38 protein-coding genes are annotated in these 42,834 nt (G+C 44.5%); 25 read left to right on the forward strand and 13 right to left on the reverse strand.

All coding sequences use genetic code 11. From position 1 onward, the window contains the following. The 4 genes from ACX0G9_RS27480 to ACX0G9_RS27495 form a co-directional block, all read right to left on the reverse strand. A partial coding sequence (locus tag ACX0G9_RS27480; RefSeq protein WP_459068186.1) for a ribosome maturation factor RimM occupies nucleotides 1-263 on the reverse strand: 263 nt, incomplete at its 3' end. 149 nt (nucleotides 264-412) lie between these two features. Beyond that, complete coding sequence (gene rpsP / locus ACX0G9_RS27485; RefSeq protein ID WP_459068187.1) at nucleotides 413-874, reverse strand: 30S ribosomal protein S16; 462 nt, start codon at nucleotides 872-874, stop codon at nucleotides 413-415. Between the two features lie 345 nt (nucleotides 875-1,219). Beyond that, on the reverse strand, nucleotides 1,220-2,539 hold the full coding sequence (ffh, locus tag ACX0G9_RS27490) for a signal recognition particle protein (protein WP_459068188.1): 1,320 nt from the start codon (nucleotides 2,537-2,539) through the stop codon (nucleotides 1,220-1,222). A 430-nt stretch (nucleotides 2,540-2,969) separates the two neighbouring features. Beyond that, nucleotides 2,970-3,845 carry a sigma-70 family RNA polymerase sigma factor gene (locus tag ACX0G9_RS27495; RefSeq protein WP_459068189.1) on the reverse strand — a complete coding sequence of 292 codons (876 nt, stop codon included), beginning with the start codon at nucleotides 3,843-3,845 and terminating at the stop codon, nucleotides 2,970-2,972. A gap of 408 nt (nucleotides 3,846-4,253) precedes the next feature. Between ACX0G9_RS27495 and ACX0G9_RS27500 the strand changes: the two genes are divergently transcribed. After that, nucleotides 4,254-4,634 (forward strand): START-like domain-containing protein, encoded by a 381-nt coding sequence (locus ACX0G9_RS27500; RefSeq protein ID WP_459068190.1) that lies wholly within the window; start codon nucleotides 4,254-4,256, stop codon nucleotides 4,632-4,634. A 677-nt stretch (nucleotides 4,635-5,311) separates the two neighbouring features. On the opposite strand, the gene ACX0G9_RS27505 is transcribed toward ACX0G9_RS27500, so the two are convergent. The 3 genes from ACX0G9_RS27505 to ACX0G9_RS27515 all read right to left on the reverse strand — a co-directional run bounded on the left by ACX0G9_RS27505 (nucleotide 5,312) and on the right by ACX0G9_RS27515 (nucleotide 7,977). After that, nucleotides 5,312-5,968, reverse strand: coding sequence for a hypothetical protein (locus ACX0G9_RS27505; protein ID WP_459068191.1), 657 nt, complete (start codon nucleotides 5,966-5,968; stop codon nucleotides 5,312-5,314). Next, on the reverse strand, nucleotides 5,968-7,188 hold the full coding sequence (locus ACX0G9_RS27510) for an AAA family ATPase (protein ID WP_459068192.1): 1,221 nt from the start codon (nucleotides 7,186-7,188) through the stop codon (nucleotides 5,968-5,970). Before ACX0G9_RS27510 ends, ACX0G9_RS27505 begins: the two co-directional genes overlap by 1 nt. Before the next feature lie 213 nt (nucleotides 7,189-7,401). Beyond that, on the reverse strand, nucleotides 7,402-7,977 hold the full coding sequence (locus ACX0G9_RS27515) for a hypothetical protein (protein ID WP_459068193.1): 576 nt from the start codon (nucleotides 7,975-7,977) through the stop codon (nucleotides 7,402-7,404). Between the two features lie 44 nt (nucleotides 7,978-8,021). Between ACX0G9_RS27515 and ACX0G9_RS27520 the strand changes: the two genes are divergently transcribed. Together ACX0G9_RS27520 and ACX0G9_RS27525 are read left to right on the forward strand one after the other, a co-directional pair. Next, nucleotides 8,022-9,947 carry an LptF/LptG family permease gene (locus ACX0G9_RS27520; RefSeq protein WP_459068194.1) on the forward strand — a complete coding sequence of 642 codons (1,926 nt, stop codon included), beginning with the start codon at nucleotides 8,022-8,024 and terminating at the stop codon, nucleotides 9,945-9,947. 27 nt (nucleotides 9,948-9,974) lie between these two features. Continuing rightward, on the forward strand, nucleotides 9,975-10,964 hold the full coding sequence (locus ACX0G9_RS27525) for a cation diffusion facilitator family transporter (RefSeq protein ID WP_459068195.1): 990 nt from the start codon (nucleotides 9,975-9,977) through the stop codon (nucleotides 10,962-10,964). A 44-nt stretch (nucleotides 10,965-11,008) separates the two neighbouring features. Here ACX0G9_RS27525 and ACX0G9_RS27530 read toward each other — a convergent pair whose 3' ends face one another. Beyond that, nucleotides 11,009-12,220 (reverse strand): hypothetical protein, encoded by a 1,212-nt coding sequence (locus ACX0G9_RS27530; protein ID WP_459068196.1) that lies wholly within the window; start codon nucleotides 12,218-12,220, stop codon nucleotides 11,009-11,011. 347 nt (nucleotides 12,221-12,567) lie between these two features. Here ACX0G9_RS27530 and ACX0G9_RS27535 point away from each other — a divergent pair, with 347 nt between their 5' ends. The 4 genes from ACX0G9_RS27535 to ACX0G9_RS27550 all read left to right on the forward strand — a co-directional run bounded on the left by ACX0G9_RS27535 (nucleotide 12,568) and on the right by ACX0G9_RS27550 (nucleotide 20,075). After that, the gene (locus ACX0G9_RS27535; RefSeq protein ID WP_459068197.1) at nucleotides 12,568-15,174 is read left to right on the forward strand and encodes a GH116 family glycosyl hydrolase; all 2,607 of its coding nucleotides are present in this window, start codon (nucleotides 12,568-12,570) and stop codon (nucleotides 15,172-15,174) included. 33 nt (nucleotides 15,175-15,207) lie between these two features. Further along, complete coding sequence (locus tag ACX0G9_RS27540; protein ID WP_459068198.1) at nucleotides 15,208-16,956, forward strand: hypothetical protein; 1,749 nt, start codon at nucleotides 15,208-15,210, stop codon at nucleotides 16,954-16,956. 25 nt (nucleotides 16,957-16,981) lie between these two features. Continuing rightward, nucleotides 16,982-18,616 (forward strand): hypothetical protein, encoded by a 1,635-nt coding sequence (locus tag ACX0G9_RS27545; protein ID WP_459068199.1) that lies wholly within the window; start codon nucleotides 16,982-16,984, stop codon nucleotides 18,614-18,616. A gap of 94 nt (nucleotides 18,617-18,710) precedes the next feature. Next, entirely contained in the window at nucleotides 18,711-20,075 is a 1,365-nt protein-coding gene (locus tag ACX0G9_RS27550) for a dipeptidase (RefSeq protein WP_459068200.1), read from the forward strand. Between the two features lie 67 nt (nucleotides 20,076-20,142). Here the strand turns inward: ACX0G9_RS27550 and ACX0G9_RS27555 are convergent, their stop codons facing one another. Next, complete coding sequence (locus tag ACX0G9_RS27555) at nucleotides 20,143-21,333, reverse strand: glycoside hydrolase family 172 protein (RefSeq protein ID WP_459068201.1); 1,191 nt, start codon at nucleotides 21,331-21,333, stop codon at nucleotides 20,143-20,145. A 569-nt stretch (nucleotides 21,334-21,902) separates the two neighbouring features. Here ACX0G9_RS27555 and ACX0G9_RS27560 point away from each other — a divergent pair. The 5 genes from ACX0G9_RS27560 to ACX0G9_RS27580 all read left to right on the forward strand — a co-directional run bounded on the left by ACX0G9_RS27560 (nucleotide 21,903) and on the right by ACX0G9_RS27580 (nucleotide 24,608). Next, nucleotides 21,903-22,598, forward strand: a complete 696-nt coding sequence (locus tag ACX0G9_RS27560) for a hypothetical protein (protein ID WP_459068202.1) — start codon at nucleotides 21,903-21,905, stop codon at nucleotides 22,596-22,598. A 148-nt stretch (nucleotides 22,599-22,746) separates the two neighbouring features. Continuing rightward, nucleotides 22,747-22,956: a helix-turn-helix transcriptional regulator gene (locus tag ACX0G9_RS27565; protein ID WP_459068203.1), complete on the forward strand. Its 210-nt coding sequence runs from the start codon at nucleotides 22,747-22,749 to the stop codon at nucleotides 22,954-22,956. Beyond that, nucleotides 22,949-23,266, forward strand: a complete 318-nt coding sequence (locus tag ACX0G9_RS27570; RefSeq protein WP_459068204.1) for a HipA N-terminal domain-containing protein — start codon at nucleotides 22,949-22,951, stop codon at nucleotides 23,264-23,266. Before ACX0G9_RS27565 ends, ACX0G9_RS27570 begins: the two co-directional genes overlap by 8 nt. Before the next feature lie 9 nt (nucleotides 23,267-23,275). Then, nucleotides 23,276-24,202 carry a HipA domain-containing protein gene (locus tag ACX0G9_RS27575; protein ID WP_459068205.1) on the forward strand — a complete coding sequence of 309 codons (927 nt, stop codon included), beginning with the start codon at nucleotides 23,276-23,278 and terminating at the stop codon, nucleotides 24,200-24,202. Nucleotides 24,203-24,224: 22 nt separating this feature from the next. Next, complete coding sequence (locus tag ACX0G9_RS27580) at nucleotides 24,225-24,608, forward strand: RNA-binding S4 domain-containing protein (protein WP_459068206.1); 384 nt, start codon at nucleotides 24,225-24,227, stop codon at nucleotides 24,606-24,608. Nucleotides 24,609-24,626: 18 nt separating this feature from the next. Here ACX0G9_RS27580 and ACX0G9_RS27585 read toward each other — a convergent pair whose 3' ends face one another. Further along, complete coding sequence (locus tag ACX0G9_RS27585; RefSeq protein WP_459068207.1) at nucleotides 24,627-25,592, reverse strand: hypothetical protein; 966 nt, start codon at nucleotides 25,590-25,592, stop codon at nucleotides 24,627-24,629. 183 nt (nucleotides 25,593-25,775) lie between these two features. Between ACX0G9_RS27585 and ACX0G9_RS27590 the strand changes: the two genes are divergently transcribed. The 5 genes from ACX0G9_RS27590 to ACX0G9_RS27610 all read left to right on the forward strand — a co-directional run bounded on the left by ACX0G9_RS27590 (nucleotide 25,776) and on the right by ACX0G9_RS27610 (nucleotide 32,023). After that, entirely contained in the window at nucleotides 25,776-26,816 is a 1,041-nt protein-coding gene (locus ACX0G9_RS27590; RefSeq protein ID WP_459068208.1) for a sensor histidine kinase, read from the forward strand. Then, entirely contained in the window at nucleotides 26,806-27,519 is a 714-nt protein-coding gene (locus tag ACX0G9_RS27595) for a LytR/AlgR family response regulator transcription factor (protein ID WP_459068209.1), read from the forward strand. The genes ACX0G9_RS27590 and ACX0G9_RS27595 overlap by 11 nt, the downstream gene beginning before the upstream one ends. A 105-nt stretch (nucleotides 27,520-27,624) precedes the next feature. Next, nucleotides 27,625-28,212 (forward strand): Crp/Fnr family transcriptional regulator, encoded by a 588-nt coding sequence (locus tag ACX0G9_RS27600; RefSeq protein ID WP_459068210.1) that lies wholly within the window; start codon nucleotides 27,625-27,627, stop codon nucleotides 28,210-28,212. A gap of 876 nt (nucleotides 28,213-29,088) precedes the next feature. After that, nucleotides 29,089-29,964, forward strand: coding sequence for a hypothetical protein (locus ACX0G9_RS27605; RefSeq protein WP_459068211.1), 876 nt, complete (start codon nucleotides 29,089-29,091; stop codon nucleotides 29,962-29,964). Nucleotides 29,965-30,178: 214 nt separating this feature from the next. Continuing rightward, nucleotides 30,179-32,023 (forward strand): patatin-like phospholipase family protein, encoded by a 1,845-nt coding sequence (locus ACX0G9_RS27610; protein WP_459068212.1) that lies wholly within the window; start codon nucleotides 30,179-30,181, stop codon nucleotides 32,021-32,023. Nucleotides 32,024-32,030: 7 nt separating this feature from the next. Here ACX0G9_RS27610 and ACX0G9_RS27615 read toward each other — a convergent pair whose 3' ends face one another. Genes ACX0G9_RS27615 through ACX0G9_RS27625 form a run of 3 tightly spaced genes read right to left on the reverse strand, consistent with a single transcriptional unit; the run spans nucleotide 32,031 to nucleotide 35,554 of the window. Further along, complete coding sequence (locus ACX0G9_RS27615) at nucleotides 32,031-33,920, reverse strand: ImmA/IrrE family metallo-endopeptidase (RefSeq protein ID WP_459068213.1); 1,890 nt, start codon at nucleotides 33,918-33,920, stop codon at nucleotides 32,031-32,033. Beyond that, complete coding sequence (locus ACX0G9_RS27620; protein ID WP_459068214.1) at nucleotides 33,907-34,389, reverse strand: hypothetical protein; 483 nt, start codon at nucleotides 34,387-34,389, stop codon at nucleotides 33,907-33,909. Before ACX0G9_RS27620 ends, ACX0G9_RS27615 begins: the two co-directional genes overlap by 14 nt. A gap of 34 nt (nucleotides 34,390-34,423) precedes the next feature. Continuing rightward, nucleotides 34,424-35,554, reverse strand: coding sequence for a tetratricopeptide repeat protein (locus ACX0G9_RS27625; protein ID WP_459068215.1), 1,131 nt, complete (start codon nucleotides 35,552-35,554; stop codon nucleotides 34,424-34,426). Between the two features lie 292 nt (nucleotides 35,555-35,846). Between ACX0G9_RS27625 and ACX0G9_RS27630 the strand changes: the two genes are divergently transcribed. The 8 genes from ACX0G9_RS27630 (at nucleotide 35,847) to ACX0G9_RS27665 (ending at nucleotide 42,551) form a co-directional block, all read left to right on the forward strand. After that, the gene (locus tag ACX0G9_RS27630) at nucleotides 35,847-37,217 is read left to right on the forward strand and encodes a hypothetical protein (protein WP_459068216.1); all 1,371 of its coding nucleotides are present in this window, start codon (nucleotides 35,847-35,849) and stop codon (nucleotides 37,215-37,217) included. 17 nt (nucleotides 37,218-37,234) lie between these two features. Beyond that, nucleotides 37,235-37,666, forward strand: coding sequence for a hypothetical protein (locus ACX0G9_RS27635; protein WP_459068217.1), 432 nt, complete (start codon nucleotides 37,235-37,237; stop codon nucleotides 37,664-37,666). A gap of 138 nt (nucleotides 37,667-37,804) precedes the next feature. Then, a complete protein-coding gene (locus ACX0G9_RS27640; protein WP_459068218.1) occupies nucleotides 37,805-38,014 on the forward strand; it encodes a hypothetical protein in 210 nt (69 codons plus the stop codon). 356 nt (nucleotides 38,015-38,370) lie between these two features. Continuing rightward, on the forward strand, nucleotides 38,371-38,703 hold the full coding sequence (tnpA, locus tag ACX0G9_RS27645) for an IS66 family insertion sequence element accessory protein TnpA (protein ID WP_459068219.1): 333 nt from the start codon (nucleotides 38,371-38,373) through the stop codon (nucleotides 38,701-38,703). A 2-nt stretch (nucleotides 38,704-38,705) separates the two neighbouring features. Then, entirely contained in the window at nucleotides 38,706-39,050 is a 345-nt protein-coding gene (gene tnpB, locus ACX0G9_RS27650; protein WP_459068220.1) for an IS66 family insertion sequence element accessory protein TnpB, read from the forward strand. Nucleotides 39,051-39,192: 142 nt separating this feature from the next. Further along, nucleotides 39,193-40,896 (forward strand): IS66 family transposase, encoded by a 1,704-nt coding sequence (gene tnpC, locus ACX0G9_RS27655; protein WP_459068221.1) that lies wholly within the window; start codon nucleotides 39,193-39,195, stop codon nucleotides 40,894-40,896. Nucleotides 40,897-40,965: 69 nt separating this feature from the next. Continuing rightward, nucleotides 40,966-41,268 carry a hypothetical protein gene (locus ACX0G9_RS27660; protein ID WP_459068222.1) on the forward strand — a complete coding sequence of 101 codons (303 nt, stop codon included), beginning with the start codon at nucleotides 40,966-40,968 and terminating at the stop codon, nucleotides 41,266-41,268. Nucleotides 41,269-41,504: 236 nt separating this feature from the next. Beyond that, nucleotides 41,505-42,551 (forward strand): tail fiber domain-containing protein, encoded by a 1,047-nt coding sequence (locus ACX0G9_RS27665; protein WP_459068223.1) that lies wholly within the window; start codon nucleotides 41,505-41,507, stop codon nucleotides 42,549-42,551. Nucleotides 42,552-42,834: the final 283 nt, after the last annotated feature.

Genomic DNA, 42,834 nt, shown 5'->3' on the forward strand with positions numbered 1-42,834 from the left:
GAGAGCCAGACTTCCCTGGAAAGGATTTTTTTGGCGGCTTCTTTGGAATCGATGCCTTCCAGTTTGATATACAGGTCTTCGGCGCCCTTTATCTTGGTCGTTTCGATGAACCAGGGCAGCATTTCATCCTTTTTATCTTCCAGGAATATCGTCGTAAGTCCCTTCAGACTGGTTTTTTTACCCAGCCGGTGCTGCAGGATAAGTTCACCCTGGAGGCCGAATACGGCTACCAATTTTCCTATATTCCGGTAATTACTGCTCATATGATGGGCCTTCAGCCAGGGAACTATGTTCCCTTGAATGGTTATTTAATCACAAAAAAAATCAGGAGGTCAATAATCCGGCAATTCCGGGCTTACTTTCCTCCTGATACTAATTTCATTGTTTTGGTCCTGGACCCTTTGCATCGAGCCTAAGCCTGTGCAGCAGGTGCCGGAGTACCGCCTTCCTCTCTTCTCTCTACTCTTCTCACAGGAGGTCCGCCTGCCCTACGGGGGTATTTAGACTTTCTGTTATCTTCCTGGCGTTTCTTCATCTGGATCTCGTGTTCGGAGTGCCAGGTCTGGAATTTCACCATTGCGGTTGCGTCATCGAACAAGCCCAATTTCACACCACGCAATAAATGTTTCAGGTAAAGAACTCCCTTGTAAGATAAGATCCTGCGTACCGTGTCGGTAGGCTGAGCACCTTTGTGCAGCCAATCGAGCGCTTTTTGGCGATCTAATTGAACAGAAGCAGGAACAGTAAGGGGATTGTACGTACCGATCTTTTGGATGAACTTGCCATCTCTGGGCGCACGGCCGTCGGCTACTACGATGAAATAAAATGGTCTCTTCTTAGACCCGTGACGTTGCAGTCTGATTTTAACTGGCATTTTAAATAGAAATTTAAATGCGTGAACAATAAGGTTACTCTTTTTTCGGACGGCAAAGGTAGCCATCCGCTACTAATAATTCAAAAATAATACTTATCAAATAAACCTCGAAATGTAAGGTGCCATATTTTATGAACGGGCTTAAAAATTAACGATTTACCCAGATCCGCCACTTTTGCTTTAACAACCTTGCTCCATGAGCGGTGAATCCTGCGATTTATCTATTTCCTCCGCCCCAGGGCTCCCCCCATCGGCATCGTGAGTTGATCGTAAACCCGCATTTGCAAAAAGTAGCGTGTTTCCGATCAACCGTCTTATGATTGGCCTTTCAGGCCGATAAGATGCCTATTTCCGTCGCCCCAGGGCTCCTCCCATCGGCATCTTATTCATCATTTTCATCATTTGTTTCATTTGCTCGAATTGTTTCAGAAATGCGTTGATATCTTCCAGTTTTTTGCCGCTTCCCCCTGCAATCCTCTTTCTTCTGCTCTGATCGATCACATCCGGGTTGGTCCTTTCGAAGGGAGTCATCGAATTGATCATCGCTTCGATCCCTGCAAACGCATTATCGCTGATATCGATGTCCTTTACGGCCTTCCCAACACCCGGAATCATGCCTAAAAGGTCCTTGATATTCCCCATTTTCTTGATTTGCTCCAGTTGCTGTTTGAAATCCTCAAAATCAAACTGGTTCTTGCGGATCTTTTTTTCCAGCTTTTTAGCCTGAACCTCATCGAATTGCGCCTGGGCCTTTTCCACGAGGGTGGTAATATCCCCCATCCCGAGGATCCTTTGCGCCATTCTCTCGGGGTAGAATACGTCCAACGTATCCATTTTCTCCCCGCTGCTGATGAACTTTATCGGTTTCTGAACGGTGTATTTGATGGATAAGGCTGCCCCACCCCGGGTATCCCCGTCGAGTTTGGTCAGCACCACCCCGGTAAAGTCCAGGACATCATTGAAGGTTTTGGCCGTATTGACCGCATCCTGACCAGTCATGGAATCCACGACAAAGAGGATTTCCTGGGGATTGACGGCCTTTTTAATGGCCTCCACCTCTTTCATCATCACTTCGTCGATCGCCAGACGACCGGCCGTATCGATAATCACTACATTCTTATTTTTGCTCTTAGCCTCTTTTATAGCGGCCAGGACGATCTGCACCGCATCCTTGTTATCAGGCTCGTTGTAGACATCTACCCCGATCTGACCCCCAAGTACCTTGAGCTGCTCGATAGCCGCAGGACGATAGATATCTGCCGCAACCAGGAGCGGAGACAGGCCTTTCCTGGTTTTCAGGTAATTAGCCAGTTTGCCGCTGAACGTAGTTTTACCACTACCCTGCAGACCGGCGATCAGAATGACTGCCGGCGCCCCCTTTGCGTTCAGTTCGCTTTCGGTTCCGCCCATCAGTTCCACCAGTTCGTCCTTCACGACCTTGACCATCAACTGGCCGGGACTTACCGCCGTCAGCACTTTCTGGCCCAGGGCCTTTTCCCGGACGGTATCGGTGAAGTCCTTGGCTATCTTATAGTTGACGTCCGCATCGATCAGGGCACGACGGATATCCTTGACCGTTGCCGCGATATTCAATTCGGTAATGCGGCCCTCCCCCTTTATCTGCTTAAACGCCGACTCCAGCCGCTCCGACAAACTTTCAAACATACATGCGCTATTTATATTTTATCTAATAATGCTGCCCTTGGACCCTTCGGTCTCTGGGGCTATTCCCCTTGGTAAGCGCAGGGGGAATTTTGTTAAAAATATCCCCCCTTGCGCTTACCGTCTTATGATTGACCTTCGGTCTTTGGGGCTATTGCCCCAAAAGTAAAAGTGAATACAACCAGGTTATATTCACTTAAAAGAGTGGCAAATTTAGGGAATCTTAGGTGTATATTTTATTTCAAATTTTTTGTTGTTTAAAGGTTGTTTTAATAGGGTGTGATTACGGATTATTACCGAGCTCCCGGCGAAGGTAACCGAGTTTCGCTCAAAGAGCGGGACGAAGGTTACGAGCGGTAGCTCAAACGAGTGTTAAACAGTGTTTAACACGAAGTTCTTGCTGCCTTTTCCCCCCTTTAGGGGGCTAGGGGGCCTATACGCCCAAATAACTACGTAACATCTTGGAACGGTTGTTACTGCGTAATTTGGTGATAGCCTTGTCTTTGATCTGGCGCACCCTCTCCCGGGTCAGGTTAAAACGTTCTCCGATGTCTTCCAGGCTCATAGGATGGTCCACCCCGATGCCAAAAAAGAAACAGATGACTTCTTTCTGTCTTTCCGTAAGGGCTTTCAGCGAACGGTCGATCTCCATTTTCAGGGATTCTTTGTGTTCGATGTTCGTCTCCGCCCTTTCGGCATTGGGATTCTCCATTACGTCCAGCAAAGTGTTCTCTTCGCCTTCCGATAAGGGAGTGTCCATGCTTACATGACGACCTGAGATCCCCATTGTGGAAGAGACTTCCTCGATGTCCAGTTCCAATACTTCGGCCAGTTCCTCGGCTGAGGGCTCGCGTTCGAACAGCTGTTCCAATTGGGAAAAAGCCTTCTGAATGCGATTGGTGAGGCCTACTTTGTTGAGTGGAAGACGAACGATACGGGATTGTTCCGCCAGTGCCTGAAGGATACTTTGACGGATCCACCATACGGCATAAGAGATGAATTTAAAGCCCCTGGTTTCATCGAAACGCTGGGCCGCCTTGATCAGGCCTAAATTCCCTTCATTGATGAGATCCGGCAGCGACAGTCCCTGATTCTGGTACTGTTTGGCCACCGAAACCACAAAGCGAAGGTTGGCCTTGGTTAATTTGTCGAGAGCTTTTTGATCTCCCTGCTTGATCCGGACAGCAAGTTTCACTTCCTCTTCCGGGCTGATTAACTCTACTTTACCGATCTCCTGCAGGTACTTCTCCAAGCTCTGGGATTCACGATTTGTTATACTCTTCGTGATCTTGAGTTGACGCATGCTCATAGGCTTGAGGTCTTTAAAGGGTTTTAAAGGTTTATGGGTAATGTTTAATAGGATTCCTTGTAAAAACGTATAAATAGAGCTTTTCTTATACTAAAGACTGGCTGGTGGTTATAAAGATGTGAATAGCAATATACCCAATTCCGGATGTGTAACCAAAAATAATTTTATAAAATACTGGTACTCAGTCCATTTAGGATAAAAAAGTATCATAGTTGTTTAGTTTTGACTATTAAACACTGAGCGAAAAAAAGTTTTGATGGTTGAATTATTTTTATATTATTGCAATAATCGCCGGGTTTCTCCCAAATGGGGAGCGGTGGTGGTACCCTGGTAATTTCAAAAATTGCTGACTGAGGCGATAGAAAAGATTCCCGGGATGTTTGGTAACAAGATTCAATTGACAAATAGATGAGTAAGAAGCAGCTTTTCACATTAGAATTCCCAATAAGATGTTCCCCCTCCATTTTATATGACTTTTTAAGCTCACCCGCAGGACTGCAGGAATGGTTCGCAGATAAGGTTGACGAAAGAGATAAGGTTTACAGTTTTTCCTGGAATGGCACCACGGATAAGGCCGACATGCTCGAGAGTGAAACGGATAAGTTCATACGCTTTCACTGGACGCATTCTCCTAAAGAAGAATTTTTTGAGTTCCGCATCGAAAAATCAGAAGTGACGAATCTGACTATCCTCATTATAAAAGATTTTGCTGAAAAGAAGGAAATTAAAGATCAGAGTCAGCTTTGGAGTTCGCAGGTGAAGGATCTTTTTCACCGGTTGGGGAATTAGCCTCCCTGGGTTTTACACCGGCTGGTTCCTGATTACGTGGACTGCATATTTTGGCGTGCCCCGCCTACACTGGGTTGGGCTTTACTCGGCAAGTCCTCACCTATACTTTATTTAGGGCTCAACTTTGTTGGGCCCTTTTTCGTATGGCTCGCTTCGCTTACCTGGCTCCGGGCTTTTTGCTTCAATCCCTCACGTGGTTTCGTTGATACTTTTTCATTGGATGCTTTTTCGGGAGAGTTTTTTGTTCGGGAAATTTTCCAGGAAAATTTAGGAGGGGCAATTTTATTTAAATTATAGAGACATTGGGTCTGTAAAATCAATTGTGTCAGATTGCAATTTGGGTTCGTACTTAGGTAATAAATTTAATGGATACGTAAATTAGATACGAAGTACAAAGCAACAATAACGCTAAACAATAACTTCGGGAATAAATAAAACCTCTACATATTCCAAATCTTCTATTCCATCTGGATATTACTATTCCTGCCTGAGATAAAATAATCAAAGAGGCTAAATAGATAGCCAGGAAAGTAGGCAACCGTGTAATTCCTTGGGCAGTATCGGTAAAGAAGTAAGGGTCATGTGTTCCCAATAAATCAAACCAAATCCACCTAAATATCAAAAAGTAGACAATTGAAAAAAGAATAAAAATCATGAGAACCTCGTATTTATTTCTTTCATTTCACGATTTCATCTGAGCCTGACGCAATAGCCTTTGGCAGCTTTTGAATAAATATCTTAAGGCTTGGATTAAGCCCATACTTTTGCTTTAGCTCGCTATTCTTTTTCATACCCGTTGAGAAATCATCATAATGCCTTCCGCCCTGATAATTTTTTTGATGAAGAGAAAATCCTTTTGCGGTAGCTATCTTTTCGAGAGTATTTAGACAGTTAACCATTTTTGCCTGATGGGCGGAGTTGTTGGAATTAAAAGGCAGAAGCCAGCATTCCAGTTCGTGAACGCTTATGGCAAAGATGAATTTAGGTTTATTTTCTGTATAGAAGGGCTCTCCTATTTTCGTTATGAGGACAGCGGTCACTTGAGATATAAAGGAATCTATTTTTGATTCATCATCTCCTATTTGAGGCAATCCTTCCTTCCACTCCTCACATTTATCTGTATCGATCTGAATGATGATATAGTCAGAATTTTTAACTCCGGTCTGAAATTCTTCAGTGGAGAGAAACCGTAATACATTCCCCCATCCAACAGGTTCTTTTTCTTTTGGAAGCAATCGATTAAGTGCAAGGTTCTTGTCGTTATATAATCCAATTAAAAGATTTTTTACAACAATATGATCTGTCAGCCCTTCTCCCACAAATGCAAACTTCATTATTCTATAGTTTCTGGTTGCCCTCCTATATACCCCCTTATCCATGCCTCAGATAACTTTACCTCTTTTTGTTTGCCAATTTTATCTGCAATGGTCTCTCCATCCGAATTTCTTCTAACCACAAAAAGAGTTTGCTCCTCATCTTCAAGGTCTAGTCCATCTAACACAAAGGGGTTGTGGGTGGTTAATATGATTTGTTTATTATGATCTTTTGATAGCTTGATTAATATTTTAATTAGTTCTTCGCAAACTCTTGGATGAAAGGATGCCTCGATATTATCAATAGCAAAAAAGGAGGGAGTTTCCCTACTTACAAAAAGTGAAATATAAAATAGCAGGAACAGGAACCCCTCATTTACATTATTCTGATTTAGGTTTATTTCCGGGATATAACGGTCTTTAACAACTAAACTTTTTCTTCCGGAAGCTTTATCATAAATCGCCTCAAAATCGTCGAACCATTCTATGATATATAAATATCTTTTTAATTCGTTAATAGTATCAGGACCGTAGCTTTCACTTTCATTAAAGATTTGGAGCAAATTGAAAAGCCCTTCCCCTTTTATGCCTAAGGGTTTGATTTGACTTTCGTCTTCAAATTTCCGCAATGCACTTATTTCAGGGCTATAAATGATAAAATTAGCTAGGAATTCGTCATGGAAGTTGAGATCATGGATTCTATTTGTTCTATCCTGTGATAAAGGAGTCCCTAAAAATTCGGTTAATTCTTTTTCTCTTGGCCAACTTATGATTTCGCCAAACTGGAAGTTTTTATTATTTATTAGGTGTTCTATAGTTCTATCGTAAAGTTTAGGGTCTTTTCTTTTCATTTCGGAAAGTGCATCCAAAAAAATTTCAATAAATCTACCTTCCAAAATCCCTTTTTCTTTTACAACCCATTTTAGAACCGGCCCATCATCTTCTTCAATTGAAAACTGAATATCTTTTTCTGCAGTTTTAAATTGCAAGGAAATCTCCTTTGAAGCATTTGAAATTGAAAATGCGCTTTTCATTAAGGGAGAGTCAGAAGCTCTGATTCCCCTGGAGCTTAAAAATTCATTATCCAATTTATTAGCGGAAGCAGCAGCACCAAAAGCAATAGCCTCCAGGATATTGGATTTACCTGACCCGTTGGAACCAATTAGCACATTAAATCGGGTAAGGGGAATAGTTAATTCCTGAACCGATTTGAAATTATTGATGCTTATTTCTTTTATCAAAACCTTAAGAAATTTAATATTTTCAAAAATACCCAAAAATTGGCTAGCGAAAACAGGTAATTGTTGGTCACAAATTTTGGGGAAATGCTAATCATTTGATGACTTTGGTTACGGAAACGCTTAAATACTTTAATAGTTCAGTTTACGGAAAACTCATTTTAACTAACTGACTATTAAAAGAATATATCATCTAAACACAAAGAGAAATTACCGCTAAGTCGCCAAAACCGTCAGCGCCCCAAACAATTCCATCAGTTTTTCATGAATATTCCCAGCTTCCAGGGGACATTTTGCGGAAAGTTTTAGAAATGGGTGATTGGTCATCCTGCCTTCCAGATCGGATTCGTTAATTTCCTCTATGGGGGTATAATGATCCGCTTCGATTTCATGTTTCCATTCGTCGTCGGAAATGCTGATATGAAAACCCAATTCGCTTAATTTCTTCAGATTCTCTTTTATAACGGGCAGCAAGCTTTCCTGGAACCGGCCTTTCAGATGTAGGGTCACACTGAAATAATGCCCCCACCAGAAAAGGGTGCGAACGGCCAGAACATCCTCCCGGCCGAAAAGACGGGGGTAATCCAGGACGACATAGGGCAGGCCATTGTAGTTCTCCCCTTTGGAGATTTTGGGATTGGTGGTATGGGGCCAGAGGGACTTCATTTCCTCGCTGAGATCCGCGAAAAAAGCGATAATCCTGGCCATGGTCGCATTCTTTGTTAAAATCCAGGATGAGTCGCTGATCAATGCCAATTCCTCTGGTGAAAGTTGTAAATTTGCGGGATTCATACGTTAAAGATAACATCATTTCAGAAAGCCGGAATTCGAACCACTTGATAAAGCCGCTGATAAAAAAACTGGATCTTCTCATCATAAAAGCCTTTATCGGGCCTTTTATAGCCACCTTTTTCATAACGTTATTCGTATTGGTCCTTCAGTTCTTCTGGCTCTATATCGACGATATCGTGGGTAAAGGGGTGGATCTTTTCACCGTTTTGCGGCTGATCTCTTATGTGAGTGCCACCCTGGTGCCCCTGGCCCTGCCCCTGGCGGTATTGTTGTCGTCCATTATGACCTTTGGTAACCTGGGCGAGACTTTTGAACTGATTGCGATCAAAGCGGCCGGGATTCCGCTGCTCCGTTTTATGCGGCCTTTGTTCTTCGTCAGCCTGGTAGTCTGTTATATTGCTTTTCTGTTCAATAATAACCTGATCCCGATCGCCAATTTAAAAATGAATACCCTCAAATACGATATCATCATGAGCAAACCGGCCTTCGATATCAAGGAAGGGGTGTTTTATGACCGGATCGAGGGTTATGTGATCAAGATAGGTAAAAAGGAAAAAGACGATTCCACCATCCGCAGCGTGGTGATCTATGAACAGGATAATGCAGGGGTACAGGACGATATTATCGTAGCGGAAAAAGGGAAAATGGTTGTCTCAGCCAACAAAAAATTCCTGGTCTTTACCTTGCAGAACGGATGGACCTACCGGGAAAAGGGAGACCGGGGATCCCTCAATACGGAGTTTGTCCGGCTCGGCTTTAAGGAATATAAAAAAGTGCTGGATCTGACTTCCTTCAAATTAAACAAGACGGACGACAGCGCCTTTAAGAATAATTACATGATGCTCAGCATGCGCCAGCTGACCGGCAGGATCGATTCCCTGGAGAAGGTGAATATGTCCTACCTGCAGCGGGTATCCAGGGACATGAAGGCAACATTGAAATTCCCCAAAGCAATGGACAGTGCCTGGATCGCAGGGTTGCAAGCGCCTTCACTGGACTCGGCCAGGAAACGTTTTGACAGTGCCACCAAGGCCTATGCCAAGGCGACGGAAGAAAGGACAATCGCCGAAAACCGGGCCCGTGACTCGGTAAATAAGGTACGTGACTCCCTGGCGAAGAAAAACCACACTGGGTTGGCAGCCTGGAAAGGGAGAGATTCCCTGATTAAAGGACTGGATGGAAAACTGCTTAACGGAAACGATTTGGATTCTGCACGAAAATCCGGGATCGTAATTCTGCGCGATTCGGTGATGCGAACCCATGACACGGCTTTTGTGGCGAAGGTCCGGGACTCCATGCGGAGGATCCAGGATTCCATCAGTAAAGCCGCCGTAATGGGGAGGCCGGGCGGACCGGGCGGCAATGTCCAAACGGGCAATGCAACGAATAATCCCGCTAACCATAAAGACAGCGCCAGCAAACTGGCCGATGCCAATAAAAAGACGGCACCCAGGGTCATGACCTTCCTGGACATGCTTCCGGACAGCACCCGGAATTCTGTCCTGGACCGGACCATTTCCACCATCAACGGAGTGAAAAGCAACCTGGACCAACCAGCGTATTTATTTGAAAATGAAGAGAACGATCTCCGTCTGCACCTGATCGCCTGGCATGAAAAGTTAACCCTTTCGGTAGCCTGTCTGGTGATGTTCCTTATTGGCGCACCCCTGGGGTCGATTATCCGTAAAGGCGGGATCGGTCTGCCGCTGATCTTTGCCGTTGTATTCTTCGTTATCTTTTTCCTGCTGAATAATTTCGGGAAAAAGTTTGTCAAACAGGATGTGATGACACCCTTTGCCGGCATGTGGATGGCGACCTATGTACTGACTCCTATCGGGATCTTCCTCATTTACAAAGCCCTCCATGACTCACAATTGTTCAACAAGGAATTCTATTTCCGGGTTATCCGGGACATCCGGACGTTTATACAGAAACGCAAGGAAGCAAAATTAAAAGCCGCGGAAGAATAGTTATTATTTTTCAAGCAATCGTCTATTTTGGAAAAAAGCAAAGAAAACGTAAAATTCCAGCAAATCGTAGTAGCCGTAGCGGTCCTCCTTTTTGGGCTGAAAATCATTGCTTATTACCTGACTCAATCGGTTGCCGTACTGACGGATGCACTGGAAAGCACCGTGAACGTGATCGCTGGTTTCATCGGTCTCTATAGTCTTTATGTAGCCTCCAAACCCAGGGACGAAGACCATCCCTATGGACATGGTAAGGCCGAGTTCCTCTCGGCGGCCGTAGAAGGCTCCCTGGTCATCATGGCCGGGCTGATCATCATTTATGAATCGATCGTAAATCTTATCCATCCGCATACGATCCAGAAACTGGATAAAGGGATTATCCTGGTGGGCATTACTGCGGTGATCAATTTTGTAGTGGGCTCGATCAGCATTTACAAGGGGAAAAAGAACCAATCCATGGCCCTGGTTGCCAGCGGCAGACATTTGCGGACCGACACGTATTCCACCCTGGGGATCATCCTGGGATTAGGGATCATCTTATATACCAAAATGACCTGGGTGGATGGGGCCATATCGATTCTTTTTGCCGGGATCATCCTGTATACGGGTTACCGGATCCTGCGCAGCTCCATTGCTGGTATCATGGACGAGGCGGATATGCAGTTATTGGAGAAGATGATCGGCTGGCTGAATGCCAACCGGCGTAAAAACTGGGTAGACCTCCATAATTTCAGGGTTATCAAATACGGAGGTTTATTGCATGTCGATTGTCATTTGACGGTACCCTGGTATCTGAATGTAGTGGAAGCGCATACGGAGATCGACGCGCTGACGGCCCTGATCAGGACGGAGTTCGGAGAGGCGATGGAGTTCTTCGTGCATTCCGATGCCTGTATGGATTTCTCTTGTTTTATCTGCACCAAAGAAGATTGCGCAGTCCGTAAACACCCCTTTGAAAAACGGATCGAATGGACGATGAAAACTATCGTTCCAAATAAAAAACACCGACTGAGCGCTTAAAATCTTCAGACTTGAATCTTGCAGCTTGCGGCTTGCAGCTTAAATCACAACACTCTTTTCCTGCTCAGGTACCCCCTTAACGATTTCAGCATCAGTTTGAGTCCGGAGGCTCTGACGGGTTCAGGCTCAGGCAGCGCCTGGTAATATTTTAGTATAGCAGAAGACGGTGAGCCTTTATGACCGACCAGCAGATCGGCGAGCCGTTTGATTTCCCGGTTGAGATTCGTCTTATAGTTCACTCGTTTCTGCACCCGCATAAAGGCGACAATATAATCTACCAGGTCCTTCATCTGTTCTTCATTTTGCGGGGCAAAATTAAAGGTGTCGAGTTCCTGGCGAAGACTGCGGCCAATGGCACAGGCTCCTTCAAAATCCTCCTTTTTTTCCCGGATGCGTATTTCCTGTAAGGAAAATTTCACGAGACGGGGCAGGGCGGAGCCATAGGGTGGCAAGGCCTGGAGCCCATATAAATTCACATAGGCCGCCTTTTCCAGCTCTCCGAAACGGAGATAAACGGCCGCTTCATAAAAGAACAACGGACTTTGGGCGGAGCGATCAAAACGTTTCAATAATTTTTCATAAATGTCCCGCAAGGCCTCCTCATCATCCCTGGCCAGGGCATCTTTAGCCAGCCAGGTATAATATCTTTCCCAGGCGAACATGCCGGCCTTCTCCACCACCTCTTCAGGAAGGGTTATTTTCATAAAACTGGCGAGCGAGGCGGCCGCATCGGGATTCAATTCCGGCAGACAGGTGTCCAGCAAAGGCCTCAGGGAATCCGAATAGAAGATTTCTATGACGGTCGGATCGTCACCCCGTTTCAACCGGTGAAAAAGATGCTCCGCCTGGAAGTGCAGATCCAGATCGAATTTGTAGTAATCCTTGGCACTATCGTGGATGGCGATATGATTGTATTCCTTATTTTTTGCGATACTGTCGTAGAGGGCTATCCGCAGGTCCTGCCTGAAGGCGATCCCTCCTTCGACTTCCTCCACAAAGGCCGTTTCGCTCCTTAATCCTTCGCAAATAAAAGCAGCATGTTCGGTGGTGATATTTCCCATGCCGCAGGGTTCCGCCAGGATCATCCGGACAGCCTCCGGATCCAGCCGTCGCAGAAGAAGGGCGGGGATGGCAATCCTGCGCATATCGATGCCTTTGATAGATTCCAATCCAAGCTGTTCTAATAGTTGGGGAAGGGGTGTCTCATTGAGTTGGTAAAATAACCCGAATGAATAACTGTCACGATCGATGGTCATGAATGATTTTTTTGAATAAAAATGGAAATCTCATGCTACCGGCAGTCTAACCACGAAGGAAGGTTTAATCAGAGGGTCAAATTATTACGAAGAACAAAACAAAAAACCCATGCAACTGAGATCTGCAATTAAGGTCGTTAAGGAATCGATCGACAGGAATTTCGGGCAAAAACAGATTAGCAAGATAGTTAATGCGTTTTAAATCTTATAATAAATTTAAAAAAATTCTTAGAAATGACTAGGACTTTTCTACTAGGAGCGTGTTTTTATTATAGCACGGCTGGTATAGCTGCTGGTGAATGTCTTATTTTCACCATGATATTTAAATTAATTTATATATATCCAACATGAAAGGTCTTTCAAAAATCATCCTGGTGACCGCCTTCTGCGTCTTTCAAAACATGTTTATTTATGCCCAGCATTCTTATAATGGTCCTTATAGCGGCGAATATCTTCAGCGTGTAGCCTTCCCCATCGGAGGGATGGGAGCGGGCATGTTCTGTCTGGAAGGGACAGGGGCTATTTCGCATATGTCGATCAGACATTCGCCCGAGATCTTCAATGAACCCGATATGTTCGCAGCCATCTCGCTAAAGGGAAGCTCTGAGAATGCCAGGAATGCGGGAACCTCCGGGAACCCGGGAAATTCCGGAAATCCTGGACCCCAGGGCATTGCCAAGGTCCTGGAAGGCCCGGTACCGGGCTGGAAAAAATTCGGGCAATGGGGTGCCGCCAGAGGCGCGGAAGGAACCACTTTTGGCCTGGCCCGGTTTCGGGAAGCCGAATTCCAGGCGAGATTTCCTTTCGGGGAAGTCCGGTTAAAGGATAAAGATTTACCGCTTGGGGTAGTGATCAGGGGATGGAGTCCTTTTATCCCAACCGATGCAGATAATTCCAGTCTGCCGGTTGGTGGATTGGATTATGCCTTTACCAATACCGGGTCAACAACCATGGAGTATGTGTTTTCCTATAACGCCAAGAACTTCATGGCCCTTCAAAACAGCCGGGCGCCAAAAAATCCGGCCCTGGGCACCAACCAAATAAGGGCCACACCTAATGGTTTTATACTCAGCCAGGACCTCACCGAGAACTATCCCGAACAACAGGGTGATTTTGCCATCTGGACAGACGAGCCGGCCAGTGTTGATCATTGCTGGTTCCGGGGCGGATGGTATGATCCTTTGTCCATGGCCTGGAACAAGATCGGCAAAAGGGATACCGCTTCGGTAGCAACGGTAGAGAAAGAAGCACCGGGAGCATCTTTATATGTTCCCTTTTCGCTGAAGCCGGGCGAAACCCGGCATATACGCGTCCTGATGGCCTGGTATGTGCCCAATTCTCATTTGCGGGTCGGAGCGCCGGTCACCAAATCTTCGGACAGTGTGGTCAGGGATCTCTCCAAAGATCTCCCCTCCATTTATCATAAACCCTGGTACAGCAGCAAGTTCCATTCTATCGGCGAGGTCGTAAACTACTGGGGCAGCCAGTACGCTGCTTTATATAAGAATACTACCCTTTTCAGCGATGCCTTTTACCGGTCCTCGATGCCTCCGGAAGTTATGGAGGCGATAAGCGCCAATCTGACCATCCTGAAATCACCTACGGTTATGCGGCAGTATGACGGGCGTTTCTGGGGCTGGGAAGGTTGTAACGATAACCAGGGCAGCTGCGCCGGGTCCTGTACCCATGTATGGAATTATGCCCAGGCCCTGAGCCATTTATTTCCCGATATGGAACGTAGTATCCGTGAAACCGAATTCCGTGAGGATATGGACTCCATCGGTCACCAGAATTACCGCGCAGCTCTACCCATCCGCCCGGCGGGTCATGTCTATTATTCCCCTGCCGCCGACGGTCAGCTGGGAGGGATCATGAAGACCTACCGGGATTGGCGTATCAGCGGGGACAGCGCCTGGCTGCGCCGTCTTTATCCTAAAGTAAAGATCAGTCTCGACTATTGTATCCATACCTGGGATCCGCATCATCAGGGCACTATTACCGAACCGCATCACAATACCTACGATATCGAATTCTGGGGGGCCAATGGTATGATCACCAGTTTTTATCTCGGCGCCCTGGAAGCCATGATCCGGATGGGCGAATACCTGGATCAGAATGTGACCATCTACAAAGATTTATTGGCCAAAGGTCGTCCCATCGTGGAGCACGATCTGTATAACGGCGAATATTTTGTTCAGAAGATCCAATGGACAGGACTGAACGCACCGGACCCGGTGAAATTTGCGAAGGAGGCCCTGGATGGAGGAGAGGTTTATTCTCCCGAAGCAGAAACCTTATTGCAAAAAGAAGGACCAAAATATCAATATGGGAATGGTTGTCTTTCCGATGGTGTATTAGGCGCCTGGATGGCCAGGGTCTGCGGTTTGCCGGAACCATTGGACAGCAACAAGATCCGGAGTCATTTATCGGCCGTGTATAAATATAATCTGAAGACAGATCTTTCCGATTACAGCAATCCTCAGCGTCCTTCTTTTGCCCTGGGCAAGGAAGGGGGATTGTTGCTTTGCACCTGGCCCAAGGGAGGCCAGTTATCTCTTCCTTTTGTTTATAGTAATGAGGTGTGGACGGGCGTGGAATACCAGGCCGCATCACATTTAATTTGGGAAGGCAAGGTAAAGGAAGGGCTGGATATCGTACGTAATTGCCGTAACCGTTATGACGGTAAAGTGCGTGATCCCTTCGACGAATATGAGTGCGGGCATTGGTATGCCAGGGCCTTATCGAGTTATGCCTTGTTGGAAGCCCTGACGGGCGTACGGTATGATGCCGTCAACAGAACCCTGTATGTCCATTCCCGGATGGGAGATTTTACCAGCTTTTTGTCGACGGCAACGGGTTTTGGTAATGTGGTGTATTCCAAAGGCAAGGCGACGCTGAAGGTGGTGTATGGATCTATACCGGTGGAGAAGATCGTGATAGCCGGCCAACTGTAGTCTTACTGCAGCCCGGGTGGCTATATTTATTTAATGAAAACGGTCAATAAAAGTCTTACCAAAAACTGGGTCTTGTGGTCGGCGATCGCTGCATTCCTGTTACCGGTACTTGTCATAGAGTTTATGGTTATGCAAACGACACATGGTGTTTTTGCCTATCCCGTAGATGATACTTTTATTCACCTGGCGATTGCCAGAAACCTGGCCTTTTATGGCGTATGGGGGATCTCGCCGCATGAATTCGTATCGGCCTCCTCGTCCATTATTTACCCGCTGTTGCTGGGGTCCTCCATAAAAATATTCGGAGTACATACCTTCATCCCTTTTGTCATCAACATGATTGCGGGGGTCATTTTATTGGCTGTCATGCAGCGCTGGCTGGACAAACAGGAGGTCAAACCAACGGCTCAACTGATCGTTTTGCTGGCGGTCATTTTTCTCATGCCGCTGCCGGTCCTGGCTATGAGTGGAATGGAGCATGTCCTACAGCTTTTGTTTTGTTTTTTGTTCCTCACTACTTTTTCAGAAGGTCTCGAAAAGATCGTTCATTCCGGGAAAAAGGAAGGTAATTTTTCCTGGACGGTTTATCTCTATGCTGCGCTGCTGACGGCTACCCGTTTTGAGGGAGTAACCCTGGTTGGTTTGGCCTGTCTGTTGGTACTGACCCAACGCCGGTTTTTCCTGGCCATTCAACTAGGTCTTATTGCCCTGCTGCCCGTCCTGGTATTCGGGATGCTTTCGGTGTATAAAGGCAGTTACTTTTTCCCTAACTCCGTCCTGTTAAAATCAGGCGCACCTCCGTTAACTTTCGATGGTCTGTATTATTTTTTTACCGACGAACTTTTTAACAAACTTTCTTTTTCGACGATAGGCTGGATCACCGTGGCCACACAACGTCTTTTATTTATACTACCTCTCACCTATTTATTATTCCTCGATCAGACCAGAACGACTCTTCGCTACCGGTATATACTCCTTATCCTGATGGCGGGTGTGGGACTCCATTTAGTGCTGACAGGCAGCGGACGATTCCCCCGCTATGAAGCCTACCTGATCGGTTGCTCCGCTATCGGTGCCGGCGTGGTATACGCCAGGTACTGGCAGGAACTCCTGAACGGAAAACTATTATCCGGAAATTGGTTTACGATAAAAAATAAAACGGGAGACCTTGTCGCAACGGGTGACCCCATTACCGGTCCTGGAAAACTCTGGAAGGCCGGGCCATCTGGAAATCTGCCGGGAGGAAATCTGCCGGCTGCACAATGGGCCGCCCTTTTTATTGCCTTGTTCCTTTTATTCCCAATCCTGATCCGTAGCAAAAACGCCTTAATGGATGTGGGCCGGCAATGTGTAAACATTTACCAGCAGCAATACCAGATGGGCAGGTTCCTGGGCCAGCATTACCCAACCACTCCTATCGCCATGAACGATATCGGAGGGCCATCCTTTTTCACCAGCGGAAAAAATGTCGATATGTGGGGATTAGGAAATATTGAGGTAACAAAGAGCGTAAAGAAAGGTTATTATGGTCCGGATTTTCTGAACTGGCTGACCAAAAAAGACAGCGTGAAAGTGGCTGTCGTATTCGAACGTTATTTTCCACCAGCACTCCTGGAGCGTTGGGATAAGATCGCCTCCTGGCAGATCATGGATAATCTTATTTGCGCCGATGACAGTGTTTCCTTTTATGCAGTGGACAAGAAGGCCGGCCCGGATTTGAAAAAGAATTTGCATGCTTTTCAATCATCGCTTCCACAGGGAGTAGTGGTACGGTATTATTGATAACCTATTATTTTAAACCTTATCTATGACCGCATTCCTAAAATTATTTAAGAGTTGGGTGGTATGGGTTGCCTTCGTCGCTTTTCTGACCCCCGTAATTATTATCGAAGCAAAGGTTCTTTCCGATACCAAGGGTACTTTTTCCTACCCGGTGGACGATACGTTTATCCACCTGGCCATCGCCAAAAATCTTGCTTTTCATGGTTCCTGGGGGATCAGGCCCGGTGAGTTCACTTCGGCCTCTTCTTCCCTGACCTTCCCGATCATCCTGGCTGCTGCGTTACGGATCTTCGGCGATCATAGTATCCTGCCCTTTTTGATCAATATCGTGGCGGCCATCCTTTTGCTGTTGGTCATGCATAACTGGCTGGTCAAAAAGGCGATCCCTCCCCTGCCCCGTTTGTTTATTTTATTGGGCGTTATTTACCTCACTCCCCTTCCTTCATTGGCCGTGTTGGGCATGGAACATACGCTTCAGCTCCTGTTCTGTTTCCTGTTCATCACCACTTTTTCCGATGAGCTGGCGGAATTGGTAAAAGCCGACAGCACGGGTTCCTCCGGTAAAGAATGGAGTTTTTCCTGGAAAGTATATCTCTTTGGAGCCCTGATGACGGCTACCCGTTATGAAGGCATGTACCTGGTGGCGGTTGCCTGTCTGATCGTGCTGCTTCACCGGCGCCTGATCCTGGCCTTTCAGTTGGGTTTGCTCTGTGTCCTCCCCATTTTCATTTTTGGTTTTATTTCGGTTTACAACGGGAATTATTTTTTCCCCAATTCCGTCTTATTAAAATCGGGTGCGCCGCCGATGACATTCGATGGTTTGCTGGATTATTTCACCGATACCTGGTATGTAAAATTATCCTATTCCATTGCCGGTTATATTACGATTGCGACACAACGTTTGTTATTTCTGCTGCCGCTTGCCTTTTTAATCACCTTTAACAGAACCCGGCAAGAACCCGCTTACCGGTACATCCTCATTTTGCTGACGACAGCGGTCATGTTTCATTTATCTTTTACCGGTTATGCCGGATTCCCCCGTTATGAAGCCTACCTGATCGGCTGTTCGGTGTTTATCCTGGGGGTTATGACTGCCCAATATGGCAGGGAACTTGTCCGGGGAAGAACGGGCATGACCCGACTGGTGATCGGCTCGCTGACCGTATTCCTTGTATTTCCCCTTTTCCTGCGAGGTTGGAATTCCTTCCAGACCCTGGGTCAGGCCTGTATCAATATTTTTGATCAGCAGATCCAGATGGCCCGTTTCTTACATACCAACTACAACCATCAGCCGGTGGCCCTCGGGGATATAGGCGCGGTCTCTTATTTAACGGAAGGAAAAAATCTCGACCTGGTCGGTCTCGCCAATATGGAGGTGGCCAGAAGTAAAAGGGAGTTTTATTATACCCCGGATTTTTTGGATTCGATCAGCCGGCGCGATGGTATACAGATCGCCATTGTCTATGACCGGTTCAACAGCCCCTATCTTTTACAACGATGGAATAAGATCGCCACCTGGCAGATCCAGAACAATGTCACCTGCGGGGATGCCATCGTTTCCTTTTATGCGGTGAAACCTTCCGCCGCACCTGATCTGAAGAAGAATCTGCTGACCTATCAGCATTTGCTCCCGAAGGGGGTGGAGGTGAAGTATTATTGACTTGTATCCCGTTTTTTTCAAAAGCTGTATATTTGCTGCCCCTGTCGCAGGGCGGCAGTATTCATCATTCCATTACTTTAAAAATCATTCGGATATGCAAGCTTGGAAAGACTACCAGGATAAGAATAAAGACCGTTTTCTGACCGAATTACTCGAACTGCTCCGCATCCCTTCGGTGAGTGCCCGCAGCGAACATAAAGCGGATATGGAAAAATGTGCCGAACTGGTCAAACAGCGGCTATTGGAGGCCGGCGTGGGCACCGCTACCATCTACCCTACTGAAGGTCATCCGGTGGTCTATGCCGAAAAGATCGGCGATCCTTCCAAACCTACCGTTCTCGTGTATGGCCATTACGATGTACAACCGGCGGAACCGCTGGAGCTCTGGCATAGCGGTCCTTTCGATCCGGTGATCAAGGATGGCAAGATCTATGCGCGCGGGTCCGCAGATGATAAGGGACAGTTCTATATGCATGTAAAGGCCCTGGAGATCATGGTGAAGACCAATTCCCTGCCTACCAATATCAAATTTATCATCGAAGGAGAAGAAGAGGTCGGCAGTCCCAATCTGGCCAAATTTGTATCGGCCCATAAGGATCTGTTAAAGGCCGATGTGATCCTGATCAGCGATACCTCTATGCTCAGTATGGATACACCATCCATCGACGTTGGGGTCAGAGGGCTGTCTTATATCGAAGTGGTAGTGACCGGTCCGGACAGGGATCTGCACAGCGGCGTTTATGGCGGCGCGGTAGCCAATCCCATTACCATCCTGGCCCGGATGATCGCCTCTTGTCATGATGAAAATAACCATATCACCATTCCCGGTTTCTATGACGATGTGGTGGAAGCCAGCCCGGCCGAACGCAAACTGATGGCGGCTGCGCCCTTCGATGAAGAAGAATACAAAAAAGACCTGGGGATTCAGGCCTTGTACGGCGAAAAAGGTTATTCCACCAATGAAAGGACCGGTATCCGCCCTACCCTGGAACTGAACGGCATCTGGGGTGGTTATACCGGCGAAGGATCAAAGACGGTATTGCCGTCCAAGGCATCGGCCAAAATCTCCGCCCGTCTCGTACCCAATCAGTCTTCCGTTAAAATCACTGCAAAACTGCTGAACTATTTTAAGAGCATTGCTCCGGCAGGAGTGACCATCACGGCTGAAGAACATCATGGCGGCGAACCCTATATGACCCCGATCGACAGCAAGGCCTACCAATCGGCAGCCAAGGCAATTGAGACGACCTTTGGCAAAGCACCGATCCCGGTACGCGGCGGAGGCAGCATACCGATCTGTGCTCTTTTTGAAAAAGAGTTAGGCGTAAAGATCGTATTCATGGGTTTTGGCCTGGACAGCGATAACCTGCACTCGCCAAATGAAAAATACGGTTTGGAGAACTATTACAAAGGCATCGAGACGATACCTTATTTTCATCAATTCTTTGCTGAGAAATAAATAAGTCCTTGCTAAATAAAAAAGCTTTGGAGTTTCCAAAGCTTTTTTATGTAAGGTGGTTTCAGATTTAATTGATGGCTAATTTTTCTTTTTCTGGCAAACCGGGATAAGGAGTATGCGGCCCCAGCTGATACCAGAATACGGTAGACGCGATATCATTACCGGGCATGGGCTGGGTTGAACTTGCCTTATTCCAGCCTGAAGGCTGAATGGTGACCTTAATACCTTTTTTGAAATGGATCGGGTCTGCGATATGCCACCGGTAAAGCCCATAACGATGTACCAGGCTGTTCGGTTCCTTTCCTTTCCCGCTCAGGATCTGAGGCAGGCCGGAATAAGGGGTGGAGAATTCGACATAATCAGTCATGACCATTCCTGCCTGTTTTTTATCCGGAATCTCCATCTGGTAGAAACCGCAGAAATAATTTTCGGTGCCAAAACCAGTGGCCGAGGGTGATTTCTTACCGTCATCCATACAGAACCTGATCTCTCCTTCACCCCGCCAGGAATTGCAGTTCACCCCCCAGGCCAGGTAAGTGCCCACATACTGACCTTTCCCTTTAATGTTATCGACCAGCACATATTCTGATTGGTCAGGTGAGGGTTTTATCCGGCGGAATTGAGCATGAAAATAACCGGCATCGGCGGATACTTTGGTGAGCGTATAATCCACCTGGTAAAATAAACTGATGTCATCATCTCCTACATTTTCGATGGTGATCCGGCATTTTTTCCGGAAAGGCATCGGCCAGTAACAGTTAAAGGCGTTGCCGGGATTTACACAGACCGCCAGGGACTGCATGGGAGCATATTGCCCCCAGCCCATACAAAAAAAGTCGCCCACCGGCACTTCTACGGAAGGGTCCTTTTCACCGTCCCAATAAAACCGGAGGATGGAATACCGCCAGTTTCCCGTGGGAGTCATCCTTATATGCTGAATGGAGCCGGAACCATCCATCTCAGCCACCGTGTAAGTGGTCTTTGCTTTAATAATGACTCCGGGACTTTCGTTCCAGCCCTGGTCGGGGTCGGTGGGACCCGAAGGATAATTTTTTTGGCGGGTGCCTCCCCCTCCTTCCGCGCCGGTGCTGTTTTCCGGGCTTATCGATCTCGATCTGGCAGCAGTGACCCGAAAAATATTGGCGATGTTCTCACATGGGCCATTCGGTTTGGCCTGGGGCAGGACGGTAAGACCACTGGACAACAGCAGGGCTAGCAGCAGCACCGATCTGCTGTCGTTCGTTAGATTCTTTGACATAGGTAGGTTCATTTTTTGATTTTATAGTATAAGGTTAAACGTTTAAGCAACTTTTCCCGAAAGACAACCTGTTGTTTGAATCTTAAGTGAAATCCAAAAACAGGGTTTACTACGTATATGTAATCACAATTGCTAAGATCGGAGCCATCCGACAAAAAGGTTTGTACTACTAAAACAGTTCGTGTGCCGACAAAAAGCACGAGAGAATTGAGTTGCCTTAGATCTGAACGAAGGATTTTTATTTATCCTTTTACTTACTCTTCAGATGAATTTTGTCCTTTACATAAAATACTTACCGACAGGTTTTGGAAAAGGGTTTCCAAAAATAAGGTTTTTCGTTAATATGGAGCGGCAAAGGGCCTGTTTTAAGCCAATAAGGGCATTTAAATTGATTTTTTACATGGATACCCTTAGGGTATCTTTCTCCTTTCCCTTAAAATCGTAGCCGGCAGGTCGTCCCTGCATACCTAATTTTTCCTATATTTGACTCCCCTTCACAACTGATTTGCTGTAAAAGCTACCTGTCTCAGCACGTATTTAACCGCTTACACTTAACCAAAAGGATCTTTATGAGACAGTTCATTTCCCGCAAGGGGCTCCTGCTTAGCGTCTTTTTATTCATCGCTTTTTTGCTGGCCACCCTTCCCTGTTTTTCCTCCGAAAAAGTAACGGTAACCTCTAATCCGCAAAGCGCCCGGATCTATGTGGATGGCATTCAAATGGCCTCGGGCAAGGTAATCGTAAAGATTCCCAAGGGTGCCTGTGTAACGGTGGAAGTAAAATCAGAGGGTTATATCCCGGAAATAAGGACCTACTGCAATAAAAAAGGCGTTACCGATCCACCTTCCTCCGATTATATCCAGTTACAGGAAGATGAATCCTATACTTCTTCCATCGAGTCGAATATTGCTAATACCGAAGTGCAGATCAATGTCAAACCGTCCAAATCCAAGGAAGACGCCTGGAAGGAAATTGTTAGCACCGTGCTGGAAAAATTCGACGTGCTGGAGAACAGCGATGAAAAAGCCGGCTATCTGCGTACCGCCTGGGTAGGCATGTCCTTTAAATCCAATACGATCCGGATCCGTTTTATTGTCAAACAATCCTCCGAATCGCCGCTGGTCTACCGGGTGAAATTTGTTTCGGAGGCTTCCGGGAAATCGTCCACGCCTTATAATGCCGATGAACAATACCGATCGTTTAACCGGATACTGAAGAAATATGATGGGTTCCTGGATGAGCTGACGACGAGATTGAAGAATTAGGGGGATTATACCCTTTAAAGTATAATACGGTAATTTATCTTCTATAATATACCCATTTGGGTATATTATAGAAGATTTTTAGCTTTCTATACCCTGTAAGGTATAAATCACATAATTTACGCTATCTTTATACCCCAAAGGGTATAGAATGACGAAATTATCAAAATTCATAAAGGAAAAAAGAAAGCAACATAATCTAACGCAGGAAGAGCTGTCGGCAAAATCAGGAATAGGTCTACGTCTGATAAGGGAAATTGAACAAGGCAAGACAACTATGCGCATGGATAAAGTGAATCAAATCCTGGCCTTATTCGGAATGGAATTGTTACCTGGTACTAAAACAACCAACGATGAATAAAAAAGGATTAGTATATTATGAGGATCAATTGGCCGGCATCATTACTGAAAATTATGATGGGTATAGCTTTGCGTATGATAAGGAATATATTAAAGCTGGGGGCAAACCTGTAAGTCTTACCCTACCAATTGCTAATGGAACGTATGGCAATAAGACCTTGTTTCCTTTTTTCGATGGATTGATTCCGGAAGGATGGCTGCTGAATCTGGCAGCCGATCATTGGAAATTGGATAGGATGGATCGATTTGCCTTGTTATTGACTCTTTGCAGAGATTGCATCGGAGCCGTCAGTGTAATACCAGAATCTTAAAATTTATCTATGCCTGTTTGTTGGTTTTGTTATAAAGAGACTGATATTGTTTATCATCCGGAATGTTCCAAAAAGTTTTTTGGAAACCCGACAGTTCCGGAGCTGCAGTTGGATGATAAACTATTACAGGAGCTTGCCGAAAAAAATATTAATCAACGGATCGCTGTAACAGGAGTCCAACCTAAATTATCCGTGACGCTGGAAAAGGCGACAACTGGAAAAGACAGATTAACCATTGTCGGATTATGGGGAGAATATATATTAAAGCCGCAACAAGAACAATACCCATACATGCCGGAAACAGAAGATCTGACCATGCACCTGGCCTCGGCTTTTAAAATACCGGTTTGCGATCATTCGCTTATGCGGGCCACAGACGATAGTTTGGTATACCTGGCCAAACGATTCGATAGAAATAAAGGCCGAAAGATCCACATGGAAGATTTTTGTCAGTTAATGGAATTCCCAACAGAAAACAAATACAAAGGGTCATATGAGAAGGGAGGAAAATTAGTGCTCAACTATTGTACGAATAAAGGGTTAGAGGCACTGTCCTATTTTGAATTGATATTATTTTCTTATTTATCAGGCAATAATGATATGCATTTGAAAAATTTTTCGTTATTGTATAAAGGCGATACGGTATCCTTGAGCCCAGCTTATGATTTGCTTAATGTGACACTTATTAACCCAAAAGATAAAGAGGAATTGGGGTTATACCTGAATGGAAAAAAGTACAGGATTAAAAAGACCGATTTTTTAGTACTTGGCAAATCTCTAAATATACCTGACAAGGTAATGGAAAATACCTTTATACGATTCGCCGCCCAAAATCAAAAGGTTCTAAATCTCATAAACAGTTCCTTCTTAGGCGAAAAAGAAAAAGAGAAATACCAGGAAATTTGGCTCTCCCGGCAAAAATTATTAGCGGAATAAAAAGTAAAAAAACCAATCTATCATGTCTGAAAAAGAAAAACTCCGCATCGATAAATATCTTTGGTCCATCCGTCTGTTCAAGACCCGGGCACAGGCAGCCGATGCCTGTGACAAAGGCCGCATCAAACTCAACGGGGATAGTGTCAAGGCATCCCGTAATGTCGTCATAGGCGATGAATACGAGGTAAAGACGGAGGAGAAACGCTGGAAGATCAAGGTCACGGATCTTTTAGATCACCGGCTCCAATATTCACTCGCCATTAATTATTACCAGGATATCACGCCTCCGGAGGACGCAGACAAACTCCAATACCAGGCCTCCAGCTTCAACACCGGTAAACGCCAGAGTAAAGTGGGCAGACCGACGAAGAAGGATCGGAGGGAGCTGGGGGATTTCATGGATTAATAATGGACTAGTATTGGATTAATAGTTACTGCCTTGTTCCGCCAAACCCGAAATATTTATCATATAAATACTGGGCAATCCATTTTTAGTGGAATGAAATACATCCATAATGGCCTGGGTAGTAATCTTACCGGATCCGTAATCGGGTCTGCTCTGCGTTTCGTGGTTGGAGCAGAAATATAAGATATCGCCATTTCGGGAAAGCCCGGGAGCGCCGTCACCAGCGGCTGTATTTATCTTGGGTCCCATATTTACCGGCTCGCTCCAGGTATCTCCCTTTTTAAACGAAACATAGATATCTTCTGAACCATAGCCCTTTCGATCGGTACTACAGAATAGTAAGAAACGCTCATCTTTGGCAATCATAGGATCAAAATCATTAAATTTCACGTCATTAAAGGATAACCGAACCGGAGCTGCATATTTTCCGTTGGTAAAGGCACAATAATAAATGTCCCCGCTCCCGCTGCTATCCCTTAGATGGAAATAGATATTGCCATTTTCCGCAAAAGAGGGATAGGATGGACTTTGGCCGGCAGCCAAGGGCAGTTCGAGCAGGATCGGTTGAGATACTATCTTGTTCCCGTCCAGCTCGACATAAAAGTATTGATAATCAAAGTCGACAAAAGGCTTCCCCTTAACTGGCCTGTCGGAAGAAAAATACAATCGTTTGCCATCGGCGGAAACAAAAGGATCGGTATCTCTGTAGACTCCTGTGAAACTAACGGCCTCCGGAACTGTCCATACTGAACCTTTGAGGGTAGAAGAAAAAATGGCGATATACCCAAAATTCACGGTAGCCCTGCTAAAATAAACGGTTTTGTTATCCGGGCTAAAGCTGGTATTAAATTCAAATTCGCCGGTAGATATACGGCCCGGACCAAAAAGGGAAGCCGAATCGTTGAGCTGTATCGTCGGGGAGACCTGGGCCTGAAGACCGGCAGTTATAATCACCAGACAAATTGCCAAAAATGATCTTTTCATGTTTTTTTTGTAAATAAACCAAGAAATAAAACAGAGAAATAATCTGTTCAACAAGACCGAAAAAGCGTTCAACATTTCTCATTATTTGGCAATCCCTTCCAAAGGTTGAAAAAGGAGTGGAAGATGTTGAATCGACCGGAATACTATGTCGGTTTGACCTACCTTTCAACAGGGGAAAATCATATGGGCACCATCAAAAAGGGCAGCTTCAAAAAGGATATTAAAATAGGGCAGTTACACGCCATCCTCTGGTTAGTCGTCCTGCTGTTCTCCTTCCTGTCCAATTTGCAATACGATCCTCCGTTCCCCGCGCTTTGTTTTGGAATGCTGGCCGTCCTCTTCTATGCATCGGTGATCTATGGGAACGCACATTGGCTGATCCCGCAGTATTATAATCAGAAAAAACCAATAGCCTATTTCCTGTTGGCCCTGCTGCTGCTCGTAACGACTATATTCTTACACAGCCTGGGTTCCATTTATCTGTTCAATTCCTTTTCCGTTCAAAAGAATCGATTAACGACCGGCTCCCTAATCTACAGTGCCTTTACCGCTATCTGGATCTTTCTGTTCAGTATACTCTATCGCCTGGCGGTTAATTATTTTGCCCTGAGTAAACAACAACGTGAAATAAATGCTGAAAAAGCCCATTCCGAATTACATCTGTTAAAACAACAGGTCCATCCGCATTTTTTATTCAACACCCTGAATAATATTTATTATGTCACCCAAAAGACTTCACCCGAAGGATCCGAACTGATCGAAAGGCTGTCCAGTATTATGCGGTATTTTATTGAAGAAAGCAATAAAGAACGGGTACCCCTAAAAAATGAGATCGATCTATTGAAAAGTTATATTGAGCTGGAAAGTATCCGGATGCAGCATGAAATGGCCATTGATTTTCTGATAGAGGGGAATATGGATTCAGTTTTGCTCCCGCCCTTGCTGCTTCTCCCCCTGGTGGAGAATATATTCAAACATGGTATTGACAAACGGAGTAAACATAATTTTGCCAGAATAAGCCTGAGTGTTACGGAGCATCGATTGTCATTCAGTACACAGAACGCATATTTCTTATACATAGGAACCAATACGGGCAGCAAAACCGGGCTCACCAACCTGGAAAAAAGATTAACCCTTTATTATAATACCGACTTTCATTTGGATGCCAGGAAGGAGGGAGATATTTTTATTACCGCTCTTCAAATACCGGTTTATGAAAATTAGTTGTATCGTCATCGATGATGAACCCAATGCCCTGCATTTATTGGAAGGCTATATTGGGCAAATGCCTTCCTTATTGTTAAAGGGCGTATTCTATGACGCAGTGGACGCCCTGGCCTTTTTGAAAAATGAGCCTGTCGATCTTATTTTCACCGACATTAATATGCCGCTGCTGACGGGTTTGGAACTGGCAGATATCTTGCCGGGTCATCAGAAGATCGTCTTTACCACGGCCTTTGCTGAACATGCCTTAACCAGTTTCAGTTATCATGTCATTGATTTTTTGCTGAAACCCATATCCTTCAAACGATTTATCCAGGCGGTCCAGAAAGCAGAGATATTGATGCCTCCCCAAATAGATCTCCCGCCTAACCCTGAACAGCAAAAAGCCATCGTCTTTGCCAAAAGCGGCAAACAAATCATAAAGATCGATTTTACTACGGTGCTCTTTATCAAAGGAGAAAAAGAGTATGTAAGCATCCATTTTAAAAATGAAAGATTGCTAATTTACAAACGGATGAAAGACATGGAAGCCCTGTTATTCCCCCTGCAGTTCAGACGGGTGCACGCCTCTTATATCATAAATACGAATTACATTCAAAAGGTAGAGGCCTACCAGGTTTTAATGAGCAATGCCGCTCAAATTCCGATCAGTAAAAACTACTGGGATGGGTTTCAGCAGTTCCTGAAGGAGAAAATTATTTAAAAATTCAGCCCCAGTTTTAATTTTTGTAATTATCATTTATCTCCTATTTTTGTTCTCCCTTCCTTCCTGCGCAAGCATTTCTTCATTCTAAACTTGAACCTTATCATGGAAGAACTAATCGAATTGATTAGCCAATTTGCGCCGCTATCTCCCCGCCTGAACAAACATTTACGAAAGATCATTAAATTCCGAAAATACAAAAAAGGGGCCTTTATCCTGCGCGAAAAAGAGATCTGCAACCAGATTATTTTTATCAAAAAAGGGCTGCTTCGGAGTTATAGTATGCTGGGTGATGAAGAGGTCTCCAATTGGTTTATGAAAGAAGGGGATTTTGTCATTTCCATAGCCAGTTTTTTCTGGCGTCTGCCTGCGGAAGAGGCAATTCAGGCTTTGGAAGATGTCGAATGTTTCTGCATGGCCTATGGTGATCTGGAAGATACCTACAAACAGTATATATCCTATGAACGAAACGGAAGACTGATTGCCAGTCACTATTATTGTTTGAGCGAATTGAGGGCTAAGGCCTTAAGACGCCAAACGCCTTTCAATAAGTATGTTCATTTAATGAAAAATTACCCGGAACTGGTGTTGAGAGTGCCGAAAAAACATATAGCCTCCTACCTGGATGTGGGCATCCGGACCTTGTATTCGATCCAGAAAAAGTATACCTTATGGAGGAAGGGGAAAAAATAACCTATCGTTTGAGCCATTTCTCCGGGTGGTGTAATATTTCCCGTGCCGAATAAAGCATAGGTTAATTTAAAAAAGGTGGATTTCATAACGTCCTATTCGGACGAATAATTATCGGAAATGATTAGATAGGCCTAAAGCCTTTTTAAATTTGATAATTAACCGCTTTTTAAAGTTATTGAAATGAGTGAGACATTAATTATAAAGTCAAAAAAAGGGTTAAATCACTAATGTCGTTGACTTAAGCAAAAATGGGTGTTTTAACGGGGGGATAATGATTGATAATAAAGTAATTTGTGCTATTCTATAAAAAAGTCGATCATTTAGGTTATCCTGTACATAAACTGTTGGCCGCGGATGGAGCCTTCCAGAACTTGCCAACCTACCTATGTATCGAGAAGGAATTTAGCGGCAAGGCATGGACCAAGGATGTGTAAACCTTAGTTAAAGACTTTAGTGTTTCACGGTAGGATTAGTATTGATTTTGAATCAATTTGATGTAAATGTCCTAAAAGCTATCATGCCCATGACAATCCCAACGCTAGACTTTTCCACTGCCGATTCGTTATCAGAGAGTCTTCAGCGAATACTTAAAAGGGAAAGGACCGACTATATTGTACAGATATGTATCTCCGGTTTTGCATTCGTTCTTATCGTCATTGTCCTTCTCTGGTGTCATCCGTGCGTTGATGCACAATCCATCGGTAGCACCAGTCTTACACTTGTTGGTGCCGCTCTCACTGAATATGAGGCTAACCAACGGAAACGCGAGCTCCTTCTCGGCCTCAGGAAGCAGCTTAAACATTTTGCAGATGGTGACCTTCGAAGAAAATATCTCGATCTGTTTGTGAAATTAACGGAGGCCGAAAATTTTGCAAAATGAGATATCTTAAATACCTTGTTTATGCTGCTTCCGCGATCGCCATTCCCTTATGGATCGCTCTTGGCGATTTCGCCAAAAAGACCGACAGCAAAACCACATTTGCTGTAGATTCGGCGACCAGGAGCTGGTTGGATACTATCCTGCCGGTATTAATTAAGACACTTCCGAATCCTAGGGTTTTGCCTATTTCGTCCAAGACCGATTCGCTGCTTGCGGAGTTGGTAAAAGCCGAGCAGGGTGAAAAAGCGGTAACCCAGGAGTACTTTGCAGCCGTCACCCGCACGCTTAAAAAACTCCAGGAAATTGCCGACAGCAGCAACAGGGGTAAGGCTTCGTCTGGAGAACGGCCCCAACCCGTAGAGATAAAGATCGACCCTATCAGCGTCAATGTTCACCCCCCCGACAGGCCAGACCACCGGCAGGAAGGTAACAATGATCAGTATCCCAATCCTACCCCAAACCCCTCCGACTCTACCGACCCGTTTCAGAATGTCTACTATCTCTCGGAAGCCGTCCAGAGTTTCGAACTTTGGCATGTTAAGGTGCCCTTGTTAAAAGCAGGAGGTCAAAAATCGGGTTCCGCTTCCGCTGAACAAGACATTGGGAGACGGGATTCTATTTATCTTGTTTTGAATGATGCAAGCTTGAATTATGAAATCATCCTGGATTCACTGGGCACCATAGATGTCCAATCCGAACCCGTGGTCCACTTTCCATTAAATCTCACAGTCGCGCCACGAAATACAGTGATCCTCCGCGTCTGGACTCACGCCATGCACGGTCGATTTTACATCTATGGTCGTCTTAGGTCGACCAGGGTGTTTTTAAAGGCGAATATTCCTTTCCGAATACCTGTTTACATTCCGCAGTAGAATCCGGGTGAAGCGCTCTTCTTATTTTCTTAATGCAAATTATCTTATTCTCAGTCAATATTCCCCGTTAAGACTTCCTTTTCTGCTTAAGTCACCTTATTATCACCCTCTATACCCACGTTAAAACACCCAATTATGCCTTAACTAAACAGTATGGGTGTTTTAACGGTAAAAGCGAATTCGAAAAAGTACTAAGTTGCTACAAATCTGAAAAATGGAGAAATTCGCCGGAAGTCAACTGGATCTCGCTCAAACACCTGACACACCGATAAGACCGGCAAAGAAAATCACGGGAAAAATTCCAGATAATCCGCTGGGAAGGATTGCACTGAGTTGTTCAGGCGGAGGGTATCGCGCGGCGAGCTTTCATCTGGGAACAATGTCCTATCTGCATCGGCTGGGGATACTGAAGAATGTGAAACTGATTTCCACCGTTTCAGGAGGAACGATTACCGGTGCAGTGTATGCACTCTATAACCAACAGGGTAAAAGCCTGGAAGACGTGTACAAATTTTTGATGGACACCCTGTCGGAGGTTGACCTCGTGACTTTGGCTGTAGAGAAATTAAGTCCTGCAGGTCAATGGGATGGTCCGCACAAACGGAGAAACTTAATCAATGCATTCGCTGAATTGTACGACACCTACTTTACGAAAGGTGCCACAATGAACGAATTCACCGAAATGAAAGGAGATCTCGAGGCGGTAATATTTAACAGCACTGAATTTACCACTGCAAATAATTTTAGGTTTCGAAACTTAAAAAGCGGGGTTTTTGGAAACTTTAACACTAAGGTTCCATGGGAGCTGGCTGCTGAAGTCAAGGTTGCTGATGCAATAGCAGCGTCTTCTTGTTTTACTGCTGGATTTGAGCCGATTATCTGGCCTTCGGATTTCGCGCATTCGAAAGCGGAGAAGTTGGTTGAAAAGGCAGAAACCGCCGCCTCTGTCGGTTTGATGGATGGGGGGATATATGACAACCAAGGAATCGGGAGCATGCTGATGTACAGGAAGAAGCAACAGCCGTATTTTGATCTGCTGCTTATTTCCGACGTGACATCTCCGGTAATGACGGCGTTTAAGCCGGCTGCCGTTCCGGCCAATAACGGGAAGGATGGGGTGACATTGAGCGAGCTCTGGACGAAAGCCAATCGATGGAATAGGCTCCTGAACCGGCTTTTAATAATTCCACCTTTATTCTTTGGCGTATTGCCACTGTTTTGGAAATACGACAATATATTCGGGACGGGGATATCGGTTGGATTCGCGATCATTTTTTTAAGCATTTGGCTGGGAAAATTGTGCCTCGACAAGCATGCGAACAAGTGGATCGCAGAAGGGAAGGATAAAGCGACTCAATGGCTGAAATCGGGGAATAGGGAATTTTATTTTAATCGGCTGAAATTGCTTAAGATCGAGGATATTCCTCTGAAAGCCATCGTGCCGCTTTTTAAGGACAGGGTAAGCTCACTTGGGATTCTGATGCTGAGCGTCTTCCTGAAAGTAGTACGGAGATTAAACTATGACATCATTTATGAAAATGACACGTACCAGTTTCGGAGGATAAGCACACTGATCCGCGGGTTGACTCAGGCGACATTTAAGGAAAATAAAGCGAAGAAGGTAAGTCAGGTGGAGGAAATGAATGACGATAAATCTTCGGTGTCAATTGACGCTGTTGTAACCGAAGTCAAAGCGGAGATGAAAAAGCCCGACACGCTGAAGGGAGATTATGATACGGTCGTAGGTAAAGAAATCAAGGAAGTCGCGGAATATGCAGCGAGTTTCGGTACCACCCTTTGGTTCACGAAAAAACAGGAAACGGACGACTTGTTGGAGGTCCTGGTCGCAAGTGGCCAGTTCACGATGTGTTACAATATGATAGAGTACCTCGAGTCGGTCATGTTTACCGATGGAAACGGTTATTCAGACCTGAAGGAGGATAAAAAGGAGAAATTAATTACTATTTATAAACAATGCCTGGACGATTGGGCCCGCTTCAAAAAGGAACCGCGATTCCTGCAAAAGGAGATGTCCGACGCCGCTAAAGCCAAAAAATAAATACAAATCACAGATCAATGGAATGCAGTTCAATTTTTCTTTTATCCACACCAGACGCTGACAGGCTAAAATCGAAGACCAGTAAATAACGCGAATAGGTAATGTCAGTTAGTGTATAATCCCTGTCAAGCGAAACAGACCCTACCATATTGGCATTGCGTAAAATGTCATCATTCATCAGCATACCACCCTCATCGTTAAGCACAGTATAGAACCCGCCATGCAGCACATGGGCAGCGGAATGTTTATTTGTTCGTAAAGCATCATTAACGGTAAATAAATCCTGGACAATATATTTACCAGCGTGCATGTCGTAAATGTCCTGCTCAACAAGATAGGAGGCAACGTCTTTTAGTAAAAGACCTTCCTTTTCTTTTGAAATAATATAGGGCCTTCCAAAACGGTCGGTATGATAACCTTTGGCTGCATCGCGGTCGGAATCGCGGTCGTAGTTTAATTCGAGGTAGCGGCCGGCAGCGTCAAACTGGTACCCGTTGATATTTTCAAAGGTTTTTTTTAATTCGGGCTTCCCGGACAAGAGTGAGTAAACAGACAATATTTGGTCTTCTCCAAGCACTGTCAAATAAGAAGCATCGCTACCCACATACAGCTCGAAAGGATCAAGCAAAGGCACCTGTCTTGTATCATATTCTTTAAATAGAACCGTTTGCCGGTGTTCCAAATCCATTTTGTATAAGGCAAGCTTACCCAGGGGGCCATCATACAGTACAGAGAATATAAAGCCGTTAAACACATAATTTTTTTCGGCGGGTGTTTGCATCCATAAACTCCAGTTATCTGCTGATTCATTGTACCGGTATATTTTTTTTGATACTTTACTGAAGTAATATAAATTACTGCTATTGGAAAAAAGTTTATAGCCACCATCACCAGGCAGGTCTGCGCAAATTTTCACAGGCTTGTAATGTCTCAGACTGTCTTTCGGGGTAAAACAGGCAGGGAGCGCCAGGCGATAAAGACAGTTCCTGTACGAACTTATCCATAAGGTATTGCCAAGCTTTGCTGTACTGAAAGGCATATCACCGGGATCCAGCACAATGACTGCCGCGAGGTAGTAGCGCAGGTTATTGAGAAATTGTTGTAATGCCAATGCCTGCGCGGCATAGAAAGAGCCATCCTTCGGGCTGAGCAGCGGCGCTTTGGCAAGCGCAAAATAGAAATTCAGGACCCTGGCATATAGCGAAGGATGCTTTGCGCCCTGTAGTACCGGCGACCAGGGGCCATATTGCGAAATGGCCGTAAGGAGGCCGCCCTCCATTAAATTTAGTAAGGGAAGACTGTCCGGCTCATTAATGAATACGCTGGCCGCATCTTTGGGTAACAATTCCAGGTAGTGATTGGCCGCCCATTCATCAGCCTCCCTTTCCCGCTGCATGGCTTTTGAATCCTGTATGTCGCCATCTTCTCCCGGTAACATGTTCGCAGTAAAATCATTCGACAATGTCTGGTCGTGGTGAAGTGTCCTGTGACCGAGTTCATGCAATAGCACAAATGCAAGAAGCGTTCTTCCGCCACCGGCAAAACCACTCTTTCTTGCAAGATCTACCAACCTGCGGTCGATAAAAATAATATCTGTTTTTGCCTCATAGCATGCGTTGAAAGGCTGAAATACCGGTTTGCCGGCGCTGTCACTGATCACATACAAATGCACGGCAGCCATTTGCCCCTGTACAGAGACGGGTAGCTCTTTTTTGATATAGGTGTGCAGGAAACGATTGAGCACGCTATCGTGGACAACCATACCCTGATGCTCAAAACCGGATAACCTGCTTTCATCACCACGCTGGAAAAACACAAGGACTGTAATGAAAGTAAGCAGCAGCAGGATACCCAGTACCGCTTTTATCCGCCTAACCGGAAAATTATAACTGCCCATTTGGTGTAGTTGGTGCCGGAGTGCCGGGAGAACTTGGATTGGCAAAGCTCTTCGGCATTACATTCTGCCAGAAAAAGCCATTTTGAAATGCCAGCAACAGTGCCGCAGATATGGAAATGCCTTTACTGATGCCGATGATGATTCCGAAGATGATAGGGGAAGCAGCAAGCGCCAGGTAAAAACTGGTCGCTTTAAAAAGATTTTTAAATTCTGCGCCAATGTTAATGATTGGAATACTCTGTCTTTGTAATTCAGAGAAACGGGTATAGAAAAATCCAAAGACGATGCCTAGCAGCATCGCAATGGCATTGTATACCATTGGCAGTATATTTTTCACTGAATAAGAGTTATCCATAAATCCCAGTTCTGAAGCGTCCTCGGCCTGGACTATGTCCAGGTAAACGGACGTGCCGTATACCGCACAAATAAAAACGAGGATACAAAGGGTATATAGAATTGTTTTTTTCACGTGAGAAAGGTTTAAGATGAAAATACAAAAATATTTAATGCGCAATTACGCGTGGGGCTGCTGCAACCTTCTCCTCCTGTTTCTTACCCTCCCTGATGGTCATTTTTTTCTTAAACCATTCCAGGTGTTCTTCGCAATCTTTCAGTACGTTATCCGGATCGTAAAGGGTTTTGATGCCTTGCTCTTCAGCAGCAACCGCTTTTTTAAAATCTCCTGCCTGCGCATACAGACCCGCGCGGGTATCGTAATAATTGCGGTCATTTATTTTACTAATGGCGCTATCCGTCATCGCCAGTAAAACAGGAAAATTAAAGGATGCGTCAAACTCGGGGGTGACCACATATAACCATACCATGTTATTAAAAGTAACTGCGCGGTTGGAAGAATACCTGATCGCCGTTTCGTAATCCCGTTTGGCCTTAGCAGGGTTACTATATTTTTTATTATAATCATAGGTAACCCCGCGAAGGGTGTAATAATAGCTCTTTACTTCGGTAATCGGCCAGGGCCGCAGGTAATAGCTCCTGTTAAGATTGCTTAGGTGGTAATAGCAGCTTAAGGTATTGTCCCTTGGATGATAAGCGCCTTCGATCGCTTCCCAGTTAATGTGCCCGCCGTCTTCAAAGTTCCACCGGATAAAATTATGCTCCGGCAGTTCAATCATTGTCAGCGGCAAACCGTTCATTTCAGCGATGCCGAGGTAAATGAAACAATACAAATCACAATCAATCAGCCTGCAATTCTCGCCTTTGTGAGCTGTCCAGTAGGCTTCGCGGTAAAGGTTATGCTCCATCAACAAATAGCGGTCAGACGGATAAAGATCCCTGAAAGCGAAGGTCAGAAAATCAAAGTGCGGATTCTTGGGATCTGTATAAAATAAAAAACGGTATTCTGTAAAAATGCTGTCAATGGTCGCCAGCACTGCAATGGCACCCGGCTGGCTTAGTTTGGAAAAATCAGCCTCGGGGAAATTCCTTTGTATGCGCTGGCTTGCACTATTGAGTAAATCCTGGCATAGTCTTATCTCATCCCTGTTTGCTCCCAGCAGGTCACTATCATTTGTAATAAACAGGCTGGTAGTAGTGTTTTCAGCTTTCACCGCCTGGGCCTTAACTGTCGTAAACATAAACCATCCGGCAATCAGCAATATAACAGAACGTAACATGGGTTACAATTTATCAAAGCAGGTAATAAACCTCGCGCCGTATCAACACTGTTTTCCCTTCGGTATTCCTTCTTACGACACGCATCACAAATTAATAAATTCTCCTGTTGCACGCATACCGTGAAAACACCTTTTTTGCCTTAGCCCTTATCCCCCCCCTCGAAAAATCGGCAATTTTGCAGTCGATGGTTTCGGAACTTTTACCGATACTTGCATTATCCTTTTTGACTCCTTCGCATGATTTACCAGCCCGTTATGTCTGCGGGTACTCTATTACTGCTAAACGCTACGTATGAAAAACATTCGATTGTTAATGGTCTTATTATGTCTTTTCGGTCCTTTTGCCTGTAAAAAATCCGGGGTACGGTCCACCGATCTGCTACTCCCGCCTCTTATCAGGCAGGCGCAACAATACTTTATGGATAGTGTAGTGCGGGAGAAAATGCCTGTTCCCGGGGCAAATACCAGGCAGGCAGCCGAAAAAACGGAAATATGGGAGGAGGCTGCCATAATTGACTGGCAGAAGGGAAAGGCGGTTTTGGTCCCCGTGAAATACGGGCAGGACCTGGTCGTAAAAACGGAATGGGGAGGGGATAATTTTTTCCATTTGAATAATCTGGCGCATTTGCTTATTTATTGGGACGCAGAAAAGACAGGCCATGCAGAGTTGGTAACGACTTTTCCCGATAAGGCCTTCCTGGGTTCGGACCAGCGGAATTTCTCGGGAGTGACCTTTGTAGAAGATTGGAGTGGCAACTTATTATCCCGGGATTTGGTTAATCCGGATGGGTCGGTCTGGAAATATAAACCTGTGCAGGCGAAGGTGGCTCCGGCAGCGGTCATTAGGTGGTGTACCACTATTTATGGGTATAATACCTCTGGTAGTAATGATGATCCAGTTTTTTGGTCTGAGTCCGGAGGGTGTTACTATCAATATCTGCCAGATACAGATTATGGCGGTCCAGGGGTTTCAGCAGGATATGGAGGACTCGGGGCCAGTGGGGGTAATGGCGGTGGAAGTGGTGGTAGGGCAACAGTTATCATTCCTCCGCCATCCAATATCATTGCTAGTGCAAAAGAGTATTTTAAATGTTTTACCAATAACGCCTCCGCGCTTTATCAGGTCAAAGTTTGTGTAGACCAGCCTAATCCTGGGGTAAGGACAGCCTGGAGGTACACATATGGAGAAGACCCTTCGGCAGGAATTAAGGCTATGGTTGATGTGGGTCATACTTTTTTAGTGTTTACGGAGACAATCGGATCAACAACTATTACAAGGAATATTGGATTTTATCCGGTAAAAAACGTAACTCCTCGTACAAGCTCGTCTCAAGGTGTGCTAAATAATGACGAGTCACACCACTTTGATATATCGGGAACCTTTTCTGTCAGCCAAGCACTTTTTTTAAATATGCTTAATTTTGTAGTTCAGGGCAATTCATTGGGATATTTATATGATATTAATAGTAATAATTGCACAACCTTTGCAATAAATACCCTGGCCGCAGGTCATATTTATTTGCCAAGTACTATAGGATCATGGATCGGGGGTATGGGAAACGACCCTGGTGATCTAGGAGAGGATATAAGGGCACACAATTTTATTGGCATGACAAGGAGTACGACAGAAGTCCTTCACCAAAATTCTGGAACTTGTAATTAGTTTATTAAACCTTTTGTATGAAACCAAATAAGTTTAACTATTTTCTAGTTTCCCTTTTAATTATTCTTTTTCTGACTGGTATTTACTTGGCAATTATCTTTTCAAAAAATGGTATGTCGTTAGATGCCTTTATAATTATAACCTTTCTTCAGATTATTTATTTTGCAACAGGGGTTCTCTGTTTATTTTTGAGGTTATTTCGTACTTTAATTATCCCTGATAGAGTGTCTAGTTTTTTTGCTAAAATTAGTACCCCCGAAAAATTTTTTTACATTTTTTCGGGAGTCATTAACTGTTGGTTTGGAGTAATGACATTTGCTTTACATGTCTTTGGGAAAATAACTAATTTAACAGCAATAGATATGTTACCCAATTTTATTGTTGGGATTATAATGATAATCGATTCCTTCATCCTAACCCACCGCCCCAAGCATCCTGAAATCCTTTAATCTTCTCAAAAAAAGCCCCTCCAAAAGAAAATTCAACAATCCCTAAAAATCAATTATCTTATGTAACATATGCCGCCATTATCTGAAAAAAAACTACATAAAATTGATAGAATAAATCAAGCGGTAAAGGAATACTTTATGAAGAATCCTGGTGAAAAGGAAGTGCCTGCTAAAAATTTTATGCTTCTTTTTATTGAAAAAGGGATTTTCCTTAAAAACCATAGGGAAGGCCTTCCCATTCGAAATCTTCTACGCGACCTGGATAAGGAAAACAAACTGTATTTACTGACGCATGTTAAGGTGGTCAGGAATGAAGTTAACCGAAATTGGTATTTTTCCGTCGAATGAATTCAAACCAAATGCGAGCTCATATTTCCCTGTATAGCGCCAATGCATAACGCTTGATGTACAACCATCTCTCTACACTATTTATGTAAAAACATTTACAAACAACTATTTTCATACATTTTTCATGACCGATCCTTGAATTTCTTGCGATCTGGAATTACATTAGTATATATTTTGGACAATGTATTGAAGCGGCATTTCCCCGTCCCTCCTATCGTGACTATTGAAAATTCAACAAAAGGTTTAATGATTATTTAAGGATCCACGAGTAGTATTTTACAAGTAAGCATTCGGTTGGTGACATATTTGTCTTTCAAGGAGTACACATTAGTTTTGCTCTTTGAAAATAATAATGTATGAAAAAGCCTCTCATTGGCGAATCTATCGGTAAACGTAAGCAATCATTCAGCGAGGATGAGATATTTAGGGCGATTGAAGAGTTTGAGCAAGCTGGAAATATCAGCATAAAGGAATTTGCCAACGCCTTCCAGGTTTCGAAAGCGACTTTTTACAATTGGCGGAAGCGCTACAAAACTAAATTTATCGCCAAAGACCCACCCAAAGGGTTTATTCAGGTGGACCTTACCCAGGTCCAACAGTCAGAAGAACAAGGACAGATATTTGCTGAATTCCGAGGCATTACTTTTTATCAACGGGTGAATCCTGCCTACCTCAAAGCACTCTTATAATTATGTTATCATTATCTGGTTACCGGTTGGTACTATGGAATAGTGCCACTGACATGCGGCTTGGATTCAACGGTCTGTCCGGAATCGTTTGTAATGAAATGAAGGAAGATCCTTTTCAGCCAGGCTCGATGTATGCTTTTTTTAACCAGCGACGCACTCAATGCAAGCTGTTGGTTTGGGAGAGTGACGGGCTGGCTATTTACTACAAGCGACTTTCCAGGGGGACTTTTGGGACACCCATTTATAATTCGTCGACACGAATGATGGTCGTGGAGAAAAAGGATCTAATCCTGATATTGGAGGGTATTGAAATCAGGTATCGGAAAAGGTATGGCAAAAGGGCCTGAAAGAAAGTTCCAAGTGTTAAAAATAGATTAAAACGTGTATGTATATATTAGTGTATACATGCACGTTAGTATATTTACATCAGTGATATGCCCTCATTGCTATACTGCACATTCTCTTACTAATGAGCCCTTTTTCGAGGGTATGGAAGATGTCGTCTCTCTCGGTCTACTGGTGGAGGAACCTGCTCAACTGAAAGCCATCATTGTAGCCATCGCCAGGCAACTTCAAGCCGAAAAACAGGGGAAAAGGATATTACAGCAATATACAGATCAGGTTGTAGAAGATAAGAGTAATCTACAACAGGAGGTAATCGTCTTGAAAGATGAACAGGCAGCTCTTTTGGAAAAGGTAGAAGAAGGTATTAAGAAGGGCTGGCAGCTTGATGAGTTTAAGCGAATGTTGTTCGGAAAAAAATCGGAACGATATACCGCTTATAGCAGTGATATCATATCTGGCACACAGTCCAGCCTGGGGATTATTTTTAATTCAGATGATATCGAAGCAGTGATCGCCATTAGCAGAGCCAGGGTTACAGCCACCAAAGAACTGGAAGCACAACAAGGGGGAACAAAGACAAACCGGCATACGAAAAGGCATCATGTTAATCGAGGACCAAGGATTAGAAAGATCAATAAAGTAGAAGTCGTTACGACCGTTGTAGATTATGAAGGGGATAAAACAGGAATGAAATCATTTGGAAAAAAGATAGTTACCATTTTTGATTATCGTCCGGGCTCCATCGTAAAGACAGAAACGCATTATCTGAAGTATATCAATAAGGAAGGCCAGATCTTCAAAGAACCTGTGCCAGCCCGCATTATTGAAAGAGGGACGGTAAGCAATAGGCTGGTGGCACAAATGCATATTGAGAAGTATGTTTATTATATGCCGTATTATCGCCAGTTGCAAAAGCTCCGGAGAATGGGCATATCCTTTGCCGCATCAACGGTCAATGACTGGGAAGAGATCTGCTACAAAAAATTAAAGCGGCTGTTAAAGCTGATGAAAAGAATCGTTAACAGCCACAATTATTTACAGATGGATGAAGTATACCTTAAATATGTCAATGACGTAGGAAAAGGGAGTTGTAGCAACGGTTTCTTCTGGGTCACCAACGTGCCAGGCAAAAAAATGGTACTCTTCGAGTTTAACCCCAGCCGTGGGGGAGATGTGCCGATAGAATTATTGAAGGGTTTTACCGGAAAATTGCAAACGGATGGTCTTTCCGCCTATAAAAAAGCATTTAAGGATAACGATGAGGTAACATTGCTTACCTGCCTTGTCCATATCCGAAGATATTTTATCAAAGCGTTATCTAATAACAAAGTACTGGCAGAACATTTTCTGAACGAAACGCGTATCATATACACAATCGAAGATTTTGCCGATAGAAAGCAGCTTGCCCCCGAACAACGGGCGGATCTAAGGAGAAAATATCTTGCCCCCATATTGGATCATATAACAAACTGGTTACAGGAGCAAAAAAACAGAGACAACTTGCCCCCGGATAGTCCGATCGGAACTGCCTTAACGTTTGCAGGTAATCACTGGCACATGCTATATGAATTATTGAAGGATGGCAGAATACTCTTAGATAACAATGGGGTCGAAAGGGCATTGCGGCCGGTAACGCTTTACCGGAAGAACTCCTTGTTCGCAGGTAATGAACATGGCGCCGAGCGGGCTGCGTTATACTTTTCTTTGCTGGAAACCTGCAAGCTGAATGATATAAATCCATACGAATATCTCTGCGATATCTACGATAGAATATATGACTGTCCTGCCCATCAACTGGAAGAACTACTGCCACACAAGTGGACTAAACGTACCACAAGCCCTGCGTAGGGAATAGCAGGTAATTCTTTGTCCAATAGCGTCCTGGAAACGCGTAACTTGGCGAAAAAATATACCGCAGTGGATATTCCAAATAAAGACGTGCTAATCCTGGTCTTAAAAAAAGAAAACGACACACTAAAAAAAATCTCCGAATTGCAGGCGAAGCAGTTAAAGGGATACGAGATACAACTCGAAAACTATGTTCAAAAGGCTGAACACTCTCTGAAAATAGAAGATACGATGGGAAAGCTAATAAAAGCTTACGAAGATAGTGTCAAGGGGCAGGAACTACAATTACAGGCAGCAGCCAACTATATTATAGAATTGAACCAGAAGATCGAAGAAATGCAGGCCATCATCGACGGGAAGTCCACCGGCTAATGAGAGATGGGTAGGGAGATGCCGCATGCCGCAGTATTCCATAAATCATTTCCAGAAATGTCAAAGAGCGAATGAAATAATCAGGATGCAAATATACGCGCCCTTTTTATCCGTTCCGAAATGTCATCAACCGAATGGCTACTTTTACAAGTGATTCAATTCGCCGCCCGCGATTGTGAATGCATATTGTCATGCCCAAAACCCGTCACCTCATTTTTTAACATAAAACAAAAGTCATGAAAACCTTTACTATTATCACGTTACTGTCCTTTTCATTTTTTCTTTCCGCAAAATCTCAAAATACATTTCCTTCGACCGGAAATGTGGGGATCGGCACTTTGAGTCCCACCTATTCATTAACCGTCAAAGGCAGAGTCTATGGATTCCAGGATACGACATTGGGGTCCGGGCTCAACGTATGGCAAAGCGCCAACGGGCTTCAGCTTCACGGGACGGGAGGCACCTTGAGCAATCAATTTCAGATGAGTGGCATTAACACAAATATTGACTTAAATATGACGGGTAATTTTGCCGATTTAAATGCAACCCGACCCAGTAATTTTACGGGTATATTTGCCACCAGCCCGCAAACAGCCTATCCTCTATCCTACACAGGTATCATCACCAGCTATTATGGCTTGCTCCTGGAAAGCTCGAATGCGGCTTCCCGCAGTATTTCGGGTCAAATAACCCACCCCTATGGAATCTATCAATCCGGCACTTCGGATGTAAACTATTTTGCAGGCAAGGTAGGAATCGGAACCACCACCCCTTCAGCATTATTGACAGTTTATAACGGGACCACCACAGGCACTTATACGACGGCCGGCTGGGTAAGTTCCTCAGATGGACGGCTGAAGACAAATGTCAACCCTATTGTATCTGCTATGGATATCATCAATAAACTCAATGGTGTATATTTTACCTGGAAGAGTGGAAATACCGACGAAAGACAATTGGGTTTTATAGCCCAGGATGTTAAAAAGGTGCTTCCCGAAGCAGTGACCGGAAAAGAAGGCGATTTATCCAGGGGCGAATCCTTGTCCATGGGTTATCAGAATATCGTCCCGGTACTCGTGGAAGCCTTAAAAGAAAAAGATGTACAAATCACCGCTTTAAGCAAACGCCTGGACTCCCTGCAAAATGTTATTATAAGGAAGCTTAACAGATTGGATAGTACAACGTCGGCGGCCAATTTCAAACTGGGACAGAATGTACCTAACCCATTCACCGGTCAGACCCTTATCCCCTATACCATCAATAAAAACGGTTATGTCCTTTGAGGTGTGATGATCTTGCCGGACAGTGGAGTTGATAAGGTGATTTAATTATGGTTTATTGTATGCATTGATGCCTATGCCTCTGCAAACCTAATAAAAAAGATTGATGGGCGAAGCCCATTCCTTTGTTTCTTTTTTTTGCTTCTTTTTTTTCTTAAAAATTCGGGTAACCAAATTTGAATAAAAGCCTTGTCAATATTGGATTTCAGGGTATTTATTTTTTGTATCATTACTTGGTTTGGTTACATTTGTTTTGCCGGAAAGAAACGGAAGCAGGCTCTGCTGG

This window comes from Flavitalea flava (assembly GCF_054461575.1).

What these genes read in the sequence shown, in the direction of transcription:
- rpsP (WP_459068187.1), bottom strand. Translation starts at nt 874, where the DNA reads ATGCCAGTTAAAATCAGACTGCAACGTCACGGGTCTAAGAAGAGACCA.
- ffh (WP_459068188.1), bottom strand. Translation starts at nt 2,539, where the DNA reads ATGTTTGAAAGTTTGTCGGAGCGGCTGGAGTCGGCGTTTAAGCAGATA.
- ACX0G9_RS27495 (WP_459068189.1), bottom strand. Translation starts at nt 3,845, where the DNA reads ATGAGCATGCGTCAACTCAAGATCACGAAGAGTATAACAAATCGTGAA.
- ACX0G9_RS27500 (WP_459068190.1), top strand. Translation starts at nt 4,254, where the DNA reads ATGAGTAAGAAGCAGCTTTTCACATTAGAATTCCCAATAAGATGTTCC.
- ACX0G9_RS27505 (WP_459068191.1), bottom strand. Translation starts at nt 5,968, where the DNA reads ATGAAGTTTGCATTTGTGGGAGAAGGGCTGACAGATCATATTGTTGTA.
- ACX0G9_RS27515 (WP_459068193.1), bottom strand. Translation starts at nt 7,977, where the DNA reads ATGAATCCCGCAAATTTACAACTTTCACCAGAGGAATTGGCATTGATC.
- ACX0G9_RS27530 (WP_459068196.1), bottom strand. Translation starts at nt 12,220, where the DNA reads ATGACCATCGATCGTGACAGTTATTCATTCGGGTTATTTTACCAACTC.
- ACX0G9_RS27535 (WP_459068197.1), top strand. Translation starts at nt 12,568, where the DNA reads ATGAAAGGTCTTTCAAAAATCATCCTGGTGACCGCCTTCTGCGTCTTT.
- ACX0G9_RS27540 (WP_459068198.1), top strand. Translation starts at nt 15,208, where the DNA reads ATGAAAACGGTCAATAAAAGTCTTACCAAAAACTGGGTCTTGTGGTCG.
- ACX0G9_RS27545 (WP_459068199.1), top strand. Translation starts at nt 16,982, where the DNA reads ATGACCGCATTCCTAAAATTATTTAAGAGTTGGGTGGTATGGGTTGCC.
- ACX0G9_RS27550 (WP_459068200.1), top strand. Translation starts at nt 18,711, where the DNA reads ATGCAAGCTTGGAAAGACTACCAGGATAAGAATAAAGACCGTTTTCTG.
- ACX0G9_RS27555 (WP_459068201.1), bottom strand. Translation starts at nt 21,333, where the DNA reads ATGTCAAAGAATCTAACGAACGACAGCAGATCGGTGCTGCTGCTAGCC.
- ACX0G9_RS27560 (WP_459068202.1), top strand. Translation starts at nt 21,903, where the DNA reads ATGAGACAGTTCATTTCCCGCAAGGGGCTCCTGCTTAGCGTCTTTTTA.
- ACX0G9_RS27565 (WP_459068203.1), top strand. Translation starts at nt 22,747, where the DNA reads ATGACGAAATTATCAAAATTCATAAAGGAAAAAAGAAAGCAACATAAT.
- ACX0G9_RS27570 (WP_459068204.1), top strand. Translation starts at nt 22,949, where the DNA reads ATGAATAAAAAAGGATTAGTATATTATGAGGATCAATTGGCCGGCATC.
- ACX0G9_RS27575 (WP_459068205.1), top strand. Translation starts at nt 23,276, where the DNA reads ATGCCTGTTTGTTGGTTTTGTTATAAAGAGACTGATATTGTTTATCAT.
- ACX0G9_RS27580 (WP_459068206.1), top strand. Translation starts at nt 24,225, where the DNA reads ATGTCTGAAAAAGAAAAACTCCGCATCGATAAATATCTTTGGTCCATC.
- ACX0G9_RS27585 (WP_459068207.1), bottom strand. Translation starts at nt 25,592, where the DNA reads ATGAAAAGATCATTTTTGGCAATTTGTCTGGTGATTATAACTGCCGGT.
- ACX0G9_RS27590 (WP_459068208.1), top strand. Translation starts at nt 25,776, where the DNA reads ATGGGCACCATCAAAAAGGGCAGCTTCAAAAAGGATATTAAAATAGGG.
- ACX0G9_RS27595 (WP_459068209.1), top strand. Translation starts at nt 26,806, where the DNA reads ATGAAAATTAGTTGTATCGTCATCGATGATGAACCCAATGCCCTGCAT.
- ACX0G9_RS27600 (WP_459068210.1), top strand. Translation starts at nt 27,625, where the DNA reads ATGGAAGAACTAATCGAATTGATTAGCCAATTTGCGCCGCTATCTCCC.
- ACX0G9_RS27605 (WP_459068211.1), top strand. Translation starts at nt 29,089, where the DNA reads ATGAGATATCTTAAATACCTTGTTTATGCTGCTTCCGCGATCGCCATT.
- ACX0G9_RS27610 (WP_459068212.1), top strand. Translation starts at nt 30,179, where the DNA reads ATGGAGAAATTCGCCGGAAGTCAACTGGATCTCGCTCAAACACCTGAC.
- ACX0G9_RS27615 (WP_459068213.1), bottom strand. Translation starts at nt 33,920, where the DNA reads ATGGGCAGTTATAATTTTCCGGTTAGGCGGATAAAAGCGGTACTGGGT.
- ACX0G9_RS27625 (WP_459068215.1), bottom strand. Translation starts at nt 35,554, where the DNA reads ATGTTACGTTCTGTTATATTGCTGATTGCCGGATGGTTTATGTTTACG.
- ACX0G9_RS27630 (WP_459068216.1), top strand. Translation starts at nt 35,847, where the DNA reads ATGAAAAACATTCGATTGTTAATGGTCTTATTATGTCTTTTCGGTCCT.
- ACX0G9_RS27635 (WP_459068217.1), top strand. Translation starts at nt 37,235, where the DNA reads ATGAAACCAAATAAGTTTAACTATTTTCTAGTTTCCCTTTTAATTATT.
- ACX0G9_RS27640 (WP_459068218.1), top strand. Translation starts at nt 37,805, where the DNA reads ATGAAGAATCCTGGTGAAAAGGAAGTGCCTGCTAAAAATTTTATGCTT.
- tnpA (WP_459068219.1), top strand. Translation starts at nt 38,371, where the DNA reads ATGAAAAAGCCTCTCATTGGCGAATCTATCGGTAAACGTAAGCAATCA.
- tnpB (WP_459068220.1), top strand. Translation starts at nt 38,706, where the DNA reads ATGTTATCATTATCTGGTTACCGGTTGGTACTATGGAATAGTGCCACT.
- tnpC (WP_459068221.1), top strand. Translation starts at nt 39,193, where the DNA reads ATGGAAGATGTCGTCTCTCTCGGTCTACTGGTGGAGGAACCTGCTCAA.
- ACX0G9_RS27665 (WP_459068223.1), top strand. Translation starts at nt 41,505, where the DNA reads ATGAAAACCTTTACTATTATCACGTTACTGTCCTTTTCATTTTTTCTT.